This window comes from Streptomyces sparsogenes, assembly GCF_001704635.1.
GTDB lineage: Bacteria > Actinomycetota > Actinomycetes > Streptomycetales > Streptomycetaceae > Streptomyces > Streptomyces sparsogenes.
The window spans coordinates 57,672-115,342 of sequence record NZ_MAXF01000107.1; the positions used below are offsets into that span (position 1 = coordinate 57,672).

49 protein-coding genes and 1 pseudogene (2 of these 50 cut by a window edge) are annotated in these 57,671 nt (G+C 73.0%); 33 read left to right on the plus strand and 17 right to left on the minus strand.

Going from position 1 to position 57,671, the window contains the following annotated elements; genetic code table 11:
- A protein-coding gene (locus tag BBH68_RS42690) for a serine/threonine-protein kinase (RefSeq protein ID WP_065965317.1) crosses the window boundary here: on the minus strand, positions 1–269 show its beginning. It extends 661 nt beyond the left edge of the window; the window shows 269 of its 930 coding nt (coding positions 1–269); its start codon is at positions 267–269; its stop codon lies beyond the left edge, outside the window.
- A gap of 79 nt (positions 270–348) precedes the next feature.
- On the opposite strand from BBH68_RS42690, the gene BBH68_RS22730 reads away from it, so the two are divergent.
- From BBH68_RS22730 to BBH68_RS22750, 5 genes and pseudogenes are all read left to right on the plus strand, one after another.
- On the plus strand, positions 349–543 hold the full coding sequence (locus BBH68_RS22730; RefSeq protein ID WP_065965318.1) for a DUF3046 domain-containing protein: 195 nt from the start codon (positions 349–351) through the stop codon (positions 541–543).
- 219 nt (positions 544–762) lie between these two features.
- A complete protein-coding gene (locus tag BBH68_RS22735; RefSeq protein WP_065965319.1) occupies positions 763–1,974 on the plus strand; it encodes an AI-2E family transporter in 1,212 nt (403 codons plus the stop codon).
- A gap of 139 nt (positions 1,975–2,113) precedes the next feature.
- Positions 2,114–3,247: a recombinase RecA gene (gene recA / locus BBH68_RS22740; protein ID WP_065965320.1), complete on the plus strand. Its 1,134-nt coding sequence runs from the start codon at positions 2,114–2,116 to the stop codon at positions 3,245–3,247.
- Positions 3,160–3,852, plus strand: a pseudogene (gene recX, locus BBH68_RS22745) (recombination regulator RecX); the annotation flags it as partial. The gene recA and the pseudogene recX, both read left to right, overlap by 88 nt.
- Positions 3,853–3,989: 137 nt before the next feature.
- Positions 3,990–6,545, plus strand: coding sequence for an ABC transporter permease (locus BBH68_RS22750; protein ID WP_065965322.1), 2,556 nt, complete (start codon positions 3,990–3,992; stop codon positions 6,543–6,545).
- An 85-nt stretch (positions 6,546–6,630) separates the two neighbouring features.
- Here BBH68_RS22750 and BBH68_RS22755 read toward each other — a convergent pair whose 3' ends face one another.
- The 8 genes from BBH68_RS22755 to BBH68_RS22785 form a co-directional block, all read right to left on the minus strand.
- Entirely contained in the window at positions 6,631–7,023 is a 393-nt protein-coding gene (locus BBH68_RS22755) for a rhodanese-like domain-containing protein (protein WP_065965323.1), read from the minus strand.
- Between the two features lie 4 nt (positions 7,024–7,027).
- Positions 7,028–7,585: a cupin domain-containing protein gene (locus BBH68_RS22760; RefSeq protein ID WP_076970701.1), complete on the minus strand. Its 558-nt coding sequence runs from the start codon at positions 7,583–7,585 to the stop codon at positions 7,028–7,030.
- A 60-nt stretch (positions 7,586–7,645) separates the two neighbouring features.
- Positions 7,646–7,735 carry a putative leader peptide gene (locus tag BBH68_RS44545; RefSeq protein ID WP_352140523.1) on the minus strand — a complete coding sequence of 30 codons (90 nt, stop codon included), beginning with the start codon at positions 7,733–7,735 and terminating at the stop codon, positions 7,646–7,648.
- Between the two features lie 147 nt (positions 7,736–7,882).
- Positions 7,883–9,586 (minus strand): FAD-dependent monooxygenase, encoded by a 1,704-nt coding sequence (locus tag BBH68_RS22765; RefSeq protein ID WP_065965324.1) that lies wholly within the window; start codon positions 9,584–9,586, stop codon positions 7,883–7,885.
- Between the two features lie 177 nt (positions 9,587–9,763).
- On the minus strand, positions 9,764–10,705 hold the full coding sequence (locus tag BBH68_RS22770) for an amino acid ABC transporter permease (protein ID WP_065965325.1): 942 nt from the start codon (positions 10,703–10,705) through the stop codon (positions 9,764–9,766).
- On the minus strand, positions 10,702–11,349 hold the full coding sequence (locus BBH68_RS22775; RefSeq protein WP_065965326.1) for an amino acid ABC transporter permease: 648 nt from the start codon (positions 11,347–11,349) through the stop codon (positions 10,702–10,704). The genes BBH68_RS22770 and BBH68_RS22775 overlap by 4 nt, the downstream gene beginning before the upstream one ends.
- A gap of 72 nt (positions 11,350–11,421) precedes the next feature.
- A complete protein-coding gene (locus tag BBH68_RS22780; RefSeq protein ID WP_065965327.1) occupies positions 11,422–12,327 on the minus strand; it encodes a glutamate ABC transporter substrate-binding protein in 906 nt (301 codons plus the stop codon).
- A 91-nt stretch (positions 12,328–12,418) separates the two neighbouring features.
- A complete protein-coding gene (locus tag BBH68_RS22785; protein ID WP_065965328.1) occupies positions 12,419–13,195 on the minus strand; it encodes an amino acid ABC transporter ATP-binding protein in 777 nt (258 codons plus the stop codon).
- Positions 13,196–13,467: 272 nt separating this feature from the next.
- Here BBH68_RS22785 and BBH68_RS22790 point away from each other — a divergent pair, with 272 nt between their 5' ends.
- Together BBH68_RS22790 and BBH68_RS22795 are read left to right on the plus strand one after the other, a co-directional pair.
- Complete coding sequence (locus BBH68_RS22790; protein ID WP_065965329.1) at positions 13,468–14,178, plus strand: response regulator transcription factor; 711 nt, start codon at positions 13,468–13,470, stop codon at positions 14,176–14,178.
- Positions 14,179–14,199: 21 nt separating this feature from the next.
- Positions 14,200–15,606 carry a sensor histidine kinase gene (locus tag BBH68_RS22795; RefSeq protein ID WP_065965330.1) on the plus strand — a complete coding sequence of 469 codons (1,407 nt, stop codon included), beginning with the start codon at positions 14,200–14,202 and terminating at the stop codon, positions 15,604–15,606.
- Positions 15,607–15,654: 48 nt separating this feature from the next.
- Here BBH68_RS22795 and BBH68_RS22800 read toward each other — a convergent pair whose 3' ends face one another.
- Positions 15,655–16,653: a TAXI family TRAP transporter solute-binding subunit gene (locus BBH68_RS22800; protein ID WP_065965331.1), complete on the minus strand. Its 999-nt coding sequence runs from the start codon at positions 16,651–16,653 to the stop codon at positions 15,655–15,657.
- 116 nt (positions 16,654–16,769) lie between these two features.
- Between BBH68_RS22800 and miaB the strand changes: the two genes are divergently transcribed.
- From miaB to BBH68_RS22815, 3 genes are read left to right on the plus strand one after another with little or no spacing between them, the layout of a single operon-like run.
- Complete coding sequence (gene miaB / locus BBH68_RS22805) at positions 16,770–18,305, plus strand: tRNA (N6-isopentenyl adenosine(37)-C2)-methylthiotransferase MiaB (RefSeq protein WP_065965332.1); 1,536 nt, start codon at positions 16,770–16,772, stop codon at positions 18,303–18,305.
- Positions 18,306–18,353: 48 nt separating this feature from the next.
- On the plus strand, positions 18,354–18,659 hold the full coding sequence (locus BBH68_RS22810) for a hypothetical protein (RefSeq protein WP_065965333.1): 306 nt from the start codon (positions 18,354–18,356) through the stop codon (positions 18,657–18,659).
- Between the two features lie 10 nt (positions 18,660–18,669).
- Positions 18,670–19,392, plus strand: coding sequence for a class III extradiol dioxygenase subunit B-like domain-containing protein (locus tag BBH68_RS22815; RefSeq protein WP_065965334.1), 723 nt, complete (start codon positions 18,670–18,672; stop codon positions 19,390–19,392).
- A 130-nt stretch (positions 19,393–19,522) separates the two neighbouring features.
- Here BBH68_RS22815 and BBH68_RS22820 read toward each other — a convergent pair whose 3' ends face one another.
- Together BBH68_RS22820 and BBH68_RS22825 are read right to left on the minus strand one after the other, a co-directional pair.
- The gene (locus BBH68_RS22820; RefSeq protein WP_065965335.1) at positions 19,523–19,786 is read right to left on the minus strand and encodes an antitoxin; all 264 of its coding nucleotides are present in this window, start codon (positions 19,784–19,786) and stop codon (positions 19,523–19,525) included.
- Between the two features lie 24 nt (positions 19,787–19,810).
- On the minus strand, positions 19,811–20,107 hold the full coding sequence (locus BBH68_RS22825; RefSeq protein WP_141713045.1) for a hypothetical protein: 297 nt from the start codon (positions 20,105–20,107) through the stop codon (positions 19,811–19,813).
- Between the two features lie 255 nt (positions 20,108–20,362).
- Here BBH68_RS22825 and miaA point away from each other — a divergent pair, with 255 nt between their 5' ends.
- The 7 genes from miaA to hflX all read left to right on the plus strand — a co-directional run bounded on the left by miaA (position 20,363) and on the right by hflX (position 29,507).
- Complete coding sequence (gene miaA, locus BBH68_RS22830; RefSeq protein WP_065965337.1) at positions 20,363–21,301, plus strand: tRNA (adenosine(37)-N6)-dimethylallyltransferase MiaA; 939 nt, start codon at positions 20,363–20,365, stop codon at positions 21,299–21,301.
- 107 nt (positions 21,302–21,408) lie between these two features.
- Entirely contained in the window at positions 21,409–21,915 is a 507-nt protein-coding gene (locus BBH68_RS22835; RefSeq protein ID WP_065965364.1) for a hypothetical protein, read from the plus strand.
- Positions 21,916–21,959: 44 nt separating this feature from the next.
- Positions 21,960–22,789 (plus strand): IS5 family transposase gene (locus tag BBH68_RS39705; RefSeq protein ID WP_425428835.1). Its coding sequence is split into 2 segments (ribosomal slippage): positions 21,960–22,299 and positions 22,299–22,789, totalling 831 coding nucleotides; the frame shifts between segments, so codons are not numbered across the junction.
- A gap of 148 nt (positions 22,790–22,937) precedes the next feature.
- Positions 22,938–23,852 (plus strand): diaminopimelate epimerase, encoded by a 915-nt coding sequence (gene dapF / locus BBH68_RS22850; RefSeq protein ID WP_065965340.1) that lies wholly within the window; start codon positions 22,938–22,940, stop codon positions 23,850–23,852.
- Positions 23,853–23,988: 136 nt separating this feature from the next.
- A complete protein-coding gene (locus BBH68_RS22855; protein ID WP_065965341.1) occupies positions 23,989–26,202 on the plus strand; it encodes a RelA/SpoT family protein in 2,214 nt (737 codons plus the stop codon).
- A 93-nt stretch (positions 26,203–26,295) separates the two neighbouring features.
- Complete coding sequence (locus BBH68_RS22860; protein WP_065965342.1) at positions 26,296–27,888, plus strand: M1 family metallopeptidase; 1,593 nt, start codon at positions 26,296–26,298, stop codon at positions 27,886–27,888.
- A 116-nt stretch (positions 27,889–28,004) separates the two neighbouring features.
- Positions 28,005–29,507 carry a GTPase HflX gene (gene hflX / locus BBH68_RS22865; protein ID WP_065965343.1) on the plus strand — a complete coding sequence of 501 codons (1,503 nt, stop codon included), beginning with the start codon at positions 28,005–28,007 and terminating at the stop codon, positions 29,505–29,507.
- 68 nt (positions 29,508–29,575) lie between these two features.
- Here the strand turns inward: hflX and BBH68_RS22870 are convergent, their stop codons facing one another.
- A complete protein-coding gene (locus BBH68_RS22870; protein WP_170066588.1) occupies positions 29,576–30,802 on the minus strand; it encodes a trypsin-like serine peptidase in 1,227 nt (408 codons plus the stop codon).
- Positions 30,803–31,038: 236 nt separating this feature from the next.
- Between BBH68_RS22870 and BBH68_RS22875 the strand changes: the two genes are divergently transcribed.
- The 3 genes from BBH68_RS22875 (at position 31,039) to BBH68_RS22885 (ending at position 36,132) form a co-directional block, all read left to right on the plus strand.
- Positions 31,039–33,270: an IucA/IucC family protein gene (locus BBH68_RS22875; protein ID WP_245738230.1), complete on the plus strand. Its 2,232-nt coding sequence runs from the start codon at positions 31,039–31,041 to the stop codon at positions 33,268–33,270.
- Positions 33,271–33,311: 41 nt separating this feature from the next.
- Positions 33,312–34,010, plus strand: coding sequence for a GNAT family N-acetyltransferase (locus tag BBH68_RS22880; protein WP_065965345.1), 699 nt, complete (start codon positions 33,312–33,314; stop codon positions 34,008–34,010).
- A 112-nt stretch (positions 34,011–34,122) separates the two neighbouring features.
- On the plus strand, positions 34,123–36,132 hold the full coding sequence (locus BBH68_RS22885; RefSeq protein ID WP_065965346.1) for an ATP-dependent DNA helicase: 2,010 nt from the start codon (positions 34,123–34,125) through the stop codon (positions 36,130–36,132).
- A gap of 95 nt (positions 36,133–36,227) precedes the next feature.
- Here the strand turns inward: BBH68_RS22885 and lexA are convergent, their stop codons facing one another.
- Entirely contained in the window at positions 36,228–37,031 is an 804-nt protein-coding gene (gene lexA, locus BBH68_RS22890) for a transcriptional repressor LexA (protein ID WP_065965347.1), read from the minus strand.
- 431 nt (positions 37,032–37,462) lie between these two features.
- Here lexA and nrdR point away from each other — a divergent pair, with 431 nt between their 5' ends.
- The 3 genes from nrdR to BBH68_RS22905 all read left to right on the plus strand — a co-directional run bounded on the left by nrdR (position 37,463) and on the right by BBH68_RS22905 (position 41,777).
- On the plus strand, positions 37,463–37,984 hold the full coding sequence (gene nrdR / locus BBH68_RS22895; protein ID WP_065965348.1) for a transcriptional regulator NrdR: 522 nt from the start codon (positions 37,463–37,465) through the stop codon (positions 37,982–37,984).
- A 110-nt stretch (positions 37,985–38,094) separates the two neighbouring features.
- Positions 38,095–40,962 carry a vitamin B12-dependent ribonucleotide reductase gene (locus BBH68_RS22900; protein ID WP_065965349.1) on the plus strand — a complete coding sequence of 956 codons (2,868 nt, stop codon included), beginning with the start codon at positions 38,095–38,097 and terminating at the stop codon, positions 40,960–40,962.
- 209 nt (positions 40,963–41,171) lie between these two features.
- Positions 41,172–41,777 (plus strand): YdbC family protein, encoded by a 606-nt coding sequence (locus BBH68_RS22905; protein ID WP_065965350.1) that lies wholly within the window; start codon positions 41,172–41,174, stop codon positions 41,775–41,777.
- Positions 41,778–41,823: 46 nt separating this feature from the next.
- Here BBH68_RS22905 and BBH68_RS22910 read toward each other — a convergent pair whose 3' ends face one another.
- A complete protein-coding gene (locus BBH68_RS22910; RefSeq protein ID WP_245738232.1) occupies positions 41,824–42,447 on the minus strand; it encodes a TetR/AcrR family transcriptional regulator in 624 nt (207 codons plus the stop codon).
- A gap of 101 nt (positions 42,448–42,548) precedes the next feature.
- Here BBH68_RS22910 and abc-f point away from each other — a divergent pair, with 101 nt between their 5' ends.
- The 5 genes from abc-f (at position 42,549) to BBH68_RS22935 (ending at position 47,328) form a co-directional block, all read left to right on the plus strand.
- Complete coding sequence (gene abc-f, locus BBH68_RS22915) at positions 42,549–44,159, plus strand: ribosomal protection-like ABC-F family protein (protein WP_065965352.1); 1,611 nt, start codon at positions 42,549–42,551, stop codon at positions 44,157–44,159.
- A 9-nt stretch (positions 44,160–44,168) separates the two neighbouring features.
- A complete protein-coding gene (locus tag BBH68_RS22920; RefSeq protein WP_065965353.1) occupies positions 44,169–44,843 on the plus strand; it encodes a histidine phosphatase family protein in 675 nt (224 codons plus the stop codon).
- Positions 44,840–45,730: an ADP-ribosylglycohydrolase family protein gene (locus BBH68_RS22925; protein WP_065965354.1), complete on the plus strand. Its 891-nt coding sequence runs from the start codon at positions 44,840–44,842 to the stop codon at positions 45,728–45,730. Before BBH68_RS22920 ends, BBH68_RS22925 begins: the two co-directional genes overlap by 4 nt.
- Before the next feature lie 182 nt (positions 45,731–45,912).
- Positions 45,913–46,614 carry a ribonuclease HII gene (locus BBH68_RS22930; RefSeq protein ID WP_065965366.1) on the plus strand — a complete coding sequence of 234 codons (702 nt, stop codon included), beginning with the start codon at positions 45,913–45,915 and terminating at the stop codon, positions 46,612–46,614.
- A 60-nt stretch (positions 46,615–46,674) separates the two neighbouring features.
- The gene (locus BBH68_RS22935; protein ID WP_076970699.1) at positions 46,675–47,328 is read left to right on the plus strand and encodes a hypothetical protein; all 654 of its coding nucleotides are present in this window, start codon (positions 46,675–46,677) and stop codon (positions 47,326–47,328) included.
- 12 nt (positions 47,329–47,340) lie between these two features.
- Here BBH68_RS22935 and BBH68_RS22940 read toward each other — a convergent pair whose 3' ends face one another.
- Together BBH68_RS22940 and BBH68_RS22945 are read right to left on the minus strand one after the other, a co-directional pair.
- A complete protein-coding gene (locus BBH68_RS22940; RefSeq protein WP_065965356.1) occupies positions 47,341–47,964 on the minus strand; it encodes a hypothetical protein in 624 nt (207 codons plus the stop codon).
- A 219-nt stretch (positions 47,965–48,183) separates the two neighbouring features.
- A complete protein-coding gene (locus tag BBH68_RS22945; protein WP_065965357.1) occupies positions 48,184–50,373 on the minus strand; it encodes a RecQ family ATP-dependent DNA helicase in 2,190 nt (729 codons plus the stop codon).
- A 109-nt stretch (positions 50,374–50,482) separates the two neighbouring features.
- On the opposite strand from BBH68_RS22945, the gene BBH68_RS22950 reads away from it, so the two are divergent.
- From BBH68_RS22950 to BBH68_RS22970, 5 genes are all read left to right on the plus strand, one after another.
- Positions 50,483–51,811, plus strand: coding sequence for a DUF4192 domain-containing protein (locus BBH68_RS22950; RefSeq protein ID WP_065965358.1), 1,329 nt, complete (start codon positions 50,483–50,485; stop codon positions 51,809–51,811).
- Between the two features lie 117 nt (positions 51,812–51,928).
- Positions 51,929–52,690, plus strand: a complete 762-nt coding sequence (locus tag BBH68_RS22955) for an NUDIX hydrolase (protein ID WP_065965359.1) — start codon at positions 51,929–51,931, stop codon at positions 52,688–52,690.
- A gap of 129 nt (positions 52,691–52,819) precedes the next feature.
- Positions 52,820–55,261 carry an ATP-binding cassette domain-containing protein gene (locus BBH68_RS22960; protein ID WP_065965360.1) on the plus strand — a complete coding sequence of 814 codons (2,442 nt, stop codon included), beginning with the start codon at positions 52,820–52,822 and terminating at the stop codon, positions 55,259–55,261.
- Positions 55,262–55,429: 168 nt separating this feature from the next.
- The gene (locus BBH68_RS22965) at positions 55,430–56,380 is read left to right on the plus strand and encodes a FadR/GntR family transcriptional regulator (RefSeq protein WP_076970697.1); all 951 of its coding nucleotides are present in this window, start codon (positions 55,430–55,432) and stop codon (positions 56,378–56,380) included.
- Positions 56,381–56,832: 452 nt separating this feature from the next.
- Positions 56,833–57,671: the 5' portion of an RNA polymerase sigma factor gene (locus BBH68_RS22970; RefSeq protein WP_281182490.1), read on the plus strand. Its footprint extends 727 nt past the window's final position; the window shows 839 of its 1,566 coding nt (coding positions 1–839); the start codon lies at positions 56,833–56,835; its stop codon lies beyond the right edge, outside the window.

A 57,671-nucleotide genomic window follows, 5' to 3' on the forward strand; every position in this document is an offset into this window, starting at 1 on the left:
CCCCCGCAGCGGCCGATCCCGTCCAGGACGCGCAGCGCGTGCGCGGCGTGCTGCGGCCGGCTGTGCGGGCCCCGCAGGTCCGGCTCCAGGGCGTGGCCGTAGCCCCCGTCGTCCCCCAGGTACGCGGTCAGCGCGGTCTCGACCGGGTCGGCGCCCCCGCCCAGGAAGTGGTACGCGAATCTGCGCTGCTCGAGCACCCGGGCGGTCAGCCATACGAACTGCTCGGCGCGGGCCAGCGGGGAGGAGGGGGCTGCTGCGGATCGGTCCATGGGCCGACCGTAGGCCGGAAAGCGCTGTCGCACGGCGGCTCGCGCCGGAGTGCACCCCCAGGAGCGCGATACTGGGCGCATGCGGTTGACGGACTTCTGGCGACGGATGGCGGACTACTTCGGAGAGGGGTACGCCGACTCCTTCGCGCGCGACCATGTGATGTCGGAGCTCGGCGGCCGCACCGTGCACCAGGCGCTGGACGCCGGCTGGGAGGCCAAGGACGTCTGGCGCGGGGTCTGCCGCGCGATGGAGATTCCGGCGGACCGGCGCTGACGAGCGCTGACGAGCGCTGACGAGCGCTGACGAGCGCTGACGAGCGCGGACAAGCGCGGACAAGCGCTGACAAGAACGGACAGGCGCTGACAGGCGCTGAGCCGAGCGGTGAGCAAGGGCTGAACAAGCGCCGAGCGGGCGCCGCGCGGCCGCCGTCCCGCGGGCCCCGACTCGCGGGGTGGCCGGATGTCCGCCCCGGATGTACGCCACACTTGCCCAGTGGCCCCCGCAGAAGAGACCCTCCCGCCCGACGCCGACGGCGTCCCCGCCGCCCCCGAGGCCGCCGCCGCCCGCGAGGCGCGGCCCGACGGGCGCATGCCGCGCTGGCTCCCGCGCGCCATGGTGCTCGCGCTGGCCCTGGTGGCCTGTTTCCGCCTCGCCACCTGGGCCTTCGACCAGCTGACCGGACTGCTCCTCAACATCCTCATAGCGTTCTTCCTCGCGCTCGCCGTCGAACCGGCCGTGGACCGGATGGCGGCGCGCGGCGTGCGCCGGGGGCTGGCCACCGGGCTGGTCTTCCTCGGCATCCTGATCGGCGTCGCCGGGTTCTTCACCCTGCTCGGCTCGATGCTCGCCGACCAGATCGTGACCATGGTCGAGGAGTTCCCGAAGTATCTGGACCAGGTGGTCAGCTGGATCAACGAGACCTTCCACACCGAGCTGTCGCGGGTCGAGATCCAGGACAGCCTGCTCCACTCCGAGTGGCTGCAGAGCTACGTCAAGAACAGCGCGAACAACGTGCTGGACGTCTCGGCGCAGGTGCTCGGGGGGCTCTTCAAGGTCCTCACGGTGACCCTCTTCGCCTTCTACTTCGCCGCCGACGGCCCCCGGCTGCGCCGCGCCCTGTGCTCGGTGCTGCCGCCGAGCCGGCAGACCGAGGTGCTGCGCGCCTGGGAGATCGCGGTCGCCAAGACCGGCGGCTACATCTACTCGCGTGGCCTGATGGCGCTGATCTCCGGCATAGCGCACTACGTGCTGCTGGAGTGGCTGGGCGTGCCGTACGCCCCGGCGCTGGCCGTCTGGGTGGGGGCGATCTCGCAGTTCATCCCGACCATCGGCACCTATCTGGCGGGCGCCCTGCCGATGCTCATCGCGTTCACCGTCAACCCCTGGTACGCGCTGTGGGTACTGGTCTTCGTGGTGGTCTACCAGCAGTTCGAGAACTACCTGCTGCAGCCGCGCATCACCGCCAGGACCGTGGACATCCACCCGGCCGTCTCCTTCGGCTCGGTCATCGCGGGCACCGCCCTGCTGGGCGCGGTGGGCGCGCTGATCGCGATCCCGGCGACCGCGACGCTGCAGGCGTTCCTCGGCGCGTACATCAAGCGGTACGACGTGACGGACGACCCGCGGGTCCAGGGCCGGACGCGGCGCCGGCGCGGCATGTCGGCGCTCGCGCGGGCCCGCGACGCGCTGAAGCGGCGCGGTTGACACGAAAATCGAACATCCATTCTCATGGTGGATCTCGGCTGAGTTATCCACAGGCGGAGGGCGTCCGGGCCGCTTGTCAGTGGCAGGCGTTAGCGTCGTGGACGTGAAGCGATCGACACAAGCAAACCGGGTGGAACCCATGGCAGGAACCGACCGCGAGAAGGCGCTCGACGCCGCGCTCGCACAGATTGAACGGCAATTCGGCAAGGGCGCAGTGATGCGCATGGGGGAGCGGCCGAACGAGCCGATCGAGATCATCCCCACCGGATCGACGGCGCTCGACGTGGCCCTCGGCGTCGGCGGCCTGCCGCGCGGCCGTGTGGTGGAGGTCTTCGGTCCCGAGTCCTCCGGTAAGACCACCCTGACCCTCCACGCGGTGGCCAACGCCCAGCGGGCCGGCGGCACGGTCGCCTTCGTGGACGCGGAGCACGCCCTCGACCCGGACTACGCGCAGAAGCTGGGCGTCGACACCGACTCCCTGATCCTCTCCCAGCCGGACAACGGCGAGCAGGCGCTCGAGATCACCGACATGCTGATCCGTTCCGGCGCGCTCGACCTCATCGTCATCGACTCCGTCGCCGCCCTGGTGCCGCGCGCGGAGATCGAGGGCGAGATGGGCGACTCCCACGTCGGCCTCCAGGCCCGGCTGATGAGCCAGGCGCTCCGCAAGATCACCGGCGCGCTCAACCAGTCCAAGACCACCGCGATCTTCATCAACCAGCTCCGCGAGAAGGTCGGCGTCATGTTCGGCTCCCCGGAGACGACGACCGGTGGCCGGGCGCTGAAGTTCTACGCCTCGGTGCGCCTGGACATCCGCCGCATCGAGACGCTCAAGGACGGCACCGAAGCGGTCGGCAACCGCACCCGCGTCAAGGTCGTGAAGAACAAGGTCGCGCCGCCCTTCAAGCAGGCCGAGTTCGACATCCTCTACGGCCAGGGCATCAGCCGCGAGGGCGGCCTGATCGACATGGGCGTCGAGCACGGCTTCATCCGCAAGTCCGGCGCCTGGTACACGTACGAGGGCGACCAGCTCGGCCAGGGCAAGGAGAACGCCCGGAACTTCCTGAAGGACAACCCCGACCTGGCCAACGAGATCGAAACGAAGATCAAGGAGAAGCTGGGCATCGGCGTCAAGCGGGAGGAGCCGGCCGTGGAGCCCGGCGCCGACGCGGGCGCCCCGGCCGCGGCCGCCGCCGCACCGGTGAAGGCGGCGCCCGCCACGGCGGCCAAGGCCGGGACGAAGGCGGCCAAGGCCGCCACGGCCAAGAGCTGACCGTGACGCGGCGGACCGACTGGCCGGACGGCCAAGGCCGTCCGGCCGGCCCGGACAGCGGCGTCCCCTCCTCGTCGAGGGCCGAGCAGGGGCCGCCGCGCGACCCGGAGGAGCAGGCGCGGGCGATCTGCCTGCGCCTGCTCACCGGGACCCCGCGCACCCGCCGACAGCTCGCGGACGCGCTGCGCACCCGCGGCATCCCCGACGAGGTGGCGCAGGAGGTGCTGTCCCGCTTCGAGGACGCGGGGCTGATCGACGACGCGGCGTTCGCCGACGCCTGGGTGGAGTCCCGCCACCACAGCCGGGGCCTCGCCCGCCGTGCGCTCGCGCGGGAGCTGCGCACGAAGGGGGTGGACCCGGCGCTGATCGACGAGGCCGTCGGGCAGCTCGACGCCGAGCAGGAGGAGCACACCGCCCGCGAGCTGGTGGAGCGCAAGCTGAGGGCCACCCGCGGCCTCGACCGGGAGAAGAGGCTGCGCCGGCTGGCCGGGATGCTCGCGCGCAAGGGCTATGCGGAGGGGCTGGCGCTGCGGGTGGTGCGGCGCGCGCTGGAGGAGGAGGGGGAGGACCCGGAGCTGCTGGAGCGGCATCTGCCCGAGGGGTGAGTCCGGTGCGGTCGGCGGCCCCGACCTGCTGGAGAGGGGGGTTAACCCGACCCTGAAGAGGCCGGTCGGCCGGAGCGCCCCCGCCCCCGGCCCCGTGGAATGGTGCGCTCATGACAGAGCACACCGCACGGCGAGCCATGATGTTGCGCTATGCGATACGGACCCTGCGCGCCCGCAAGGGCGGATTCATCGGCGCGCTGCTCGCCCTCTTCTGCGCCTCGGCGCTGATCACCGCCTGCGGCGTGCTGCTGGAGACCGGCCTGCGCGGCTCCATCGCCACCGAGCGCTATGCCGCGACCCCCGTCGTCGTCTCGGCCGACCAGTACGTGCACCAGGTCACGGTCAAGCACAAGAAGGGCAAGACGAAGGTCAAGCACAAGGCCAAGCCCCTCGCCGAGCACGCCTGGCTGCCGTACGGGACGGTGCGCACCCTCCAGCGGGTCCCCGGAGTGCGCCGGGCGGTCCCCGAAGTCACCTTCCCCGCCCACGCGGTGACGCCCGACGGCCGCGTCCTGTCCGGCCCCGACGGCACCCCCTCCTATGGCCACGCCTGGAGCTCCGCGCCGCTGACCCCCTTCGCCCTCACCCGCGGCAGCGCCCCGCGCCTCGCCGGAGACGTCGTCGTCGACCGCGCACTCGCGGCCCGCGCCGGCCTCGAGCCCGGTGACCGGCTCACCGTCCAGTCCACCGCCGCCCCCCGCACCTACCGCGTCACCGGCATCGCCGCCCCGGCCGGCGGCGAGCTGCGCCGGCAGACCAGCCTGTTCTTCACCGACTCCGAGGCCACCCGGCTCGCCGCCCACCCCGGCCGGGTCGCCGCCATCGGCGTACTGCCCGAGCCGGGCACCGACCCCGCCCGGTTGAAGCACGACCTCGCCACGGCCCTGACCGGCACCAAGGCCCGGATCCACACCGGCGGCGACCGCGGGCCCACCGAATTCCCCGACGCGGCGGCCGCCCGCACCCGCCTGGTCAGCATGGGCGGGGCCATGGGCGGCACCTCGCTCCTGGTCGCGGTCCTCGTCGTGGTCGGCACCTTCGCGCTCTCCATCCAGCAGCGACACCGCGAGATCGCGCTGCTCCGCGCCATCGCCGCCACCCCGCGCCAGATCCGCCGCCTGCTCGGCCGGGAGGCCCTGCTCGTCGGCCTGGTGGCGGGCGCCCTGGGCGCGCTCGCCGGACTGCCCCTCGCCCACTGGCTGTACGGCCGGTTCGTGGAGGTGGGAGCCGTCCCCGCCACCTTGCACCTGGCCGTCGGCTTCTTCCCGATGGGCGCGGCCGTGGCCACCACGCTGCTCGGCGCCTGGGCCGCGGCCCGGATCTCCGCCCGCCGGATCGTCCGCATCCGGCCCGCCGAGGCCCTGTCCGAGGCCGCGGCCCCGCGGCCCCGCCCGGCCCTGGGGCGGACGCTGGCCGGACTGGCGCTGCTGGCCGGCGGAGTGGTCCTGGTCGTGCTCCTCGGCCATCTGCACACCGAGCCCGCCTCGACCCCCGTCACCTACCTCGCCGTCGTCGTCCTCGCCGGAGCCGTCGCGCTGCTCGGCCCGCTGATCGTCCGTACGGCGGTGGCGGTCCTCGCGCTTCCGCTGCGCGTCGTACGGCCCTGGGGCCGGCTGGCCACCGCCAACCTCCGGGGGAACGCCACCCGGATGGCCACCGCCGTCACCCCGCTCGTGCTGCTCATCGGCATGGCCGCGACGGTCCTCTTCCTCCATCCCACGCTCGACGACGCCGCCCGGCGCCAGGCCAGGGACGGCAACCGCGCCGACTGGACGCTCGCGTCCCAGGGCCCCGGCGTGCCCGGGGCGGCGGCCGCCGCGGTCCGCGGGACGCCGGGGGTCACGGCGGCCACCGAGGTGGTGCGGACCACCGTGCGCGTCGGCCTCGACAAGTACCAGGCGCAGGGCGTGACCCCCCAGGGCCTGACCCGGACCTGGGACCCGGACGTCACCCGGGGCTCCCTGGCCCGCTTCGGTGCCGGCACCGCGGCCCTCAGCGAGGTCGCGGCCGACGACCTGGGACTGGCCCCCGGCGGCAGGCTGCGGCTCACCCTCGGGGACGGCACCCCCGCCACGCTCACGGTCGTCGCCGTCTACGCCCGCGGGCTGGGCTTCGGGGATCTGACCCTGCCCCACGACCTGGTGGCCCGGCACGTCGACAATCCGCTGGCCTCGTCGGTGCTCGTGGCCGCGGACCACGCCGCGCGGGCCCGGGTGGCGAAGGCCGTGCGGGGCTTCCCGGGGGTCCGGGTCCTCGACCCGGACCGGGTGGAGGAACTGCGCGCCGCGACCGCCCGGTCGAACGCGGAGGTCGACTACATCGCGATGGGCCTCATCGTGGCCTTCACCGCCATCGCCGTCGTCAACACCCTGGCCATGTCCACGGCCGAGCGCGGCCGGGAGTTCGCGAAGCTCAGGCTGGCCGGGGCCACGCGGCGCCAGGTGCTGCGGATGCTGCGACTCGAGACGGCGGGCCTGCTGCTGATCGCGGTCGTCCTGGGCACCGGGACGGCGCTCGCCGTCCTGACCGCGTTCAGCGTCGGCATGACCGGCGGCGCGGCGCCCACCGTCGTCCCGCTCACCTACGCCCTCGTGCTGGGGCTCGCGGCGCTGCTGGCCTTCGCGGCGACCGTGCTGCCCGGGCGGCTGGCCCTGTCGGCCCGGCCGGTGGACCTGGCCTCGGCCAAGGACTGAACCCAGGACTGAACCGCGCACCGGCCCCCGGGAACGGCAAAGGCTCAAGTCCGGGGGCCGGCCGGTCGGTTGCGGGCGGGGGCGCTCAGGGGTGGGGGCGCACCGGAAGGCCCGCCGCGCGCCACGCCTGGAAGCCGCCCACCAGGTCCGTGGCGCGGGACAGCCCGAGCTGTCGCAGCGAGACCGCCGCGAGGCTGGAGGCGTACCCCTCGTTGCACACCACCACGACCCGCAGGCCGTGGTCGGTGGCCTCCGGCAGCCGGTGGTCGCACAGCGGGTCGAGCCGCCACTCCAGTTCGTTGCGCTCGACGATCAGCGCCCCCGGTATCGTCCCGTCCCGCTCCCGCAGCGCCGCGTACCGTATGTCCACCAGCAGCCCGCCCTCGGCGTGCGCCGCGGCGGCTTCCTCGGGCCCGAGGCGGTCGAGTCCGGCACGGGCCTCGGCCAGCAGGTCGTCGATGCTCCGCTTCCGGCTCACCGGATCACTCCCATTCGGCCGGCCGCTCGACCTGCTCCAGCCGCAGCACCGCTCCGGTGCGGCTGTACCGGCGGATCAGCGGCAGCGGCGGGTAGTAGGCGTGGACCGACACGGCGTGCCGGTCCGTGGAGGTGTTGAGCACCTCGTGCACGTGGTGCGGCCCGAAGGCGCGGCCCTGTCCGGCGGCGACCCGCCGCTCGCGGTCGACGTCGTCGGCCAGTTCCAGGGTCTTCCAGCCCTCGGTGGGCAGGCGCGCCGCGAGTGACTGTTCCCAGAGCTCTCCGGCCGCCGTCACGAACGCGCCGTGCGAGCCGCCGTGGTCGTGCCAGCCGGTGCCGGTGCCGGGCGGCCAGCCGATCAGCCATGCCTCGCTGCCGCCCGGCCCCTCGAGCCGCAGCCAGGTGCGGCCCTCCGGGTCGAGGGGGAGCGAGTCGACGAGGGCGGTGTCGGCCGCCGTCCGGCGGACGAATTCCAGGAGTTCCGCCGGGGTGGGCGCGGCGTCGGCGGAGGGCCGGGCGGAACCCGCGGGCAGGGTGGGCGAGGAAGTGCTTGTGTCGGGCACGGAGACCGTCCTGAGTGATCGCAAAGGGGCGCGGTCCGAGCCGCGCGGGAAAGAAGTCGATCAACAGGAGGGGCAACAGACGCAGCCCGCGTAGCGGACGAGGTCCACATGGACCCTCCGCCAGAAGCGCGGCAACCGGGCGTCAGTCACGCGGCGTACTCAACCACGCCCCGGAACCCAAGGTCAACTACTCCCGTCCACCCCTCGGACGCGTCCCGTACGCCTCCTGGTGGCACGCCGGAGGCACCACCTGACGCCCACTCCGGTGCGCGCGGCGTGCGCGCCGCGCGCACCGCCCTATCGGCGCGCCGTCGCCTCCGCCTCCACCGCGGGCCCCTCGGCCGCGCCCCGTCCGGCCCGCCCGCCCAGCGCCGCGTCCACGCACGCGTACAGCTCCGCCGGGCGCACCCCGGCCAGCGCCGCGACCAGATGCCCGTCGGGCCGCACCAGGAGCACGGTGTGGGCCGGGGCTCCCGGGTACTCCTCGGCCACCAGCAGCTCGGCCCCCACCGGGAGCGCCGCGATCGCCGCCGCGAGCCGTGGCATCAGCCCGGCGCGCAGCCAGTGGCGGCGGTCCCACACGCCCGTCCCGGGGGCGACGAGGACGACCAGCGGCTCCCGCCCGAGCCGCGCCCACAGCCGGGTGAGCGACCCGTCCGGGGCGGTCACCGGCACATCGGCCGCGAGGGCGCCGATCTCGGTGTCGACGGCGACCGAGCCCTCGGGGGCCGCCGCGGGCGTCAGGGGCGAGCGGTCGTGGACCGGCGGCTCGCCCAGCGGGCCGCGCCCCAGGTGACCGTCGGTGAGCAGCGCGTCGTGGGCGCGCACCGCGCCGGGCAGTACGGAGCGCCGTACCGCGTGCCAGCCGCCGGCCGCCCGCGCCAGCGGCAGCGCCTGGTCCGCGGCGCGCAGCCGGGCTCCCACCGCGCCGCGCCGCTCGGCCTGGTAGCTGTCGAGCAGCGCCTCCGTCGCCCCGTGGTGCCAGGCGAGGGACAGCTTCCAGGAGAGGTTGCCGACGTCGCGCAGCCCCTCGTCGAGCCCTTGGGTGCCGAGCGCGCCGACCAGGTGGGCGGCGTCCCCGGCGAGGAAGACACGGCCGACGCGCCAGCGGCGCGCGAGCCGGTGGTGCACGGTGTGCACGCCGGTGTCCAGAAGCTCATGGGGGAGCGCGGGATCGCCGCACCACCCCGCGAGGGTGTCGCGCACCCGCGCGAGGAGCGCCTCCGGCGTGACCAGGTCCCGGCCCGGCGGCAGCAGCCAGTCCAGCCGCCAGACGCCGCGCGGCAGCGGCCGGGCCAGCACCTCCGCGTCGGCCGCGCGCCACGGTGGAGAGCGGTGCAGGACCGCCTCGCCGGGCCAGGGGAGTTCGGCGCGCAGCGCGGCGACCGCGTGCCGTTCCACCGCGGTGCGACCGGGGAAGCGCACGCCCAGGAGCTTGCGGACGGTGGACCGCGGCCCGTCGCAGCCGATCAGATAACCGCCCCGCCACCAGGTGCTCTGGGCGCCCCGGGTGTGGACGGTGACGCCCCGGGCGTCCTGCTCCAGGGTGTCGACGCGGGTGCCCCGGACGATCCGCACCAGGTCCTCGCCGGGGACCGCGGCCAGCGCGGCGCGCAGGGCGCGGGTGAGCTCGTGCTGGGGCAGATGCAGCGGCGACGGCGGCGCCGCCTCCGTCTCCTCGTCCGCGGGCCGGCCGCCGCGGCCGTCCGGGTGGCCACTGCCCGGGTGGACCCCGTCGGGGGCCAGGGCCAGCTGCCGGACCACCTGCCGACGCCGCAGGGTGCGCCAGCCGGTCCACGGCTCGGCCGCGTCGGCGGCCCGGCAGCCAAGCCGCTCCAGCAGGGCTGCGGTGTCGGGGCGCAGCACGACCGTACGGGCGGGGCGGGGCTCGTCGCCGCCCTGGCTCTCATCCAGCAGGATGACGGGCACTTCGGAGCGCGCGAGCGCGAGGGCCAGGGCGAGGCCGACCGGGCCCGCCCCGGCGACGATCACCGGGTCCACGGCGCGGTTCCCGTGTCCCTGCGCGGCGTACGTGACAGACGAAAACTGGCAGCTGAAACCCGGTGCGCGATCACACAAAGTATGCAACCCACTGCGGGTCCCCGCGTCAAGCGACGGGGGCGGTGGCGCGTGCGCGCCACCGCCCCCGTCGGACCGGATGTCGGACCGCGTCAGCGGTCAGTTCTTCGTCGCGGTGCCGGCCGGACCGGCGACCTCGGAGTGATCGATGACGTCCAGAGCGTCTCCCGCGGCGATCGGCTGCTCGGCCGGGGCGACCGCGATGCCGCTCTTGGCGCGCCGGCCGCGCCGCTCGATCCAGGTGGCCAGGGCCGACAGTGCCATGCACAGAGCCACGTAGATGGCACCGCCGACGATGATCAGCGGGACGTACGGGTAGTCGTCGTTGACGACGGTGTTGCCGGCGATCTGCTGGACCTGGTACAGCAGCTCCTGGTACGTGATGACGTAGCCGAGCGAGGTGTCCTTCAGGGTGACCACCAGCTGGCTGATGATGGTCGGCAGCATCGCGCGGACACCCTGCGGGATCAGGATGGTCATCATGACCTGGGTCTTGCGCATGCCCAGGGCGTAGGCGGCCTCGCGCTGCCCCTTGGGCACCGAGTTGATGCCCGCCCGCAACACCTCCGCCTGCACCGAGCCGTTGTAGACGGCCAGGCCGACGACCAGGGCCCAGAACTCCGTCCCGTCGCCGGCGAACCCCAGGTCGTTCTTGTAGGTGAGGAAGATCTGCCACAGGGCGTAGATCGTGATCAGCAGCGGGATGGACCGGAACAGCTCGATGAAGCCGGTCGCGAACCAGCGGACCGCCTTGTGGTCCGAGAGCCGGCCGACCGCCAGCACCACGCCGAGCGCCAGCGACAGCACCGCGGCCACCGCGAACACCTGGAGGGTGGTCAGCAGGCCGTCGACGATGTCGTTGCGGACACCCGCGTAGTTGAAGATGTCCCACATCTCCGGCGCGAACTGGCCCTTGTCGTTCAGCCGCACGACGATGAAGGCGATCAGGCCGAGCACGGCGAGAGTGCCGATGACCGAGTACACGCGGTTGCGAATACGGGCCTTGGGGCCGGGTGCGTCGTACAGGACGCTTGCGCTCATCGGGCCACCTCCATGCGGCGCTCAAGCAGTCGGAAGAGTCCGCTGATGGCGAGGGTGATGACCAGGTAGGCGAGGGCGATCCACAGGAAGATCCAGCCGGTCGGGTATCCCTTGTCGTTCAGCAGCTTCGAGACGTTGAACAACTCGGTGTTGCTGAAGGCGCCCGCGATCGCGGAGTTCTTGGTGAGCGCGATGAATATGCTGCTCAGTGGGGGGATCACGGTCCGGGTGGCCTGCGGCAGGACGATCATCCGCAGGGTCTGGAAGAAGGTCATCCCCAGCGACCGGGCCGCCTCGGCCTGCCCGATCGGCACCGTGCTGATGCCGGATCGGACAGCCTCGCAGATGAACGTCGAGGTGTAGCAGCCCAGGGCCCCCACGGCGAGCTTGTAGGGGCTCGTCCCGGGGAAGAGGATCTGCGGGATCACGAAGAACGCTATCAGGAACAGCAGGGTCAGCGGGGTGTTCCGCAGCAGGGTGACCCAGGCGGTGCCGAAGGCACGCAGCGGCGGGATGGGGGACACCCTGAAGCCGGCCATGACGATGCCGAGGATGAGGGCGAGCGCCGCGCTGGCCGCGGTCAGCGACAGGGTTCCGAGGAAACCTTCGCGGAACTCAGGGAAGTAATCGAAGAGTAGATTCATCTGTTCTCCGCGCTAGCGGTCAGGGCAGCGCGACGGATCGCACCGGCTTCAGGGCGTACGGGGAGAACCGGCTCAGTAGCGCGGCAGGGGCGTCTCGGGGGCGACGTAGGCGGAGCCGGACTTGCCGAGCGTGCCCTCGTACGCCTTCTTGTAGTCGCCGTTCTTGATGTGCTTCTCGAGCGCGTCGGTGATCGCGTCGCGCAGCGCCTTGTCGCCCTTGTTCATGCCGATGCCGTAGGGCTCCTTGGTGAACGGCTTGCCGACGACCTTGAGCTTGCTCGGGCGCTGGGCGGCGTAGCCCTTGAGGATCGCGTCATCCGTGGTGACCGCGTCCACCTGGCCGTCCAGCAGCTGCTTGACGCACAGCGAGTACTTGCCGAGCTCGGTGGTCTTGGCGCCGTACTTCGACTTCTTGATCTCCTGCAGCGGGGTGGAGCCGACGATGGAACAGACCTTCTTGCCCTTGACCGACTCCGGGCCGGTGATGTCCTTCTCGTCCTTGCGCACCAGGAGGTCCGCGCCGGCCACGTAGTACGGCCCCGCGAAGCCGACCTGCTTCTTGCGCTCGTCGTTGATCGTGTAGGTGCCGACGTAGTAGTCGACCTGGCCCTTGGAGATGGAGGTCTCGCGGACGTTGGAGTCGACCGTCTTGAACTCGATCTGGTCCTCGGAGAAGCCCAGGTCGGCGGCGACCATCTTGGCGATCTCGATGTCGAAGCCGGAGCGCTTGCCGGTGGTGTCCTCGAAGCCGAGGTAGGGCTGGTCGGCCTTGGCGCCGATGATCAGCTTGCCGCGCTTCTGCGCCGCCTTGAGGGTCGGCGAGTCCAGCTTCACGTCCTTGGCGACGGTGTACTTGCCGCTGATGACCTCGCCGCCCTTGGGCTTGTCACCGGCGTTCCCCTCCTTGCCACCGCAGGCAGCGGTCGCAGCCAGAGCCAGAACCACCGAAGCCGCAGCGGCCGTCTTACGAATACTCATCGTGCATCCCTCAGGTTGTTGTGCGTGCAGACGTGGGTGAGCCGTGCGGGGCTCAGTGGTGACGTGGGGGGGATCGGTGCTGAGGTGGGGCTCAGTGGTGAAGGATCTTGGACAGGAAGTCCTTGGCCCGCTCGCTGCGGGGGTTGTTGAAGAACTCCTCGGGCTTGGCCTCTTCGACGATCCGGCCGTCGGCCATGAAGACCACCCGGTTCGCCGCGGAGCGGGCGAAGCCCATCTCGTGGGTGACGACGACCATCGTCATGCCGTCCCGGGCGAGCTGCTGCATGACGTCCAGCACCTCGTTGATCATCTCCGGGTCGAGCGCGGAGGTCGGCTCGTCGAACAGGATCGCCTTCGGGTCCATGGCGAGCGCCCGGGCGATGGCCACGCGCTGCTGCTGACCGCCGGACATCTGCGCGGGGTACTTGTCCGCCTGCTTGCCCACGCCCACCCGGTCGAGCAGGGTGCGGGCCTTCTCCTCGGCGGCCTTCTTGTCGACCTTGCGCACCTTCAGCTGGCCCAGCATCACGTTCTCGAGCACGGTCTTGTGCGCGAAGAGGTTGAACGACTGGAAGACCATGCCGACGTCGGCACGCAGCCGGGCCAGCTCCCTGCCCTCTTGAGGCAGTGGCTTGCCGTCGATCGTGATGGTGCCGGAGTCGATCGTCTCCAGGCGGTTGATGGTGCGGCAGAGGGTCGACTTGCCGGACCCGGAAGGGCCGATCACGACGACCACTTCGCCCCGTGCGATGTTCAGGTTGATGTCCTGGAGCACATGCAGCGCGCCGAAGTGCTTGTTGACTCCTGACAGCGCAACCAACGCGTCCGCAACAGGCGTTGCGTCCTTGGTCACCGGTACTTCGCTCATTCGGCGTTTCGCTCCGTCCTCCTCGGTTGGGAGGACCTTAGGGGGCCGCCGAGACCAGCGTCATCACATCTGAGCGGAAATTGAGGATAACGATATGACAGTGGTCCGACACTCTGTGTATCTGTGATCCGCTGCTGTCGTACCGGCTACATAACGGAAACCCAAGTGTGACTGAATGCGTCTTGACGAGCACGCGTCCACTGGGCGTGGATGCCCTGTGGCCATGTTGCCGAAACACATGCGCCACTTTCCGAAAGGTGGTGGAGAGGTCGGTGCGACTGCTGCTCGTCGAGGACGACAACCATGTCGCCGCGGCGTTGTCCGCGGTGCTCGCGAGGCACGGTTTCGATGTCACGCACGCTCGCAGCGGCGAGGAGGCGCTCAGAGCGCTGCTGCCCGACTCGGGGCCGCCGTTCGGCGTGGTGCTGCTCGACCTCGGTCTGCCGGATCAGGACGGCTTCCAGGTGTGCGGCCGCATCCGCAAGCGGACCACCACTCCCGTGATCATGGTGACCGCGCGGGCGGACGTACGATCCCGCATCCATGGCCTCAACCTCGGTGCCGACGACTACGTGGTCAAACCCTACGACACCATGGAGTTGCTCGCCCGGATCCACGCTGTGAGTCGGCGCACGCTTCCGGCCGAGCCCGCGGCGAGCCCCGAGGAGACCACCGACGGCCGCCAGCCGCCGCTGCGGATCGGCCCCGTCACCCTCGATCTGCCCACCCGGCAGGTCGCGGTGGACGGCACCACCATCTCCCTCACCCGCAAGGAATTCGACCTGCTTGCGCTGCTCGCCCAGCGCCCCGGCGTCGTCTTCCGCCGCGAACAGATCATCAGCGAGGTCTGGCGCACCAGTTGGGAGGGGACCGGGCGCACCCTCGAGGTGCACATCGCCTCGCTCCGCTCCAAACTCCGCATGCCCGCCCTGATCGAGACGGTCCGCGGCGTCGGGTACCGCCTGGTGTCACCGGCCGTCTGAGGACCCGCGAGACTTCTCCCCGTGCGCACCCGACTTCTCCCGCTCCTCATCGTCCTCATGGCCGGCGTGCTGCTGGCGCTCGGCTTCCCGCTCGCCGGCAGCGTGGCCGCCCGCGAGCAGCAGCGCGTGGTCGTCGACCGGATCGACGACACCGCGCGGTTCGCCGCGCTCGCCCAGTTCGTCACGGCCGGGCCGGCGGCCGCCGCCACCGCCGAGGACGACGAACGGCTGAGCACCCTGAGGGCCGAGCTCCGGCGCTACCACGAGCTGTACGGCATCCGGGGCGGCGTCTTCTACCGGAACGGCCGTCCCATGGCCCAGGCGCCCGGCGACTGGCGGCTGCCCGAAGACGGGGACGGCGCCGAGGCCTTCGACGAGGCCCTCCAGGGCCGTCGCAGCCACGACCCGGACCAGGTCTGGCCCTGGCAGGAGGGCCGGCTCACCGTCGCCTCCCCGGTGGTGCGCGACGGCGACGTGGTGGCCGTCGTCGTCACCGACTCGCCCACCGGGCAGATGCGCTCGCGCATCATCCACGGCTGGCTGCTGATCGGCGCGGGGGAGGCGGCCGCGATGCTCCTGGCGGTCGGCGCGGCCTTCCGGCTCACCGGCTGGGTGCTGCGCCCCGTACGGATCCTCGACACCGCCACCCACGACATCGCCACCGGGCGGCTGCAGTCGCGCGTCGCGGCCGCCTCCGGGCCTCCCGAGCTGCGCCGGCTCGCCCGCTCCTTCAACGAGATGGCCGACAACGTCGAAGAGGTCCTGGAACAACAGCGGGCGTTCGTCGCCGACGCCTCCCACCAGCTGCGCAACCCGCTGTCCGCGCTGCTGCTGCGCATCGAGCTGCTGGCCCTCGAACTGCCCGACGGCCATGAGGAGATCGCCTCGGTGCGCACCGAGGGCAAGCGCCTCGCCCAGGTCCTGGACGACCTCCTCGACCTCGCCCTGGCCGAGCACTCCACCACCGACCTGGGGCTCGCCGACATCGCCGAACTCGCCACCGACCGCGTGGACGCCTGGCTCCCGGTCGCCGAGCGCAAAGGCGTCCGCCTGTCCTACCAGGGCCCGACGGCCGTCACCGGCTGGGCCGACCCGGTGGCGCTGTCCAGCGCCCTGGACGCGGTCGTGGACAACGCCGTGAAGTTCACTCCCACCGGGGCTGACGTGGTGGTCTCCGCCCAGCCGGACGGGGACACGGTCGCGATCGTCGTCGCCGACGGGGGCCCCGGCCTCACCGAGGACGAACTCGCCCGCGTCGGCGACCGCTTCTGGCGCAGCAGCCGCCACCAGAACATCTCCGGCTCGGGCCTGGGGCTGTCGATCTCCCGGGCGCTGCTCGCCGCGGGCGGCGCCACCATCGCGTACGCCCCCAACGAGCCGTGCGGGCTGCGGGTGACCATCACCCTGCCGCGCACGGCGCCGCAGTGATCAGCGCTACGGCTTGGCCGAGCGGCGCTACGGCCTCGCCGAACGGCTTTACGGCTTGACCGAGCGGTAGTAGCGGGCCGCGCCCGCGTGCAGGTCCAGCGGGTCGGTGAAGATCGCGGTGCGCAGGTCCACCTTCTGCGCCGCGTGCACCTTGACCCCGATGCGGTCCCGGTTCTCTATCACGGTCCGGGTGACGGCCTCCGCGAGCGCGGGGTCCACCCGGTCCGTGGTGACCAGCAGGTTCGGCACGGCGATCGTCTTGATGGCGTCCTGCTGACCCATGTCCTCGTACGCGTCGGCGGGCACCGAGGCCGCCCGGTAGTAGCGGGTCACGCCGCCCTGGCGGTGCAGCGGGCCGATGAGGTCGCCGAGTTGGACCAGCCGGATCGGGAAGTCGTGGGCGAGGGTGCGCACCGCGGTCGTCGGAAGCCCACCGGACCAGAAGAACGCGTCCAGCTTCCCGGCCTTCAGCAGAGCCGGCATCTGGTCGATGCCCTTCCGTACGGCGTGGACGTCCCGGTCCATGTCGAGCCCGGCGGCCTTGAGCAGGGACTTGGCGATCAGCTGCACACCCGAGTCGTCCTCGCCGACCCCGACCCGCAGCCCCTTGAGGTCCCGGGCGGACCGCACCTTGGAGCCCTTGGCCACCACGAGCTGCATGTAGTCGTCGTACAGCCGCGCGCAGGCGCGCAGCCGGTCGGCGTGGACCCCGCCCTGCTCCTGGTAGGCGGCGACCGCGTCACTGGCGGCGATGGCGAACGTGGCCCGGCCCTCCGCGAGCCGCCGGACGTTGTCCGGAGAGCCCTTGGAGTGCTGAAGCGTCACATGCAGGCCGGGGAGGTCCCGCGCGAGATCGCGCCGCAGCATCTTGCCGTACGTCTCGTAGACCCCGGTGGGCACGCCCGTCGCGAAGGTCACCCGGCCTCGCGGGGACTCGTCGCCCCCCATCGGCAGCAGCCACCACAGCAGAAGTGCGAGCGCGAGGGCACCGGCGCCGGCGGACAGCAGCGCGCGGCGCCGGCCAAGGCGCGGAAGACGGACGGCCATGGCCGAGATCCTGCCAGCCCCCGGGGGCGAAGGGGGAGGCGGGGGACGCCCCGCGACGACCGGAGGCGCGGGAGCGCGGGGACGAGGCCCTCCGCGGACCGCCTACCCTTGGACGCATGACCAGCAGCGACCGGAGCACGGCGGTGGATGTCCGCTCATCTAAGACATATGAGATCCGCACCTACGGGTGTCAGATGAACGTCCACGACTCCGAGCGGCTCTCCGGCCTCTTGGAGGAGGCCGGCTACGTCCGCGCGCCCGAGGGGGCGGGCGAGGGCGACGATGCCTTCGCGGACATCGTCGTGTTCAACACCTGCGCGGTGCGGGAGAACGCCGACAACAGGCTGTACGGCAACCTCGGCAGGCTGGCGCCGGTCAAGGCCAGGCGCCCCGGCATGCAGATCGCCGTCGGCGGGTGCCTGGCCCAGAAGGACCGCGACACCATCGTCAAGAAGGCCCCCTGGGTCGACGTGGTCTTCGGCACCCACAACATCGGCAGCCTGCCGGTGCTGCTGGAGCGCGCCCGGATCCAGGAAGAGGCCCAGGTCGAGATCGCCGAATCCCTGGAGGCCTTCCCCTCCACCCTCCCGACGCGGCGGGAGTCGGCCTACGCCGCCTGGGTCTCCATCTCCGTCGGCTGCAACAACACCTGCACCTTCTGCATCGTCCCGGCGCTGCGGGGCAAGGAGAAGGACCGCCGCCCGGGCGACATCCTCGCCGAGGTGGAGGCCCTCGTCGCCGAGGGCGTCAGCGAGATCACCCTGCTCGGCCAGAACGTCAACGCGTACGGGTCGGACATCGGCGACCGCGAGGCGTTCAGCAAGCTGCTGCGCGCCTGCGGGAAGGTGGCGGGCCTGGAGCGGGTCCGCTTCACCTCGCCCCACCCCCGCGACTTCACGGACGACGTGATCGCCGCCATGGCCGAGACCGACAACGTGATGCCCCAGCTCCACATGCCGCTCCAGTCCGGCTCCGACGCCGTACTGAAGGCGATGCGCCGCTCCTACCGGCAGGAGCGCTACCTAGGGATCATCGAGAAGGTGCGCGCCGCCATGCCGGACGCCGCCATCTCGACCGACATCATCGTCGGCTTCCCCGGCGAGACCGACGCCGACTTCGAGCAGACCCTGCACGTGGTGCGCGAGGCGCGCTTCGCCCAGGCCTTCACCTTCCAGTACTCCAAGCGGCCCGGCACCCCGGCCGCCGAGATGGACGGCCAGGTGCCGAAGGCCGTCGTGCAGGAGCGGTACGAGCGGCTGGTCGCCCTCCAGGAGGAGATCTCCTGGGAGGAGAACAAGAAGCAGGTCGGCCGGACCGTGGAGGTGCTGGTCGCCGAGGGCGAGGGCCGCAAGGACGGCGCGACGCGGCGGCTGTCCGGCCGCGCCCCCGACAACCGGCTGGTCCACTTCACGCGGCCCGAGGAGAGCGTCCGCCCGGGCGATGTCGTCACCGTGGACATCACCTACGCCGCTCCGCACCACCTGCTCGCCGAGGGCCCGGCCCGGGGCGTGCGGCGCACCCGCGCGGGCGACGCCTGGGAGCGGCGCAACGCGGCCGAGGCGAAGAAGACCGCGGGCGTGATGCTGGGCCTGCCGACCGTCGGCGCTCCGCCGCCGGTCGCCGTGCCCGCCGCGGGCTGCGGCTGCGACTGACACGACCGGCCGATCTCCACGGGGGGACGGCGTGACGGGGGGAACGGCATGACGGGGGAGGACGCGCCGGGAGCCGGCCCGGCGACGTGGTGGGGCCTGATCGTCGAGTGGCACTTCTCGGCGATCGCCCTGGACCACATCAGAGGCACCCGGGAGGAGGCGCTGGAGGCGCTGCGCGAGCGCGCCCTGCGCTACCAGCCGAAGCACCCGGCCAATCCGACCCGCCGGCTGGTGTACCGGGACGGAGACACCTTTCTGCTGATCCTGGAGACCTTCGGCGACAACTACCGCTTCCGGTTCCGGGTGGCCGAACTGCTGTGGGACTCCGCGCCCCGGCCCGGGTCCCCCGGATAGGCTGGCGATCATGCTGATCGCCGCCGCCGTGTGTCCCTGTCCGCCGCTGCTGGTGCCCGAGGTCGCCGCCGGGGCGGCCGGTGAGCTGGACACGCTGCGCGCGGCGTGCCTGGACGCGGTCGGCGTGCTGGCCGCGGCGCGGCCCGATCGGCTGATCGTCGTCGGGCCCGCTGAGTGCGACGGGCGCGGACCGCACCCGCAGGGCACGCCCGGCTCCTTCGGCGGCTTCGGGGTGGACCTGGCCGTACGGCTCGGCGGCTGGGACGAGCCCGCGGGCGAGGCGTCCGAGCGGGCGCTGCCGCCCTCGCTGGCCGTGGCCGCGTGGCTGCTGGAGCGCGCACGGTGGCAGGCGGCGCCGGTCGAGGGGCTGGGGGTGGGGGAACCTCTGGCCGCCGAGCGGTGTAGAGAAGTCGGGAGGGAGCTTGCGGCGCAGGCCGAGCGGGTCGCGCTGCTGGTGATGGGCGACGGCAGCGCGTGCCGGACGGTGAAGGCCCCGGGCTATCTCGACGAGCGGGCGGCCGCCTTCGACGAGGCGGTGGCGCGGGCGCTGGGCGCGGCGGACATCGGCACGCTCGCCGAGCTGGACGAGCAGCTGGCGGCCGAGCTGAAGGCGGCGGGCCGGGCGCCGTTGCAGGTGCTCGCGGGCGCGGGCGAAGGGGCCGCGCTGAAGGGGGAGTTGCGGTATGAGGGGGCGCCGTACGGCGTGGGGTATTTCGTCGCGATGTGGTCGTAGCGGGCGCGGGCCGCGGGGTGCCGGGTGGCCGTCCGGGAGCGGGTACGGGCGGGGTGCCGGGTGGCGGTCCGGGAGCGGGTACGGGCGCGGCCGCGGAGCGGGTGCTCCGCGGCCGTTCACCGATCGGGGTTCAGGCGTCGTGCCGGCGCTGGCCCGGCCGGCCCTTGGCCCTGCCTTTGCCCTCGGGCGTCTGGGAGAGGCGGTTGAGGGCGTCCTTGGCCTTGTCCGCACCGGTCTCGAGTTTGTCGCGGTACTTGCCCTTGGTCTTGGCGTCGACCGTCCTGACGGCCTTGTCCAGGCCCCGCTCGATCCGGGACTCATGCTGCCGCGTGAAGCCGACGGCCTTGTCCTTCATGGCTCCGGCCTTGGCCTTGAGGTTGTCCAGCGTGCTCATGGGCCACCTTCCCTCGGTCAATGACTATCTCCGGGCGCTCTCACCGGTTTCGCTGGCCGCGGCGCCGTCCAAGGAGTCCTGCGAAGCCTCCGGAGCCGGCTCCGGCTCGGGCTTCGGCTCGGCCTCCCGCGCGGCCTCGACCTCCTGCTTGGACTGCTGCTTCGGGATGCCGACGCCGTCACCCGCCAGGGCCGCGGCCCCGGCGGGCGGTCCCGGCTCCGTGACGTCCGCCGCGCCGACCGTCGCTCCGGCCGTGTCCCCGGACGCTCCGGCCCTGTCCCCGGACGCGCCGGATGTCGCTCCGGTCGTTTCGGCCGTCACTCCGGCCGCTTCCCCGGCCGTCTCCCCGGCCGCCTCCTCAGGCGCCGACGTGTCCTCGGGAGCGTGCTCGGTTGACGCCTCGGGCGGTCGACTCGCCTCCCTTGAGGCTCGACGAAACCAGTCAAAAACACCCATTTGTATCTCCATACCCTACTCGTGTGGGCGATATCGCGTGCCGCTCAGGCAACGACCCCTGAGGGTTTCCGTCACGTCGCTCATTCGAGTAGGCCGTCCGGCGTTTGCGAGACTGGTCCGGTGAATACAGCAGGCCCCCCACCCCGCGTCATCGCCGTCGTCGGCCCCACCGCGGCCGGAAAGTCGGACTTGGGCGTCGCGCTCGCCCACCACCTCGGCGGCGAGGTGGTCAACGCCGACTCCATGCAGCTCTACCGGGGCATGGACATCGGCACCGCCAAGCTGACCGAGGAGGAGCGCCAAGGCGTGCCCCACCGGCTGCTGGACATCTGGGACGTCACCGAGACGGCCAGCGTCGCCGAGTACCAGAGGCTGGCCCGCGCCGAGATCGACCGGCTGCTGGCGGAAGGCCGCATCCCCGTCCTGGTCGGCGGCTCGGGGCTGTACATCCGCGGCGCGATCGACGCCCTGGAGTTCCCCGGCACGGACCCGGCCGTCCGAGCCCGCCTGGAGGCCGAGCTGGCGGAGCTGGGCCCGGGGGCCCTGCACACCCGGCTCGCCGCAGCCGACCCGGAGGCGGCCCGCGCGATCCTGCCCAGCAACGGCCGGCGGGTGGTGCGGGCGCTGGAGGTCATCGAGATCACCGGCCGCCCCTTCACCGCCAACCTGCCGGGCCACGAGGCCGTCTACGACACCCTGCAGATCGGCGTGGACGTCGAGCGCCCCGAGCTCGACGAGCGCATCGCCCGGCGCGTGGACCGCATGTGGGAGGCCGGCCTCGTGGACGAGGTGCGGCGGCTGGAGGGCGCCGGGCTGCGCGCCGGCCGCACCGCCTCCCGCGCGCTGGGCTATCAGCAGGTGCTCGCCGCGCTCGCCGGGGAGTACGGCGAGGACCAGGCGCGCGCCGAGACCGTGCGGGCCACCAAACGGTTCGCGCGCCGCCAGGACTCCTGGTTCCGGCGCGACCCGCGCGTCCACTGGCTCAGCGGCGCGGCCGACCGCCGCGAGCGGCTTCTGCCGGACGCGCTGGCGTTGGTCGACCGGGCGGTCACAGCCTGATCACGTGATGGCATCGGGACGCTCCGTATGCCATAACGGCCCCTGCGGGCGTGCCATCATCGAGCTCCGATCGTGCTGTTGTTCAGGAGTTGGGAGGGCGGGTGGCGATGGAGGCCGGCCCTCGCGACGCATCGCAGCAGTCGCCCCACGGCGACCCCGGACCGCTCACCTCCGACAGCCCGGACCTCGCCTCCGACGGCCCCGACGACGACCCGGTCTCCGGCGAACCGGGCATCCCGGCGATCGACGACGGCACCGAGGGACTCCCCGCCTCCGGCGAGTCCTTCAGCGAACTGCGGCCGCCGCGCCGGCTGCGGATCTGGCAGCTCGCGCCGATCGTCGGCCTGGCCATCCTCGGCTCCCTGATGTTCGCCTTCCCGCTCGCCTTCGAATTCGGCGACGGCGGGGCGGTGGTCGCCATGCTCGGGCTGCTGCTCAGCTGCTGTGCCGCCGGGTGGGGCCTGACGGCCGCCCGCCGCGTCGGCTACACCTGGCCCGGGCTGCCGCCCCGGGGCTCCGGGCGCCGCCCCGACTGGCGCTTCGTCGTCCTGTACGTGGTGGTGGTGGCCCTGCTGGCCGCCCTCACCATCTGGCGCGTCGCCCGGCTCCGCTAGGGTCTGTCGTCAAATGATCTTCGGTCGAGGATCATGGTCGGGTGATACGTCGCCATGAACTGTCCGATGCCGAATGGGCCTTCGTGCAGCCGCTGCTGCCCCGGTCCGAGCGGGGCCGCAGGCGGCTGGACGACCGGACGGTCCTCAACGGGATCGTGTGGAAGTTCCGGACCGGTACGGCCTGGCGGGACGTGCCCGAGCGGTACGGTTCCTGGGCCACGCTGCACACCCGCTTCCGCCGGTGGGCCAAGGACGGCACCTTCGAGCGGATGCTCCGGGCCGCCCAGGCCAAGGCCGACGCGGCCGGGGACATCGAGTGGCTGGTGTCGGTCGACTCCACGATCGTCCGGGCCCACCAGCACGCGGCCGGAGCGCGAAAAGGGGGCTCCGCACCCCGGGACTCGGCCGGTCCCGAGGCGGCCTGACCAGCAAGATCCACCTGGCCTGCGACGCTGTGGGGCGACCACTCGCCTTCACCGTCACCGGCGGGAACGCCAACGACTGCACCCAGTTCACCGCCGTGATGAAGGCGATCTGTGTGCCCCGGCTGGGACCGGGGCGGCCCCGGGTCCGACCCGGCCACGTCATCGGCGACAAGGGCTACAGCTCCAAGGCCATACGCACCTGGCTGCGGCAGCGGAACATTCGGCACACCATCCCGGAACGGTCCGACCAGATCCGCAACCGGCTCCGACGCGGCAGCCGTGGTGGACGTCCGCCAGCCTTCGACAAGCAGGTCTACAAACGGCGCAACGTCGTCGAACGGTGTTTCAACCGACTCAAGCAGTGGCGCGGCATCGCCACCCGCTACGACAAGACCGCCGAGTCCTACCAAGCCGCCGTCACCCTCGCATCGCTGCTGATGTGGGCGTGACATTTGACGACAACTCCTAGCTCCTCCGCGGGCCCCTCCGTGAGCCCCGTCCGGCGGCTCCTGAGCGGGCCCCGCCGGCGCTCCCATGGTCCCCGCGGTGGGCGGCCCCGTCCCGGCGGTTGTCCCCGGCGCCCCGTAAGATCGAGGGATGAGCGACGCCCCCCGGCCGGCCTTCCTCAAGGGCCACGGCACCGAGAACGACTTCGTCATCGTCCCCGACCCGGACGGTCGGCTGGAGCTGTCCCCGGCCGCCGTCGCCCGCATCTGCGACCGGCGGGCCGGGGTCGGCGGTGACGGGCTGATCCGCGTCGTGCGGTCCTCGGCGCACCCGGAGGCGCGGGGCATGGCCGACGAGGCCGAGTGGTTCATGGACTACCGCAACAGCGACGGCAGCGTCGCCGAGATGTGCGGCAACGGCGTCCGCGTCTTCGCCCGCTACCTGCAGCGGGCCGGGCTCGTCGAGCCGGGCGATCTCGCGGTCGCCACCCGGGCCGGGGTGCGGCGCGTCCACATCGCCAAGGACGGGCCCGGCGGCGCGGACGGCCCCGGCGGGGCGATCACCGTCGGGATGGGCAAGGCCCTGCTGCCCGAGCCCGGCCCCGAGGGCCCGGTCACGGTCACGGTCGGCGAGCACAGCTGGCCCGCCCGCCACGTGGACATGGGCAACCCGCACGCGGTCGCGTTCGTGGACGACCTCGCCCAGGCCGGCCGTCTGCTCGACGCTCCCGCCGTGACCCCCGGCTCCGCGTACCCCCACGGCACCAACGTCGAGTTCGTGATCGACCGCGGCCCGCGTCACGTGGCGATGCGGGTGCACGAGCGCGGCTCCGGCGAGACCCGCTCCTGCGGCACCGGCGCCTGCGCCGTGATGGTCGCCGCCGCCCGCAGGGACGGGGCCGATCCGGCGGTCGACGGCCGGCCCGTCACCTACACCGTGGACGTCCCCGGCGGACGCCTGGTGATCAGCGAGCTTCCGGACGGGACGGTGGAGATGACCGGCCCGGCGGTGATCGTCGCGGAGGGCGAGCTCGACCCCGACTGGCTGGACACGGCCCTCGGCTGACAGTTCACCCCAATGGGTGATCCATTTCACTCTGGGCGAGAGCCGGTCGGCCGTGCGTGATGGGCTCGGTAGCATCAAGCACCGGCCCAGGGGGAGTGCCCATGCCGGTTGACGCTCGACGCCGCCGGAGGTGCCCATGAGCGCAGAGGCCACCGACCACGCCGCGCTTGGCCGCAGGCGCGGCCTCCCGCGCATCGACCTGCGCAATCTCCGCAGGTTCAGCAGGGCCGCCCTGTTGGGGCCGGCCTCCCGCGGCCGCCTGCCGGACGCGATCGAGCACGTGGCCAAGGTGCACCGGGCCCACCATCCCGGAGCCGATCTCGACGTGCTGCGCAAGGCGTATGTGCTCGCCGAGTCCTCCCACCGCGGCCAGATGCGCAAGAGCGGCGAGCCGTACATCACCCATCCGCTCGCCGTCACCCTCATTCTCGCGGAACTGGGCGCCGAGACCACGACATTGACCGCCTCGCTCCTCCACGACACGGTCGAGGACACCGAGGTGACCCTGGATCAGGTCGGCGAGCAGTTCGGCGAGGAGGTCCGCTATCTCGTCGACGGCGTCACCAAGTTGGAGAAGGTCGACTACGGCGCGGCGGCCGAGCCCGAGACCTTCCGCAAGATGCTGGTCGCGACGGGCAACGACGTCCGGGTGATGTCCATCAAGCTCGCCGACCGCCTGCACAACATGCGCACCCTGGGCGTGATGCGCCCCGAGAAACAGGCCCGCATCGCGAAGGTCACCCGCGATGTGCTGATCCCGCTCGCCGAGCGGCTGGGCGTGCAGGCCCTCAAGACCGAGCTCGAGGACCTGGTCTTCGCCATCCTCCACCCCGCGGAGTACGCCCGCACCCGCGAGCTCCTGCTGGACCACGCGCGCCGCCCGGACCCGCTCGCCCGCGCCGCCGAGGACGTACGCGCCGTGCTGCACGAGGCGGGCATCGCCGCCGAAGTCCTCGTCCGGCCCCGGCACTTCGTGTCCGTCTACCGGGTGGGCGTCAAGCGCGGCGAGCTGACCGGCTCCGACCTCGGCCGGCTGCTCGTCCTCGTCTCGGAGGACGCCGACTGCTACGCGGTCCTCGGCGAGCTGCACACCTGCTTCACCCCGGTCATCTCGGAGTTCAAGGACTTCATCGCGGTCCCCAAGTTCAACCTTTACCAGTCGCTGCACACGGCGGTGGCCGGGCGCGACGGCGAGGTCGCCGAGGTCCTCATCCGCACCCACCAGATGCACCGGGTGGCGGAGGCCGGAGTGATCGCCCTCGGCAATCCGTACGCGACCACCACCGCGCCGCACGCGCCGCTGGAGGCCGCCGCCGACGCCCCCGACGGCGAGCGCGCCGACCCCACCCGCCCCGGCTGGCTGTCGCGGCTGCTGGCCTGGCAGAGCGCGGCCCCCGACCCCGACACCTTCTGGTCCTCGCTGCGCGCCGAGCTCGCCCAGGACCGGGAGATCACCGTCTTCCGGGCCGACGGCGGCACACTGGGCCTGCCCGCGGGCGCGAGCTGTGTGGACGCCGCGTACGCCCAGTACGGGGAGGGGGCCCACGACTGCATCGGGGCCCGGGTCAACGGCCGCATCGCGACGCTGAGCACCGTGCTGCGCGACGGCGACATGCTCCAGCTGCTCATGGCCCGCGACAGCCGGGACGCCTCCTCCTCCGGCCCCTCGCCCGAGTGGCTCGACCATGCCCGCACCCCGGCCGCGCGCATCGCCATCAGCCGCTGGCTGGCGGCCCACCCGGAGCGGCAGCAGCCCCCGTCGGCCGCCACAGCCCCGGCCGCCGAACCGGATCCCGCCCAGGCCGGGGGCACCGGATCCGGTGCCCCCGGCCTGGGCGGCGCCACCGGCGCGGCCGCGGTCCGGCAGGCCGCGGCGCCCGCCATCGCCGCGGACCTGCCCGGCGCGGCCGTGCGGCTGGCCGGGTGTTGCACCCCCGTGCCCCCGGACGCGGTCATCGGCTTCGCGGTGCGCGGCGGGGCCGTCATCACGGTGCACCGCGAGCGGTGCCCCGCCGTGTCCCGGATGACGGCGGCCGGGCGCGCCACGGTCGGGGTGCGCTGGCTGGACGGGGAGGAGGGCGACGCGGGCGACTACCGCGTGACCCTGGTGGCCGAGGCCTTCAGCAGGCCGCATCTGCTGGCCGACCTCACCGAGGCCATCGCCGCCGAGGGCGTGGCCGTCGTCTCGGCCGCCGTCGAGCCGCCCCACGAGCAGCGCGTCCGCCACACCTACACGCTCCAACTGCCCGACCCGGGCCGGCTGCCGGCCCTGATGCGCGCCATGCGCGATGTGCCCGGCGTCTACGACGTGACGCGTGCGGGCCGTGAGATGGCGGCGGCGCGGTCCTGACCCCGGCCCGGCCCCGACGCGCGGTTGCCCCGTACGAGTGGACTTGGGCCGTGCCGCCGTCCGCTTGCGACCGGGCGTTGATAGCCGTAGGGCATGCTGCCTTCCCCGAGGGGCCGCCCCTCGTCAGCCCGGCGCGCCCGACGCCGCAGGACCGCCGCCGCGGCCGCCGCGATGACCGCCGCCCTCGTCGCGTTCTGTCCGTCCTCCGCCGCGGGGCCGGTGACCGCGGCCGACCCGCCGCCCCCGGTCCCCCGGGGCATCGGCGACCGGCTCTTCCCGTACCTCGGCAACCCGGGCTACGACGTCACGGCGTACGACATCGCCCTGCGCTACCACGGCAACGACCGGCCGCTGGACGCCGTCACCACCCTCAGGGCCCGGGCCACCGCCCCGCTGAGCACCTTCAACCTCGACTTCGCGCACGGCACCGTGCGCTCGCTGCGGGTCGACGGCAGGCCCGCCCGGTTCGCCCGCGCGGGGGAGGACCTCGTCGTCACCCCGGCCCGCCCCGTACGGGACGGCGCTCCCTTCGTCGTCACCGTCGCGCACACCAGTGACCCGAGCGGCAGCGGCGGCGGCTGGGTTCGCACCCGCGACGGGCTGGCGATGGCCAACCAGGCCGACGCCGCCCACCGCGTCTTCCCCTGCAACGACCACCCCTCCGACAAGGCGCGATTCACCTTCCGCGTCACCGCCCCCGCGAACCTCACCGTGGTCGCGGGCGGCACCCCCCTGGGGCGCACCCGCGAGGGCGGCGGCATCACCTGGCGATACCGGCTGGCCCACCCCATGGCCACCGAACTGGCGCAGATCTCCATCGGCCGTTCGGCCGTACTGCACCGCACCGGCCCCGGCGGGCTGCCGGTGCGCGACGTGGTGCCGGCGGCGGACCGTGAGCGCCTGGCCACGTGGCTCCGGCGCACACCGGGCCAGTTGGAGTGGATGGAGAAGAAGGTCGGCCCCTACCCCTTCGAGACGTACGGGGTGCTGATCGCCAGGGCCAGGACCGGCTTCGAGCTGGAGACCCAGACGCTCTCCCTCTTCGAGAGCGGCCTGTTCACCACCTCGGGGATGCCCTCGTGGTATATCGAGTCGATCATGGTGCACGAGCTGGCGCACCAGTGGTTCGGCGACAGCGTCAGCCCGCGCCGCTGGACCGACCTGTGGCTCAACGAGGGCCACGCCACCTGGTACGAGGCGCTGTACGGGGACGAGCGCGGGAAGATGCCGCTCGAGAGGCGGATGCGCCTCGCCTACCAGCAGTCCGACGCCTGGCGCGCCGCCGGCGGCCCGCCCGCCGCCCCCGCGCCCGCCGACCCGGACCAGCAGATCGGCATCTTCCGCCCGATCATGTACGACGGCAGCGCCCTGGTGCTGTACGCGCTGCGGCAGCGGATCGGGCCCGCCGCGTTCGAGCGGCTGGAGCGCCGATGGGTGCGGCGGTACCACGACGGCGTGGCCTCGACCGCCGACTTCGTCCGGCTGGCGTCCCAGGTGGCGGGCCGCGATCTGAACGGCTTCCTGCGGCCATGGCTGTACGGGAGGACGACGCCGAGGATGCCGGGGCACCCCGGCTGGAAGCCCGAGGCCGCCCCCTCCGGGCAGGGCGTGACGGAAGCCGGCGGAAAGGCCGGTGGAGGGGCCGACGGAAAAGCCGACGGAAAGGCGGACGGGAAACCCGGGTGACGGCCCGGCCGCCGCGTGCGACCATCGTCAGGTCGGCGCCGCGGCCGGTGGCCGGGAATGCTCCGGGCCCGCCGCGCGTTGTCGAAGTGACGGAACCCAACGACGTAAGGATCGATTTGACCCACTCCTCTTCCCTTCCGCAGGACCGGCAGCGCTTCGCCGAGAGCCTTCGGGCCGACGCCCTGATGGAAGAGGACGTCGCCTGGAGTCACGAGATCGACGGGGAGCGTGACGGCGACCAGTACGACCGCTCCGAGCGTGCCGCGCTGCGGCGCGTCGTGGGCCTGTCCACCGAGCTCGAGGACGTCACCGAGGTCGAGTACCGGCAGCTGCGCCTGGAGCGCGTGGTGCTGGTCGGCGTCTGGACGTCCGGCACGGTGCAGGACGCGGAGAACTCCCTGGCGGAGCTGGCCGCGCTCGCGGAGACCGCCGGCGCCCTCGTGCTCGACGGGGTCATCCAGCGGCGCGACAAGCCGGACCCGGCCACGTACATCGGCTCCGGCAAGGCCCAGGAGCTGCGCGACATCGTGATCGAGACCGGTGCGGACACCGTCGTGTGCGACGGTGAGCTGAGCCCCGGCCAGCTGATCCACCTGGAGGACGTCGTCAAGGTCAAGGTGGTGGACCGCACCGCCCTGATCCTCGACATCTTCGCCCAGCACGCCAAGTCCCGAGAGGGCAAGGCGCAGGTCTCCCTGGCCCAGATGCAGTACATGCTGCCGCGGCTGCGCGGCTGGGGTCAGTCGCTCTCCCGGCAGATGGGTGGCGGTGGCTCCGGCGCGGCGGGCGGCGGGATGGCCACCCGCGGACCCGGTGAGACCAAGATCGAGACCGACCGGCGCCGCATCCGCGAGAAGATGGCGAAGATGCGCCGGGAGATCGCGGAAATGAAGACCGGCCGCGACATCAAGCGGCAGGAGCGCAAGCGCCACAAGGTGCCCTCGGTCGCCATCGCCGGATACACCAACGCGGGCAAGTCCTCGCTGCTCAACCGACTGACCGGCGCGGGCGTGCTGGTGGAGAACGCGCTGTTCGCCACCCTTGACCCGACCGTGCGCCGGGCCGAGACGCCCAGCGGGCGGCTGTACACCCTCGCGGACACCGTCGGCTTTGTGCGGCATCTGCCGCACCACCTGGTCGAGGCGTTCCGCTCCACCATGGAGGAGGTCGGCGACGCCGATCTGATCCTCCACGTGGTGGACGGCTCCCACCCGAACCCGGAGGAGCAGCTGGCCGCCGTTCGTGAGGTGATCCGGGATGTCGGCGCGGTCGCCGTGCCGGAGATCGTCGTGATCAACAAGGCGGACATGGCGGACCCGCTGGTGCTGCAGCGGCTGCTGCGCGTCGAGCAGCGCGCCATCGCGGTGTCGGCCCGCACCGGGCAGGGCATCGATGAGCTGCTCGGGCTGATCGACGCCGAGCTGCCGCGGCCGCAGGTCGAGATCGAGGCGCTGCTCCCGTATACGCAGGGCAAGCTCGTCGCGCGCGCCCACGCCGACGGCGAGGTGATCTCCGAGGAGCACACCCCGGAGGGCACCCTGCTCAAGGCGCGGGTCCACGAGGAGCTGGCCGCCGAGCTGCGGCAGTTCGTACCGGCTGCCGCCCCGGCGCAGAGCTAGCGACCAATCCCTTCCACGACGAAGGCCCGCCCCCGGGAGACCGGGGGCGGGCCTTCGTCATCCGCGCCCTACTGGTTGGCGAACTTCTTGCTGACCGCGTTGTACACGGCCTTGGCCTCGGGGCCGAGGTGCGGACCCGCCAGCCAGGTGGCGTTGGACGGGCCGATCGAGGTGTTCGACACCAGCGCCGGCTTCCCGTCGGAGCCGGTCGCGACCCAGCCGCCGCCGGACGAGCCCGCGGTCATGGTGCAGCCGATGCGGTACATGGTCGGCTGCTTGGCGTCCAGCGAGAGCCTGCCCGGCTTGTCCGTGCACTGGTTCATCTTCTGGCCGTCGAACGGCGGGGCGGCCGGGTAGCCCGTGGCCGTGATCTCGCTGATGGACTTCATCGCCGGGGCGTTGAAGTTGACCGGCAGCGCGCCGCCGACCGTCTCCTCGAGCGACTTGCCGCCGGCGGTCTCCGGCTTCACGTGCAGCACCGCGAAGTCGTACGGGGCGCCCTTGCCGCCGATGGCCGCGCCGTTGTCTATCCACTGCGAGGAGGTCTGTGCCCAGTCGGCCCACCAGACACCCTTCGGCGCCAGCTGCTCCTTGGTGGCGTTCTCCAGCTCGGCGGCCGACTTGCCGGCGTCGTTGTACGACGGGACGAACATCAGGTTCTTGTACCAGCCGCCGCCCTTGCCCGCGTGGACGCAGTGGCCCGCGGTCCACACCAGGTTGGACTTGCCCGGGTGCGCAGGGTCCTGCACGACGGTGGCGGAACAGACCATCGAGCCCTCGGGGCCGTCGAAGAAGACCTTGCCCGCCTCCGGCACGCTGGTGCTGTAGGGGCTCGCGACCTCCTTGGCCTTGACCGGCTGGGGGTCGGGGTCGGTGACGCCCTGGTCGCCCGAGATGTCGTTGTCGTCGACCGGGGTGTCGGGCTCCTGAGCCTCCTTCATCCGGTCCGGCTTCCAGAGGTCCTTGATGATCGGGTTGATGAAGTCGCCGGCCTCACGCAGCCAGTCGTCCTTGTCCCACTTGTTCCAGGCGCCGTTCTTCCACTTGTCCAGGTCGATCCCGAGCTCCTTCAACTTGTCGTTGAGGTTGTCGGGAAGGGTGACGTCGGACGCGTTCTGCGACGAGGAGGCGCTCGGCTCGGACCCTGCGTTGTCGTCCGAGGGGCCGCACGCCGTGGCGGTCAGCGCCAGCACCGAGGCAATGGCCGCGGCGGCCAGCACGGGGGAGCCGCTGCGGGCACGCAGCGCCCTCCACCTGGAGCTTGGCCGGGAGGCAGGCTGGCGATTGGGTGACATGGGCGGAACTCCCCCTGACGTTCTGGGCTGCTCTGAGTACTGCTGTGAAATTGTCATGCACCGCCCCGCCGACGGGACGGCCCCCACTATGCCGGTGCCGGCTACGACGGCCGAAGCCGGGTCCATGGTTCCCGGCGGTGTGGATCTTCCGCTTGCCCGTGATCCCGCGCCCCGCCCGTCGTTGGTACGTGCGGGGGACAGGCGAAAGGCGTTCAGCAGCAGGAGGACCGACAGCCGTGCCCGCACCTGACATGCCGCACTCTCCCGGGGAACCCCACCCGCAACTCCCGTCGGCCCCGGGGCCCGCCGCCGTGCCGACCCGGACCGACGAGCCGGCGGCCGTCCCGCGGCAGGGCCGCCGCGTCGACGACACCCCCGGCGGCCGGACCCCGGCGGACCGCCCGGACCCGCTGGCCGACGCCCCCCGCGCCATGCCGCCCGACGGCCTCGACGCCCCCCTGCACCACCCCGGCCCGCTGGTTCGCCCCGCCCCCTTGCACCACCCCACCCCGCTGGCCCATCACGACCCCCTCCACCACCCCAAGCCGCTGGTGCACCCCGGCCCTCAGGCCCATGCCGCTCCCCTGGTCCACGCCGACCCTGTGGTCCGTGCCGATCCTGTGGTCCATGCCGCCCCTGTGGTCCGCGCCGACCCTGTGGTCCGGGCCGATCCGCTGGGCCACCTCGACCCGTGGGACCATCCGGACCCCTGGACCGCCGCGGACGCCTGCGCCACCGAGAACCTGCTGCGCTGCTGGGTGCGCGAGAGCGGCGCCGTGTCCCACGCCCCCGGCCACGGCACGCTGCGCATCCCGCTCCCGGCCGCCGGCACCGCCCTGTCCGTGCCCGTGCGTCACTGGTCCGCCACCGGATGGCACCGCTTCGGCCGACCCGTGCTCGACGGCGGTCCCCAGGACGCACCCGCCCTCGACGCGGTCACCCTCGCCGCCCTCCTCGGCCGGGAGGTGGCGCACGGCGCCGAGTGGCCCGGCGCCCCGGCGCGGATCACCGAACTCGTCGGCCGGGTCGCGGACTCCGTACGACGCACCGCCCAATTCCTGTCCCGTCGGCGAGCGGCACCGGCCGACCCCGTGACGGACACCCCCTTTCTGGTCGCCGAACAGTCCCTTCTCCTCGGACATCCCCTCCATCCCACGCCCAAGAGCCGCGAGGGGCTCTCCGACGCCGAATCGCCCGTCTTCTCACCGGAGTCGCGCGGCTCCTTCCCTCTCCACTGGATCGCCGTCGACACATCCGTCCTGGCCTGCGACTCGGCCTGGACCGAGCGCGGCCGGACCGTGCCCGCCGAGCGGCTGGCCCTCTCGATCGCGGGCCCGGGCCCCGAACGGCCGCCCGGTACCGTGCCCTTGCCGCTGCACCCCTGGCAGGCCCGGGAGATCCGGTACCGCCCGGACGTCGCCGCGCTCTTCGACGCCGGGCTGCTGCACGACCTGGGGCCGGCCGGCGAGCCCTGGCACCCCACCTCCTCTCTCCGCACCGTCTACCGGACCGGCGCCCCCGTGATGCTCAAGCTGTCGCTCGCCGTGCGGATCACCAACTCCCGCCGTGAGAACCTCCGCAAGGAGCTGCGGCGCGGCGTCGAGATGCACCGGCTGCTGCGCAGCGGCCTGTCCGGGCAGTGGCGCGCGGCCTGCCCGGGGCGCCCCGGCTTCGACGTCGTCCGCGACCCCGCCTGGCTCGCGGTCGACAAGCCCGACGGGACCCCGCTGAGCGGACTCGACGTCGTCATCCGGCACAACCCGTTCGGCCCGGGTGACGAGGCCGTGTGCCTGGCCGGCCTCACCTCCCCGCGCCCCTGGGCGGACCGGAGGACGATGTGCTCACGGCTCGCCCGGATCATCGCCCGGATCGCCGCCCGCACCGGCCGTCGCCCGGCAACCGTCGGCGTGGAGTGGTTCCTCCGCTATCTCCACACCGTCGTCCGGCCCGTGCTCTGGCTGGACGGCGAGGCCGGTATCGCCCTGGAGGCCCATCAGCAGAACACCCTGGTGCTGCTCGACCCCGACGGCTGGCCGGCCGGCGGCCGCTACCGTGACAACCAGGGCTACTACTTCCGCGAGTCCCGGCGGGCGGACCTCGAGCGGCGGCTGCCCGGTCTCGGCGCCCAGAGCGACACGTTCGTCCTCGACGAGGTGGCCGACGAACGCTTGGCCTACTACCTCGGGGTCAACAACATCCTCGGTCTGATCGGCGCGTTCGGCTCCGAGCGGCTCGCCGACGAGCGCCTTCTGCTGGCCGCGCTCCGCCGTTTCCTCGCCGAGGCCGCGTCCGGCCCCGCGAAGACGCGCTCCACACTGCCCTCCCGACTTCTTGAGACGCCCACCCTGCGCTGCAAGGCCAACTTGCTCACGCGGCTGCGCGGTCTGGACGAACTCGTGGGCCCGGTGGACACCCAGTCCGTCTACGTCACCATCGCCAACCCCCTTTCCCGGCCTGTGACGGCATGACATCCACGACGCACCGATAACGACGAGAGGAGAGCGTCGCCATGCCGCCCACCGACTCCGGCACCAGCTCCGGCGCCGAGGACGACACCCTGGACATGCGGCCCTCCGAGGAACCCCCCGCGCGCCTCGCCGAGGAGCACCTCGCCGGGCCCAAGGCGCCGGGTCGGCCGGACCTGCTCGACCAGGTCGCCCAGTGGGGGCCCGCCGGCACCGTGGTGGGCGCCTTCCAACTCGTGCCCGTCCACCTCGAGCGCGATGTCGAGCTCATCACCCGATGGATGAACGACCCGGCCGTGTCCGCCTTCTGGGAACTGTCCGGCCCGGACGAGACCACCGCCCGTCACCTGCGCGCCCAGCTCGACGGCGACGGCCGCAGCGTGCCCTGTCTGGGCGTTCTGGACGGGGTGCCGATGAGCTACTGGGAGGTCTACCGCGCCGACCTCGACCCCCTCGCCCGGTACTACCCGGCCCGCCCGCACGACACCGGTCTCCACCTGCTCATCGGCCGGGTGCGCGACCGGGGCCGCGGTATCGGCACGGCCCTGCTGCGCGCCGTCGCCGATCTGGTCCTCGACCGGCGCCCGTCCTGCGGTCGGGTGATCGCCGAGCCGGATCTGCGGAACACCCCCTGCGTGGCCGCCTTCCTCGGCGCCGGCTTCCGTCTCTCCGCCGAGGTGCGGCTGCCCGACAAACACGCGGCCCTCATGATCCGGGATCGCACCCTGCGCCACCTCCTGTGATCGGTCGGCGCCTGTTCGCGCCTCTCTCTTCCATACACCGCCCGCCCCGTTCAGGTTCCCGCGCCAGGAGTACGCCCGTGATGTCAGTGCCGCCGCGTAGGCTGACAGTCCTATGACTGCATCGTCCCCGCCTCCACTCGCCGACCTGCTGCACGCCGCCGTCACTGCCGTCGGCGGCACCGAGCGCCCCGGCCAGATCGCCATGGCCGAAGCCGTAGCCGAGGCGATCGACGACAATTCCCATCTGCTGGTCCAGGCCGGCACCGGCACCGGAAAGTCCCTCGGCTATCTGGTGCCCGCCCTCGCACACGGCGAGCGTGTCGTGGTCGCGACGGCCACCCTCGCCCTGCAGCGTCAGCTCGTCGAGCGGGACCTGCCGCGCACCGTCGACGCCCTGCACCCGCTGCTGCGCCGCCGACCCGAGTTCGCCATGCTCAAGGGCCGCTCCAACTACCTGTGCCTGCACCGGCTCCACGAGGGCGTGCCGCAGGAGGACGCGGACGGGGAAGCCGGGCTGTTCGACCCGTTCGAGGCCGCCGAGCCCACCAGCAAGCTGGGCAAGGACCTGCTGCGGATGCGCGACTGGGCCGACGAGACCGAGACGGGCGACCGCGACGATCTGACCCCCGGCGTCTCCGACCGGGCCTGGGCGCAGGTCTCCGTCTCCTCCCGGGAATGTCTCGGCGCGTCCAAGTGCGCGTACGGCGCCGAATGCTTCGCGGAGGCCGCCCGGGAGCGGGCCAAGCTGGCCGAGGTCGTCGTCACCAACCACGCCCTGCTGGCCATCGACGCCATCGAGGGCGCGCCCGTCCTGCCGAGCCATGAGGTGCTGATCGTCGACGAGGCCCATGAGCTCGTCTCCCGGGTCACCGGGGTCGCCAGCGGCGAGCTCACCCCGGGCCAGGTCAACCGCGCCGTGCGGCGCGCCGCCAAGCTGGTCAACGAGAAGGCGGCGGACGCCCTGCAGACCGCCGCCGAGACCTTCGAGCGGCTCATGGAGCTGGCGCTGCCCGGCCGCCTCGAGGAGATCCCGGAAGATCTCGGCTATGCCCTGATGGCGCTCCGCGACGCCGCTCGTACGGTCATCTCGGCGCTGGGCGCCACCCGTGACGCCTCGGTCCAGGACGAGGACGCGGTGCGCAGGCAGGCCCTGGCCTCCGTGGAGAACATCCACCAGGTGGCCGAGCGCATCGTCGACGGGTCCGAGTACGACGTCGTCTGGTACGAGCGACACGACCGTTTCGGCGCCTCGCTGCGTGTCGCGCCGCTGTCGGTGTCCGGGCTGCTGCGCGAGAAGCTCTTCGAGGACCGCTCCGTCGTTCTGACCTCCGCCACCCTCAAGCTCGGCGGCGATTTCAACGGGGTGGCGGCGTCGCTCGGGCTCTCGCCCGAGGGCGTCCGGGACTCCGAGGAGGAGGGCGCAGCGCCCCCCTGGAAGGGGCTCGACGTCGGCTCGCCCTTCGACTACTCCAAGCAGGGGATTCTCTACGTCGCCAAGCACCTCGCCCAGCCTGGCCGCGAGGGCAGCCGCTCGGACATGCTCGACGAGCTCGCCGAGCTGGTGGAGGCCGCGGGTGGCCGGACGCTCGGCCTCTTCTCCTCGATGCGGGCCGCCCAGGCGGCCGCGGAGGAGCTGCGCGGCCGCCTTGACATGCCCATCCTGCTTCAGGGTGAGGAGACCCTCGGGGAGCTGATCCGTACGTTCGCGGCCGACGCCCGCACGTGTCTGTTCGGCACGCTCTCGCTCTGGCAGGGCGTCGATGTGCCCGGTCCGAGCTGCCAGCTGGTGGTGATGGACCGGGTGCCGTTCCCGCGCCCCGACGACCCGCTGATGAGCGCCCGCCAGAAGGCCGTGGAGCAGGCCGGCGGCAATGGCTTCATGGCGGTCGCGGCGACGCATGCCGCCCTGCTGATGGCGCAGGGGGCGGGTCGGCTGGTGCGCGCCTCCGGGGACCGCGGCGTCGTCGCCGTGCTCGACCCGCGGGTCGAGCGGGCTCGCTACGGCTCCTTCCTGCGCAAGTCCATGCCGGACTTCTGGTACACGACCGACCGCAATCAGGTGCGGCGCTCGCTGGCCGCCATCGACGCCGCCGCCAAGGCGGCCGAGGCGGCCAAGGCCTAGCCGAGCGCGGACACAGCAGGGCCCCGGAACCGGCGCAGTGGTCCCGGGGCCCGGTCGGCTGGGCGCGGAGGTCGGCGCGCCTGGACCCGCCCTGCTCAGATCCGGCGCAGCACCGCGACCACCTTGCCCAGGATGGTCGCCTCGTCGCCGGGGATCGGCTGGTACGCGGCGTTGTGCGGGAGCAGCCATACGTGGCCGTCCTCGCGCTTGAAGCGCTTGACCGTCGCCTCTCCGTCGAGCATCGCCGCCACGATGTCACCGTTCTCCGCGACGGGCTGGCGGCGCACCGTCACCCAGTCGCCGTCGCAGATGGCAGCCTCGATCATGGAGTCGCCGACCACCTTGAGGACGAACAGCTCACCGTCGCCGACGAGCTGGCGCGGGAGCGGGAAGACGTCCTCGACCGACTCCTCGGCGAGGATGGGGCCACCGGCCGCGATCCGGCCGACGAGGGGAACGTACGAGGCGGCGGGCTTGCCGGTGGTGTCCGGCGGCTGGGTGCTGGGCTGGTCGGAGCCGCGCACCTCGTACGCCCGGGGCCGGTGCGGGTCGCGCCGCAGGAACCCCTTGCGCTCCAGCGCCATGAGCTGATGGGCGACGGAGGAGGTGCTGGAGAGGCCCACCGCCTGACCGATCTCACGCATGGACGGCGGGTAGCCGCGCCGCTGCACGGAGTCGCGGATGACCTCGATGACACGCCGCTGCCGATCGGTCAGCCCGGAGCTGTCCGCCCGGATCCCTGGAGGTCGGCCGGGTAGGGAGCGCGTGGGCTTCTGCCCCTCCGGGTTCGTGGCTGCGTCATTCATCGGGTGGCCCTGGTTCATCGCGTGCGTGTGTTCGAGTCGGCTCTGGGAGCGCTCCTGGGCGGTGATGGTGGCGCTCTCTGTGGTGGTTGTCACGACGGCCCCTCTCGAGATGTTCTCCCTAGTAGGGCAACGGTAGTTGCTTTCGAAAGGTTGCGCCAAACACACGTTCGAGTGAAATTTCGCAGATGAGCTGACGTGATCACAAGGTTCGGTGTATAGGGCGGTTGGTTCGGTGGCCTGTGGCGCGGGGCCCAGTGTGTCACCCTCACCCCCGTGGCACGGCGACCGGTCGGCTTCGCGTAGTCTCGTGCCTGCTCGCGGATCGGGACACGCCGTCACTGCGGTTGGATGCCAGACACCACATCTAGTGGTTTGATGGATCTCAGCCACCCACAGGTTGTGGTCCCCGGTTATTCAGAGCCGAGCGCTTCGCCTATGCTTGTGGCCGCTTCGAGAAGCCCGCGAGGGCCGGTCGAGGCATGTCAGCCATGCGCCGTTCTTGAGGGTGAGGAGGGTTCGGAGTCATGCACTGCCCCTTCTGCAGGCACCCCGACAGCCGAGTCGTCGACAGCCGGACCACCGACGACGGTTGTTCGATTCGAAGGCGCCGCCAGTGCCCCGACTGCTCGCGCCGCTTCACGACCGTGGAGACCGCGTCACTGATGGTGATCAAGCGGAGCGGGGTCACCGAGCCCTTCAGCCGCGACAAGGTCATCTCCGGGGTGCGCAAGGCGTGCCAGGGCCGCCCGGTCACCGAGGACGCCCTGGCCAAGCTCGGCCAGCAGGTGGAGGAGGCCGTACGGGCCACCGGCAGCGCGGAGCTGTCCACCCACGACGTGGGGCTGGCCATACTCGGCCCGCTCCAGGAGCTCGACCTCGTCGCGTACCTCCGCTTCGCCTCCGTCTACCGCGCCTTCGACTCCCTCGAGGACTTCGAGACCGCGGTCACGGAGCTGCGCAACCAGCAACGGCCTCCCGCGAACGACCGCGGGCCCGGCGCCGACGGGGACGCGGAGGTCCCCGCGCGCGCCACCGCCGCCGACTGACGCGGCGGCCAAGGCCTGCCGGGGCGCGATGCCCCGGATGAACGACACACCACCGTGCCACGGGAAGAAAAGGGCACATCAGGGCGTTTTCGCCCGTACAGGGAGGCGGAATGACAGAGACGACGAGCGGCCCCGCACGAGGCTCCCGCTCCAAGGGAAGCAAGGCGGCCAAGGGACTGCGTATCGAGCGCATCCACAGCACCCCCGGCGTGCACCCGTACGATGAGGTCGTCTGGGAGCGCCGTGACGTCGTCATGACCAACTGGCGCGACGGTTCGGTCAACTTCGAACAGCGTGGCGTCGAGTTCCCCGACTTCTGGTCGGTGAACGCGGTCAACATCGTCACCAGCAAGTACTTCCGTGGCGCGGTGGGCTCCCCGGACCGGGAGTCCAGCCTGAAGCAGCTCATCGACCGGGTGGTGCGCACCTACCGCCAGGCCGGCGAGGACAACGGCTACTTCGCCTCTCCGGCGGACGCCGAGATCTTCGACCACGAGCTCACCTACGCCCTGCTGCACCAGGTCTTCAGCTTCAACTCCCCGGTGTGGTTCAACGTCGGCACCAAGCAGCCGCAGCAGGTCAGCGCCTGCTTCATCCTCTCCGTCGACGACTCCATGGAGTCGATCCTCGACTGGTACAAGGAAGAGGGGATGATCTTCAAGGGCGGCTCCGGGGCCGGCCTGAACCTCTCCCGCATCCGCTCCTCCAAGGAGCTGCTCTCCTCGGGCGGCAACGCCTCCGGTCCGGTCTCCTTCATGCGTGGCGCCGACGCCTCCGCCGGAACGATCAAGTCGGGCGGCGCGACCCGCCGGGCCGCCAAGATGGTCGTCCTCGACGTCGACCACCCGGATGTCGAGGCCTTCATCGAGACCAAGGTGAAGGAGGAGGAGAAGATCCGCGCCCTGCGCGACGCGGGCTTCGACATGGACCTGGGCGGCGATGACATCACGTCCGTCCAGTACCAGAACGCCAACAACTCGGTCCGGGTGAACGACACGTTCATGAAGGCCGTGGAGTCCGGCTCGAAGTTCGGGCTGCGCGCCCGTATGAGCGGCGAGATCCTCGAAGAGGTCGACGCCAAGTCACTCTTCCGCAAGATGGCCGAGGCGGCCTGGGCCTGCGCCGACCCGGGCATCCAGTACGACGACACGATCAACCACTGGCACACCTCGCCGGAGACGGGCCGGATCACCGCCTCCAATCCCTGCAGCGAGTACATGCACCTGGACAACTCCTCGTGCAACCTGGCCTCGCTCAACCTGATGAAGTTCCTCGACGACGACGGCGCGGGCCACCAGCGCTTCGACGCCGAGCGCTTCGCCAAGGTCGTCGAGCTCGTCATCACCGCGATGGACATCTCCATCTGCTTCGCGGACTTCCCGACCGAGAAGATCGGCGAGACCACCCGCGCCTTCCGCCAGCTGGGCATCGGCTACGCCAACCTCGGCGCGCTCCTGATGGCCACCGGCCACGCCTACGACAGCGACGGCGGCCGGGCCCTGGCCGGGGCGATCACCTCGCTGATGACCGGCACCTCCTACAAGCGCTCCGCCGAGCTGGCGGCGGTCGTCGGCCCGTACGAGGGCTACGCCCGCAACGCCGACGCCCACAAGCGCGTCATGAGGCAACACTCGGACGCCAACGCCGTCGCCAAGCGCATGGACGACCTGGACACCCCGGTGTGGGCCGCGGCCACCGAGGCCTGGCAGGACGTGATCCGCCTCGGTGAGAAGAACGGCTTCCGCAACGCCCAGGCGTCGGTGCTCGCGCCGACCGGCACCATCGGCCTGATGATGGACTGCGACACCACCGGCATCGAGCCCGACCTCGCGCTGGTCAAGTTCAAGAAGCTCGTCGGCGGCGGCTCGATGCAGATCGTGAACAACACGGTCCCGAAGGCGCTGAAGCGGCTCGGCTACCAGCCGGAGCAGGTCGAGGCGATCGTCGCCCACATCGCCGAGCACGGCAACGTGATCGACGCGCCGGGCCTGAAGCCCGAGCACTACGAGGTGTTCGACTGCGCGATGGGCGAGCGCTCCATCTCGCCGATGGGCCATGTGCGGATGATGGCCGCGGCCCAGCCCTTCCTGTCGGGCGCGATCTCCAAGACGGTCAACATGCCGGAGTCGGCCACCGTCGAGGAGATCGAGGAGATCTACTTCGAGGGCTGGAAGCTGGGCCTGAAGGCACTGGCGATCTACCGGGACAACTGCAAGGTCGGGCAGCCGCTCTCCGCCAAGAAGAAGGAGGAGAAGCCCGTCGAGCAGGCCGGGCCCGAGGCCGAGAAGGTCGTCGAGTACCGCCCGGTCCGCAAGCGCCTCCCCAAGGGGCGCCCCGGCATCACGACCTCCTTCACGGTGGGCGGCGCCGAGGGCTACATGACGGCGAACTCCTACCCGGACGACGGTCTGGGCGAGGTCTTCCTGAAGATGTCCAAGCAGGGTTCGACCCTCGCGGGCATGATGGACGCCTTCTCGATCGCCGTCTCGGTCGGTCTGCAGTACGGCGTGCCGCTGGAGACCTACGTCTCGAAGTTCACCAACATGCGCTTCGAGCCGGCCGGTATGACGGACGACCCGGACGTGCGGATGGCGCAGTCGATCGTCGACTACATCTTCCGCCGGCTGGCGCTGGACTTCCTGCCCTTCGAGACCCGCTCGGCGCTCGGCATCCACTCCGCCGAGGAGCGCCAGCGCCACCTGGAGACCGGTTCGTACGAGCCGGCTGAGGACGAGGTGGACGTCGAGGGCCTGGCACAGTCGGCCCCGCGCCACGTGGAGGCCCCGCAGGCCGCCACGTCCAAGCCGCGCGCCGTCGCCCCGGCGCCGAAGCAGGCCCACAGCTCCACGGAGCTCGCCGAGATCCAGTTCGGGCTGAACGCCGACGCGCCGCTGTGCTTCTCCTGCGGGACGAAGATGCGCCGGGCGGGCAGCTGCTACCTGTGCGAGGGCTGCGGTTCGACCAGCGGTTGCAGCTGATCACCGCCCCTCGCGGGTGAGCCCCTGAGGCGGGGTCCGGGCTTCGGCCCGGGCCCCGCCTCCGCCGTTCCCCCTGCGCTGTACCCGAGCGGGTGCGCGGGGCGTACGGCCGCGCCGGGGCTCGAACGTGCTGCCGCGGGGCGACCCCTGCGCGGCCGGACTCCTTCGGCCCGTGATGCGGGCCACCTTCGGGGCCGTACGATAGCGCGGTGCTGGTCAAGTGGATTCGCTGCACCGTGGTGGACCGCCGCGGTTTCGAGCGGGGGCAGCGGAAGTGGGCGGGGTTGCCCGGCGAACCGGGATTCCGGGGGCAGGGCGGTGGCTGGAGCCGGGGGCGGCCGAATGTGGCGCACGTCTTCGCGTTCTGGGAGAGCAGGGCGTTCTACGACTCCTTCATGGCACGCTCGCACGACCGCCTGGCGGCCGCGCAGTCCGGCACGTACAGAGACATGCAGGTGCGGCTGTTCGAGCACCGCTTCGATGTGAAGGTGGGGTTCCAGCCGCGGTTCACCGACGCGGACGTGGTGCGGGTGGCTCACTGCCGGGTGCACGCGGAGCGGGTGGAGCACTTCACGCTCATGCAGGAGAAGGTGTGGAATCCGGCGATGGCCGGGTCGCCGGGGATGCTGCGCGGGGTGTTCGGGGAGGCGCCCGGCAATGAGTTCCTCGTGCTGTCGTTGTGGGATTCGGCCGCCGAGCACGGCAAGTACCGGGTGGAGCGGGTGGAACGGCTCGCGCTGCGTGCGCAAATTGAAGCGGACGTGGCGGCGATCGCGGGGGACGTGGTGGGGGTCGAGCCCTCCTGGACGGTGTGAGGCGCGACCGGCGCCTGTCGTCGGCGGCCGGGGCCGTGTGGCGCGCTCAGGGGGCGGGGGAGTAGGCGCCCGCCCGAACCGCGGCGGCGACCGCGGCGGCGCACTGGTCGGCCAGCGCCGTGTCGATGGGCTCTCGGGTGATGAAGACCCGGAAGAACAGCGGGGCCGAGACGGCGCGCACGACCGCCGCGGCGTCGGTGTCCGCCGGGGCCTCGCCGCGGTCGACGGCCCGCGCGACCACGGCCGCGCAGCGGGAGAACCGTTCGGCGTAGAAGTCGTGGAGGGCCGCCGCGGCGCGCTCGGACTGGAACGCGGCGGCGATGAAGGCGGAGGGCGCGGCGGCCGACGAGGCGTCGGCGAAGGTGTCGGTGACCTCGCGGGCGAGGGCCCGCAGGTCGCTGTCGAGGCCCCCGGTGTCCGGCGGCGTCCAGGTGTCCTCGCCGGCCAGGTCCAGCGCGTCGGCGAGCAGCTCCTCGACGCTGCCCCACCTGCGGTACAGGGTCGTCTTGTGGACTCCGGAGCGCTCGGCGACGTATTCGACGGTCAGCCCGGGATAGCCGTGCTCGGCGAGTCCGGTGAGCACGGCGTCGCGGACGGCGGCACGGGTGCGGGCGGTGCGCCCGCCGGGGCGGACGGTGCCGGGGGCGTGGGCGGCGGACTCCGAAGGCAATTGCAACTCCAGTTGTGTTAGTGGGTTTGCTGTGCCATGGTTAGGGTAATGCAACTGTAGTTGTGTTTGCGTAGGGTGTCCGCCTGTTCGGAGGTTCGCTTTTGCCCACTCAGATCTCGCTGCGCGGTGTGACCCTCTCCCGCGGGGAGCGCCTGCTGCTCGACGGGGCGTCGTTCTCCGTACGGCCCGGTGAGCGGGTCGGCATCGTGGGGGAGAACGGAGCGGGCAAGTCCACACTGTTGCGATTGCTCTCCGGGGCCGAACAACCCGATGACGGCACGGTCGTCACGGTGGCCGACGGCGGGATCGGCCACCTCGCCCAGACGCCGGAGCTGCCCCCGGACCGCACGGTCCGTGACGCGGTGGACGCGGCCCTGGCCGAGCTGCGCGCCATGGAGCGCGGGCTGCGCGAGCTGGAGGAGCGCCTCGACTCGGCCGGACCCGACACCCTCTCCGCCTACGGCGACCTGCTCACCGCCTTCGAGGCTCGTGGCGGCTACGAGGCGGACGCCAGGGTGGACAAGGCCCTGCACGCCCTGGGGCTGGCCCACATCGCCCGGGACCGGCGCCTGGGCAGCCTCTCGGGCGGCGAGCAGGCCCGGCTGGGGCTGGCCTGCCTGATCGCCGCCGCTCCAGAGGTGATGCTGCTCGACGAGCCGACCAACCACCTCGACGACGGGGCGCTCACCTGGCTCGAGGACGCCCTGCGGGCACACCCCGGCACGGTCGTCGCGGTCTCCCACGACCGTGTCTTCCTGGAGCGGGTGGCCACCACGATCGTCGAGGTGGACGCGGACCGGCGCGCCCTGGTGCGCTACGGAGGCGGGTACGCCGGGTTCCTGGCCGAGCAGGCCGCCGCCCGGCGCCGCTGGGAGCAGGCCTACGAGGAATGGCGGGCGCAGACGGCCGAGCTGGCCGAGGCGGCCACGACCGTCGCCCGGCGCGTGGCCCCCGGCCGGGCCATGAAGGACGGCAACAAGATGGCGTACGACCGGGACAAGGGGCGGGTGCAGTCCTCGGTCTCCAGCCGGGTGCGCAACGCGCAGGAGCGCCTGCGCAGGCTCCTGGCGGACCCGGTGCCGCGTCCCCCCGAGCCCCTGCGGTTCGCGGCCCGCCCGGAGACGGGCACGGCGGACGGGGTCCTCATCGGCCTCGACCGGGTGCGGGTGGGTGACCGGCTGGCGGTGGACGGGCTCACCGTCGCCGCGGGCGAGCGCCTGCTGGTCCACGGGGCCAACGGGGCGGGGAAGTCCACCCTGCTGAAGGTCATGGCCGGGGTCCTGGCGCCGGAGACGGGCACCGTGGTGCGCCGGGGCCGCATCGGCTACCTCGCTCAGGAGATACCCGTCACCCGCCCCGGGGAGCGGCTGACGGAGGCGTTCGGGCGCGGGATACCGGGCGGTCCCGAGGACCACGCGGCGCTGCTGTTGTCCTTCGGGCTCTTCCGCGAGCGCGACCTGGCGGTGCCGGTGGGGGCGCTCTCGGCCGGCCAGCAGCGACGCCTCGCGCTGGCCCGGCTGCTGGCCCGCCCGGCGGACCTGCTGCTGCTCGACGAGCCGACCAACCACCTCGCCCTCGGCCTCGTGGAGGAGTTGGAGCAGGCCCTGGCGGCGTGGACGGGGGCCCTGGTGGTGGTCTCGCACGACCGGCTGCTGCGCCGCCGGTTCACCGGCCGCCTGTGCGAGATACGCGCGGGCAGGCCCGTGGCCTAGGGTGGCCGCATGGCACGACCCCGGCGCATCGTTCTCGTACGGCATGGCGAATCGGAGGGGAACGTCGATGACTCGGTGTACGAGCGGGTGCCCGACCACGCTCTGGGACTGACGGAGGCAGGGCGGCGGCAGGCCGCGGAGGCGGGAAAGCGGCTGCGCGAGACCTTCGCCGACGAGCGGGTCTCGGTCTACGTGTCGCCGTACCGGCGCACCCACCAGACCTTGGAACTGCTCGGCCTCGACCCGGCGCGCACCCGCGTCAGGGAGGAGCCGAGGCTGCGCGAGCAGGACTGGGGAAACTGGCAGGACCGGGAGGACGTCCGCAAGCAGAAGGCCTACCGGGACGCCTACGGCCACTTCTTCTACCGCTTCGCCCAGGGCGAGTCGGGTGCCGACGTCTACGACCGGGTGGACGCCTTCCTGGAGAGCCTGTGGCGCAGCTTCGAGGACCCCGCCCACCCGCCGAACGTGCTGCTGGTGACCCACGGGCTGACCATGCGGCTGTTCTGCATGCGGTGGCTGCACTGGACCGTCGCGGAGTTCGAGTCGCTGTCCAACCCGGGCAACGGTGAGACGCGGGCCCTGCTGCTCGGCTCCGACGGGCGCTACCATCTCGACCGGCCCTTCGAGCGCTGGTGCGTCCCCGAGCCGTACGGCCTCACCAGTTGGAGTGTGAGGCGATGACCGGCGACCGATTCCAGCGGGCCCTGCGGAGCCTGCGCGGCCTGGCCGTGGGCGACGCCCTCGGCTCCCAGTTCTTCGTGCCCGCCAACTATCCGCTGCTGGGACGGCGCGAGCTGCCGCCGGGCGCCTGGCAGTGGACCGATGACACCGAGATGGCCGGCTCCGTGCTGGCCGTCCTGGTCGCCCACGGCCGCATCGACCAGGACGCGCTCGCCCGGTCCTTCGCCGAGCACCATGACTTCGACCGGGGCTACGGGCCCGCGGTGAACCGGATGCTGAGGCTGATCAGAGAGGGCGGCGACTGGCGGGAGCTGGCCGCGGGTCTCTTCCAGGGGCAGGGCTCATGGGGCAACGGCGCGGCCATGCGGATCGCGCCACTGGGCGCCTGGTACGCGGGCGACCCGGAGCAGGCCTCCCACCAGGCGGAAATCTCCGCGTACACCACCCACCAGCACCGGGAGGCCGTGGCGGGAGCGATGGCGGTGGCCGCGGTGGCGGCGCTGGCCGCCGACCCGGCGGGCGCCGGTGGGCCCGAGGCCCTGCTGGACCAGGTGATCTCGCTCGTCCCGCGCAGCGCCGTCCAGGCGGGGCTGCGCCGCGCCCGCGACATGCTCGACTACGCGGACGCGGGGACCGTCGCCGCGGTGCTCGGCTGCGGCCGCCGCACCAGCGCGCACGACACCGTGCCCTTCGCCCTGTGGGCGGCGGCCCGGCACCTCGGCGCCTTCGAGGAGGCGTTCTGGACGACCGCTCAGGTGGGCGGGGACGTGGACACCAACTGCGCCATCGTCGGGGGCGTGATCGCGGCCGGGGCGGGCGGCGCGCCGCCGGGCGAGTGGCAGGACCGCACCGAGCCGCTCCCCGGCTGGGTCCCGTCCTCGGGATGACCGGCCCCGACACCGGCTGACACCCCGTGCCACCTCGATCTTCGCCCCGGCGAGCGACCCGTCGGCCGAACCGCCCGACGGCGGTGTCGCGTTGAGCGGGCCGGCCCGCGAAGCCGGTCGCGGGCCGCCAGGCGGAACCCGGTGCACGAGTGGTGCCCGGGCGGCGTAATCTGGTCCTCGCCATGGCCTACGAACCGCCCACTCATCGCGTCGAGCGCTCGCTCCGCGCCACCACAGGAGCCAAGATCGTCGTCGGGATCGACGAGGTCGGGCGTGGGGCCTGGGCCGGCCCGGTGACGGTCTGCGCGGCGGTCACCGGACTGCGGCGGCCGCCGGCCGGGCTCACCGACTCCAAGCTGCTGAGCCCGAAGAAGCGCACGGCCCTCGCCGGTGAGTTGGAGACGTGGGTCACCTCGTACGCCCTGGGCCACGCCTCTTCGGAGGAGATCGACGCCCTGGGGATGACGGCAGCCCTCCGGCTCGCCGCCACTCGCGCGCTCGACGGGCTGCCTGTGCGCCCCGACGCGGTGATACTCGACGGGAAGCACGACTACCTGGGCGAGCCCTGGAAGGTACGCACCGTCATCAAGGGCGACCAGTCCTGCGTGGCCGTCGCCGCGGCCTCGGTGATCGCCAAGGTCCGGCGGGACGCGCTGATGGCCGAACTGGGAGCCGCCCACGCGGACTTCCGCTTCGGCGACAACGCCGGGTACCCGTCACCCGTGCACCGCGCCGCCCTGACGGAGCTCGGCCCCACCCCCTACCACCGGCTGTCCTGGTCCTATCTGGACGGTCTGCCCCGCTGGCGGCACCTCAAGCGGGTCCGCAGCGTCCCTGAACCAGCCGACGCGGAGGATTACGCCCAACTCGGCTTCGACTTCTGAACGGACTTTTCCACCCACCCGCCGATGCGACTCGCACCGACGTTTGATAGACATCACCCCATGCCTCTCATCCCCGAGGAGCCTCAGATTCACGAGAGTGTCCCGGGTCCTCGCGCGACACCGGCCGCAGGCCGCACCGCGCCGACCCCTCGTCCTGTCCCTGGTCCCGGCCCCCGGCCCGCCCCTCGGCGGCCCGGCAGCCCCGGGCCCAACCGCGGCTCCGCCGCGACCCCCTTGACCCCGGCGCAGCGCACCGCGGGTGACGCGGCGAAGCCCGGCCCGCCCGCCGCGCCCAAGCCCGCGCCGCCAGCCGCCTCCGCGCCGGCCGGTCCGCAGATCCAGCTGATCCCCGCCTCGCCGGAGGGGGCCCTGGACGCGGCGGACGAGGCCGTCGACCTGCTGCTGGACTCCGGCCGCGCGCCCGGCGAGATCCTGGTGCTGACCACCGGGGAGCAGCATCCGTGGGCGGCCCACGAGCTCTCCTTCGGCGCGGCGTCGTACTGGGAGCAGCAGGACGCCGGTGACGACGTCTTCTACGCCGCCGCCACGGCCCGCCGCGTCACGTCCCGCCCGGTCGTGGTGGTGGCGGTCAACGGGGGAGCCGACGACGCCGTCGCCCGCGCGCTGCCCGAGGCCACCCGCCGCGCCGGAACGCTGCTGATCGTCTGCGGGGACCCCCAGCGCGTCAACGCCCACATCACCGCGGGCGTCTGACCGCGGGGCCGCTCACACGGCCGCGGAGCGGCGCAGCGCCTCGCGCGCCTCGCCGCGGGGGTGCGGCACGGCCGCCGTGACGCCGTCACCGGTGGCGGTGCCGACGCCGAGGCGGCTGCGGAGGGAGGCGGAGTGCGGCCGGCGGCCGCCCCGCCCCTCGCCGAGCACCTGCCAGCCCGCGCGGGTCAGCGTGATGTAGGCACCACAGCGCAGGCCGTGCAGGGTGCAGGCGTCGCGCAGGCCCCACATCCAGGCGCCGTCCTCCTCCGTCCACTGGCTCTCGCCCTCTCGGCAGTAGAGCAGCACGGCGGTGCGGACGGGCGTGCGGCGCCGCAGGTCGTGCGGGATGACCCGGCGCAGCTGGGCCAACAGCGCGTTCCGGAATTCCCAGCCGTCGGCGGCCGAGGAGCCGCGCCGGGTGAAGGAGGCACTGGCCGCCAGCCGCTCCTCCGGGTCGAGGACCGCGACGACGGCCGTCGACGGTGTCGGCAGATGGCGGCTGTGCAGGCCGGTGACGACCTCACGCGGATTGCGCAGCAGCGGGATACCGGCGGCGGCCCACTCGGCCGGTTCGAGCAGCCTGCTCAGGCGGGAAACGGGGTCGGTGGCCGGCGGCGGAGCGAAGCCGAAGGTCATGGTCCTCCCTTCGTCTGCGCGCCCACGGTCCGTGCGAAGGGTCGGGCACGGGCGCACGCCACGACCTGGCTCCGGCGCACCACGGGCGGCCCGGGAGCGGCGAACTGCTTCAATTCTCGCGGTCGTACAGGCGCGCGGCAACGAGCAATTGGCGCGGCTGACCGGTTTGCGCCGGTGCGCGGTCAATATTCCGCGCACACCTCCCACCTGCGGCGGCGGTCATCCCTGCACGGCGAGAACCAGGGGGAAGACCGCCTCCGCACCGGCCCGGCGGAGCAGCCGGGCGGCCACCGCCAGCGTCCACCCGGTGTCCGCCACGTCGTCGACGAGGAGCACCGGCCCCGCGGCCCGCTCCAGCGCCGCGGCCAGCGCGGGCGGCACGGTCAGCGCCCCGTGCAGCGCCCGCAGCCGCTGCGCGCTGTTGGTACGCGGCACGCGCGTGTCGGCCCCGGCGTCGACATACGAGACGGTGCCGAGCACGGGCATCCGGCCGACCGAGGCGATCCGCTCGCCCAGTGTCTGGATCAGCCGCGGGCGGGTGTGCGAGGCCACCGTGACCACGCCGACCGGGCGCGCCGGGGCGTCCGGCGCCCCCGACGCCCAGCCGCCGGGCCCCTTGGCCCAGTCGGCGAGCACGGTCACCACCGCGGCGGCCACATCGTCCGGAATCGGCTCATCCGGATTCTGCGGGGCGAGCAGCGGCCGCAGCCGGTTTCCCCAGCCGATGTCGGAGAGACGGCCGAGCGCCCGCCCCGGAGCCGCCTGCTCGCCCACCGGGATCCGGCCCTTCAGCTCCACACCCACCGCGGGCAGCCCGGTCGGCCACATGCGGCGCGGCTCCACCTCGACGCCCGGGCGGCCCAACTCTCCGCGCGCCGCCTCCAGAGACGCGGCGGACACCTCGGCCGTGAACCGGGCCCCCGAGCAGTTGTCGCAGCGCCCGCACGGCGCCGCCGCCTCGTCGTCCAGCTGCCGCCGCAGGAACTCCATCCGGCAGCCGGTGGACGAGGCGTAATCCCGCATCGCCTGCTGCTCCGCCTCCCGCTGCCGCGCCACCCACGCGTATCGCTCCGCGTCGTACGTCCAGGGCTGCCCCGTCGCCGTCCAGCCGCCGCGCACCCGCCGGACCGCGCCGTCCACATCGAGGACCTTGAGCATGGTCTCCAGGCGCGAGCGGCGCAGATCGACCTGCGGCTCGAGCGCGGGCAGGGACACCGGACGGTCCGCCGCCGCCAGCACGTCGAGCGTGCGGCGCACCTGCTCCTCGGAGGGAAAGGCGAGCGAGGCGAAATACCGCCAGATGGCCTCGTCCTCACGGCCCGGCAACAGCAGCACCTCCGCGTGCGCCACGCCGCGCCCGGCCCGCCCGACCTGCTGGTAGTAGGCGATGGGGGAGGAGGGCGAGCCCAGGTGCACCACGAAGCCCAGATCCGGCTTGTCGAAGCCCATGCCCAGCGCGGAGGTGGCCACCAGGGCCTTGACCCGGTTGGCCAGCAGGTCCTCCTCCGCCTGCTGGCGGTCGGCGTTCTCCGTCTTGCCGGTGTACGAAGCGACGGTGTGGCCCCGCTGCCGCAGGAACGCCGCCACCTCCTCGGCGGCGGCGACCGTGAGGGTGTAGATGATCCCGGAGCCGGGGAGCTCGGGGAGGTGGTCGGCGAGCCAGGCCAGCCGGTGAGCCGCGTCCGGCAGCCGCAGCACGCCCAGGCTCAGGCTCTCCCGGTCCAGCGGCCCCCGCAGCACCAGCGCGGGCGAGCCGTCCGCCCCCGCGCCGTCCCTCCCGGGCCCGCCCGTGCCCAGCTGCTCGGCGACGTCCGCGGTCACCCGGGCATTGGCCGTCGCCGTCGTGGCCAGTACGGGCACGCCCGGCGGCAGGTCGGCGAGCATCGTGCGCAGCCTGCGGTAGTCGGGGCGGAAGTCATGGCCCCAGTCGGAGATGCAGTGGGCCTCGTCGACCACCAGCAGGCCGGTGGCCGCGGCGAGCTTGGGCAGCACCTGGTCCCGGAAGTCGGGGTTGTTCAGCCGCTCGGGGCTGACCAGCAGCACATCCACCTCACCGGCGGCCACCTCCGCCTGGATGGTGTCCCACTCCTCCGTGTTGGCGGAATTGATGGTGCGCGCGTGGATACCCGCCCGCGCGGCGGCCTCGACCTGGTTGCGCATCAGCGCGAGCAGCGGGGAGACGATCACCGTCGGGCCCCCGCCGCGCTCGCGCAGCAGGGCGGTGGCGACGAAGTACACCGCGGACTTGCCCCATCCCGTGCGCTGCACGACCAGCGCCCGGCGGCGGTCGGCGACCAACGCCTCGATCGCCCGCCACTGATCCTCCCGCAGCCGGGCGGATCCGGAGGGGTCCCCGACCAGGCGGGCCAGGACACGGTCGGCCGCGATGCGCAGATCTTCGTCGCTCATGCCCCCATGCAACCCGATCCCACCGACATCGCGCGAATGGGACCCGAGCCTGTGGATAAGGTTATCCACAGGCCTGGCGGGCCGGGCCGGACTGGGAGACCGTCGGGCCATGACCCGACACAACGAAGCGGCCGGCCTGTCCGGCGATGAGCAGATCACCCTCCGCAGCCCGGCCGAGCTCGCCGACGCCCTGCCCTATGTCCTGGGCTTCCATCCGGACGACAGCATCGTGATGATCGCGCTGCACGGCCCACGCGGCCGGTTCGGCGGGCGGCTCAGGCTCGGCATCCCCGAGGCGAGCGAGGAATGGCCGGAGGTCTGCGACCAGCTCGCCGAGTGCCTGGTGACGGGCAGCGAGCGGCGGGCGGGCCGGCCCGACGGGACGGTGCTGTTCCTGTGCCAGGAGCCGGGCGAGGGCGAATCGGGGCAGGACGTGATGGAGCGCCTGCGGCCGCTCGCGCAGCGGCTGCGCACCGCGTGCGGCGGGCTGGAGGTGCCGGTCTTCGAGGCGCTGTGCATCTCCGACGGCCGGTTCTGGTCGTATGTGTGCCCGGACCGGCGCTGCTGCCCGCCGGAGGGCGTCCCGCTCACCCTGCCCGGCACCTCCGTGATGGCGGCGGCCGCCACCTACGCGGGCGTCCATGTGCGCGGGTCGCTGCGCGAGATGGAGGCGAGGCTGGCGCCGCTCGCCCCGCCCAGGGCCGAGGAGCAGGAGCGGGCGCTGGACACGGCGGGCTGCGAGCTCGTGCCGAGGATCCTGGGCGGCACGGACTGCGCCGCGGTGCGCGAGGAGACCCTCGTCCTCCTCGGCGGCATGCTGGCCCGGTTCCGCGCCGCGCCGCCGATCGCCGACCAGGTCGCGGCCGACCTCCGCGACGACGGGCTGATCGGCGACCAGGAGGCGGCCGCGGTCATCGTCGGGCTGCAGGACCGGCTGGCGCGCGACCGGGCCGCGCAGTGGATGGAAGGACCCGACGCGGAGCCGGCCCTGCGGTTGTGGCGCGCCCTCTCCCGCCGCTGCGTCGGCTCGTACGCGGAGCACGCCGCGGCGCCGCTCACCCTCGCGGGCTGGGTCGCCTGGTCGATGGGGGACGAGCCCGCGGCGCGCGTCGCGCTCGGCCGAGCGCTGTCCGCCGATCCCCACTACCTGTTCGCCAGGCTGCTCCACCAGGCGTGCAACGAGGGGCTCGACCCGGAGCTGTTGCGCCGCTGTCTGCGCCAGGACCGTGCCGACCGGGCCCTGCAGACCGCGGTGCGCGGCGAGTTGGAGCGCCTCGGGGCCGCTGCCGCCGGAAGGCCCGGCGGACCCGGGACGCCGGGGCGAGGGTCCGGCGGGCGGGCCAAGAGCCCCAGCGCGCAGGCGGCCCGGCGGCGTCCGGTCGGCCGGACGCGGGCGCGGCGCAGGCCCGGCCGGCGAGGGGCCCGCAGCCGCCCCTGAGCCGCCATCGAGCCGCCGGGCGCCGGGCCGCCGGGGCGGTTCCGTCGCCCTCCCTCCACCATCGACGATCAACCGGAAGGGACTGATTATCGTCAGGCAGACGACTATGATCGCGGCATGCCCTACGATCCAGCGGCCTTCCCGCCTTTCGCCGTCACCGTGGATCTGGTCGTGCTGACCGTCCGGCGGCACGCGCTGTGCGCGCTGGCCGTCCGCCGCGGCGAGCCGCCCTTCCAGGGGCGCTGGGCTCTGCCGGGCGGCTTCGTGCGGGCCGATGAAGACCTCACGGCGGCGGCCGCCAGGGAGTTGGCCGAGGAGACCGGGCTGCTCGTCCACGACCCCGCGGCTCCGGCCTCTCCCAACGCCGCCCACCTCGAACAGCTCGCCACCTACGGCGACCCGAAGCGCGACCCCAGGATGCGGGTGGTGAGCGTCGCGCACCTGGCGCTCGCGCCGGACCTCCCGGCGCCCCGGCCCGGAGGCGACGCGCACAGCGCGCGCTGGGCCCCAGTCGAGTCCCTGCTCGACCAGGACGGGTCCTTCGGCCGCGACGCCGACCTGGCCGCCCCGCTCGCCTTCGACCACGCCCGCATCCTGGCGGACGGGGTGGAGCGTGCCCGCTCCAAGATCGAGTACTCCTCGCTGGCCACCGCCTTCTGCCCCCAGGAGTTCACGGTCGGTGAGTTGCGCCGGGTCTACGAGGCGGTGTGGGGGGTGGCCCTCGACCCCCGCAACTTCCACCGAAAGGTCACCGGAACGCCCGGATTCCTGGTGCCCACGGGCGGCACGACGACCCGTCAAGGCGGTCGCCCGGCCCAGCTGTTCCGGGCCGGGGGCGCGACGCTGCTCAATCCGCCCATGCTTCGTCCCGAGGTGTGACAGCCCATGACACGACGACTCGACAGGGGGTGTAGATGCCGACGAAATAGGACATAGCGGGTTACCGTGCTCCGGTACGTCACCAGTCCCCACGTGCCACGAGCGGTTCCATGCCCCGCGGGAGAAGCCATGATTCAGGCCACCGGACTGACCAGCACCCCCCGCCGCAACCGTCCGCCTGTCGTCGACGATCTCACCTTCGAGGCCCCACCGGGCCGTGTGACCGCCCTGTTCGGCGGTCCCGGCGCGGGCAAGACCAGCGCGCTGAGGCTTCTGCTGCAGCTCGACCGGGGCCACGGTGCCGTCTTCTTCCGGGGCCGCCCGCTCCACCGCATCCGGCGCCCGGCCCGGGAGATCGGGGTCCTTCTGGAGGACGTGCCGGGCCACCCCGGGCGCACCGCGCGCGGTCACCTCAGGATGCTCGGGGCTGCCGTCGGGGTACCCGCGGCGCGCGCGGACGCGGTGCTGGACGCGGTCGGCCTCACCGAGCTGGCCGACGAGCGTATCGGGGACCTGGCTGCCGGCATGGAGCGGCGCCTCGGGCTCGCCACGGCCCTCCTGGGAGACCCGCACACGCTCGTTCTCGACGCGCCCACGCGCGGTCTGTCCACCCGGGAGACCGTCTGGATGCACGGCCTGCTGCGGCAGTTCGCCGGGAAGGGCGGTGCCGTCCTCGTCACCGATCGGGACCCGGAGAACGTCACCCGCCTCGCCGACCAGGTCCTCACCCTGGAGGGCGGTCGGCTCATCGCCGACCAGCCGGTCGAGGAGTTCGCACGCACCCGGCTGCGCCCCCGCGTCGCCGTGCTCTCGCCGGTGGCCGGGCGGCTGGCCGCCGTGCTGGAGGAGGAAGCGGGCGCCGCCGAGCCGGCGGTCCAGTCGCCGTGCCCGCCCGGAGCGGCGGAGGCCGGCGAGGCCGACAAGGCGAAGGCCGCTGCGGTGAGCGGGGTGGAGCCGCTGAGCGGCACGGGGGCCGGGGAGGGGCCCGGTCCCCGCGCCCACCGCGCCAGTGAGGCGGGGGCGAGCGCGGAGGGGTCGGAGCCCGAGGCAGTGGCGGGGGGAGAGGCACAGGTCGGGGCGTCGGCCGCGGCGAGGGATGAGAGCGCCGCGGGGGAGGCAGGGGCCTGGGCCGCCCACGGGGCAGCGTCGCCCGCCGCGGCAGCCGCTGACGGAGCGGCGGGCGAGGGCGTGGCGGAAGGCGGATCCGGTGGCGACACCGGACCCGCCCCCCGCAGCGCGCAGTCGCCCGCAGCCGATGCCGTGCCCGTCGCCGGCCCAGGGTCTGCGGGTGGGCCCGCGCCCGCCGCCGCACCGGCGTCCGCCGTGGGCCCCGGCTCGGTAGCCGTGCCCGCGCCCGCTGCCGACGCGATGCCGGCTGCCGGGTCCGTGCCTGCTGCCACGCACGGCCCCGCCACCGGCCCCGCGCCCGTCGCTGTGCCTGCGCCTGCCGCCGATCCGGCGTCCGCCGACGGCCCGGCGCCCGCTGTCGTGTCCGCGTCCGCCCCCGGCTCGGCGTCGGCCGGCGGATCCGCCCCTGCCGCCGTGCCCGTGGCCGTGCCCGCGCCTGCCGCTGGGGCTGCGGGCGGTGGGCGGCTGTCGGTGGTGCGGGAGGACGAGACGCGCATCTCCGTCTACGGGCTGTCCTGCGCGGCCGTCGGCGAGACCGCGTACCGCCACGGCATCGTCGTGCACCGGCTGGTCGAGGAGACCGCCGACCTCGGTCCGCGGGCCGCGGGCGGGGACACCGCTGCCCGCGATCCCCGGGCCACCCCGCCCCGGGTGCTGCCGAGGCTGCCGCTGCCCGGCCCGGCCTGGCCGCTGCGCTATGAGCTGCGCCGCGCCACCGGCGTACGCACCGGCTGGCTGATCGCCGTCGCGGCCCTCGTGGCCTCGCTCGTGGGCTCCGTGCTGCTCGCCCGGGCGGGCGGGGCGGGGGAGCTGCACCGGATCACCGGCTGGCCCACCGACGTGCCCCTGCCACCGGTGGCGATCGCGGCCGGGCTGCTGGGCGCGCTGTCCTTCGGGGAGGAGTTCCGCTACCCGGCGCTGGCCCCGGCCCGGGACACGGTGCCGCGCCGGCTCGGCCTGCTGATGGCCAAGTTCCTGGTGTGCGCGGTCGGCGCCCTGCTGCTCTGCTTCGCCGTCCTCGCCCTCGACGGTGCGGCGCTCCTGCTGCTGGTCGGTGGGGACGCGGTGCCGCTCCCGGGCGACTGGCCGCTGCTGATGGCGAGCGTGTGCGCCCTGGCGGTCGGCTCGAGCTGGGCCGGGCTGATGGCGGCGGCGGTCTTCCGGTCCACCGCGCTCGGCCTGGCGACGCTGCTGGCGGTGCCCATCCTGGCGGTGCCGGTCGTGCAGCGCGCGCTGGCCGAGCCGTCGGTGCGCTCGCTCGTCGGGCTGCCGCACCGGCTGCGGGCGGAGGCGCTCGACCAACCGCACTCCATGGTCGACCGCCTCCTGGCGCTCGCCCTGCGGCTGGCGTCCCAGCCCGTGGGACAGGCGCTCGTGCTCTCGCTGGCCGTGCTGCTGTGCGCGTACGCCCTCACCGGGTTGCGCGGCCGGGCCCGGCAGTAGCGCGGGCCCCGCCCCCGACACCGTCCCGCCCGGCGCCGGCGGGGCGGTGGACCAAGCCGGGGGCGGTTCCGCGGGCTCATCGCGGGAAGTGGTCGCAAGTCCCCGAAGGCTGCCGGTTTCTGTCCGATTCAGCGTCAATTATGAGGTAATGGGCGATCACCCTTTCGTGTGCTTTTCACCAAAGACCTCAAGGGCTTCCGGAGCGTCGCCGACAAAGGATGCGTGAGTACCCTTGCGCACACCACGATGACCGCGGCTCGCCCCGCCGATTCCGGCCTCGCCGGCCCGGGCGAGCTTGACCGCTACCCCTACGCCGACACCCCCATGGGCGACCGCGGCAGCGCCCCCTCCTGGGACGGCGCCGACGCCGAGATCGGCCGAGTGGGCCGACGCGCGGCCGGCAACCGGGGCCGCGGGCTGCACGGCCAACTCGTCCAGCAGCTGGGCCAGATGATCGTCTCCGGCGATCTGGGGGCCGACCGCCCGCTCGTCCCCGAGGAGATCGGCCAGCGCTTCGAGGTCTCCCGCACCGTGGTGCGGGAGTCGCTGCGCGTCCTGGAGGCCAAGGGCCTGGTCAGCGCCCGCCCCAACGTGGGCACCCGGGTCCGCCCCGTCAGCGACTGGAACCTCCTGGATCCGGACATCATCGAGTGGCGGGCCTTCGGGCCGCAGCGCGACGACCAGCGCCGCGAGCTGTGCGAGCTGCGCTGGACCATCGAGCCGCTCGCCGCCCGTCTCGCCGCCGGCTCCGGCCGGGAGGACGTGCAGCAGCGGCTCGCCGACATGGCCGAGATCATGGGCCATGCGCTGGGTCAGGGCGACGCCCTGACCTTCTCGCGCGCCGACGCCGAGTTCCACGCCCTGCTGCTGCAGGTCGCGGGCAATCGGATGCTGGAGCACCTGGCGGGCATCGTCGCCGCCGCGCTGCACGTCTCCGGCGCCCCGGTGACCGGCTGCGACCGGCTGACCGAGGCGGGGGTGGGCCACCACCGCCGGATCGTCGAGGCCATCGGGGCCGGTGACGCCGCGGCGGCGGAGGCCGCGATGCGCCAGCTGCTGACCGTCCACGCCGATCTCGACCACGCCGAGGTGGGGGTTCCCGCGCCGCGCGAGCACTGACCCGCGGACCGCGGCGTACGGCGTACGGGCGCGGCGTCGCCGGAACCCGCCCCGCGGGTTCGGCGACGCGACGCCACGGACGACGCCATGGGTGACGCCGCAGAGGCGATCACGCCGTGACGCCATGGATGGAGCCACAGACGTGGGTGCGGCGGTGCGCGGCGTGGGGCGGTGTGGGGGCGGAGCATGATCAACTGACGCCGATCTGTCCGTTGGGTAGGCATTACGGCCGGTATGGGGTGTGACTCGGGACACGAGGAATGGGCGTAACGCTCTTTGGGGCAGCGCGATGATTAAAGAGGTGGCAGCCGCAGAGGGAATACCGGCGTCGCTCGCGACGCTGTAATCCACCCGCAGCACTCCGCCCCGCGCCGTCGGTTCATCCTGCCGGCGGTCGTCGGCTCCAGTCCCCAGCGGACCGGGCCGGAAGCCGTTTCCATCGTTCCGAGAGGTTGTTCGTGTCGGCCAGCACATCCCGTACGCTCCCGCCGGAGATCGCCGAGTCCGAGTCTGTCATGGCGCTCATCGAGCGGGGAAAGGCTGAGGGGCAGATCGCCGGCGATGACGTGCGTCGGGCCTTCGAGGCTGACCAGATTCCGCCAACCCAGTGGAAGAACGTTCTGCGCAGCCTCAACCAGATCCTCGACGAGGAGGGTGTGACGCTGATGGTCAGTGCCGCAGAGGCGCCCAAGCGCACCCGCAAGAGCGTCGCAGCGAAGAGTCCGGCAAAGCGCACCGCCACCAAGACCGTCACGGCCAAGACGGTCCCCGCGAAGAAGACCCCTGCCGCCGCTCCGGCCGTCCCGGCGGCCGACGCGGGAGACGGCGTGGCCGGCGAGGCCGCGGCGACCCCCGCGAAGAAGGCCGCGGCCAAGAAGGCCACGGCCAAGAAGACGGTGGCCAAGAAGACCGCCGCGAAGAAGACGGCGGTGAAGAAGACCACCGCCAAGAAGGACCCGGACGAGCTCCTCGAGGGAGAGGACGTCCTCGAGGACGCTCCCGGCAAGCCCGGAGTCGAGGGCGCGGAGGGCGAGCCCGAGAACCAGGGCTTCGTGCTCTCCGACGAGGACGAGGACGACGCCCCGGCGCAGCAGGTCGCCGCGGCCGGCGCGACCGCCGACCCGGTCAAGGACTACCTGAAGCAGATCGGCAAGGTCCCGCTGCTCAACGCCGAGCAGGAGGTCGAGCTCGCCAAGCGCATCGAGGCCGGCCTGTTCGCCGAGGACAAGCTCGCCAACTCCGACAAGCTCGCCCCCAAGCTCAAGCGCGAGCTGGAGATCATCGCCGAGGA

Bases quoted from the DNA above. Each gene is read 5' to 3' on its own strand.
- BBH68_RS22730 (WP_065965318.1), top strand. From the start codon at position 349: ATGCGGTTGACGGACTTCTGGCGACGGATGGCGGACTACTTCGGAGAG.
- recA (WP_065965320.1), top strand. From the start codon at position 2,114: ATGGCAGGAACCGACCGCGAGAAGGCGCTCGACGCCGCGCTCGCACAG.
- BBH68_RS22750 (WP_065965322.1), top strand. From the start codon at position 3,990: ATGATGTTGCGCTATGCGATACGGACCCTGCGCGCCCGCAAGGGCGGA.
- BBH68_RS22770 (WP_065965325.1), bottom strand. From the start codon at position 10,705: ATGAGCGCAAGCGTCCTGTACGACGCACCCGGCCCCAAGGCCCGTATT.
- BBH68_RS22775 (WP_065965326.1), bottom strand. From the start codon at position 11,349: ATGAATCTACTCTTCGATTACTTCCCTGAGTTCCGCGAAGGTTTCCTC.
- BBH68_RS22780 (WP_065965327.1), bottom strand. From the start codon at position 12,327: ATGAGTATTCGTAAGACGGCCGCTGCGGCTTCGGTGGTTCTGGCTCTG.
- BBH68_RS22785 (WP_065965328.1), bottom strand. From the start codon at position 13,195: ATGAGCGAAGTACCGGTGACCAAGGACGCAACGCCTGTTGCGGACGCG.
- BBH68_RS22800 (WP_065965331.1), bottom strand. From the start codon at position 16,653: ATGGCCGTCCGTCTTCCGCGCCTTGGCCGGCGCCGCGCGCTGCTGTCC.
- miaB (WP_065965332.1), top strand. From the start codon at position 16,770: ATGACCAGCAGCGACCGGAGCACGGCGGTGGATGTCCGCTCATCTAAG.
- BBH68_RS22810 (WP_065965333.1), top strand. From the start codon at position 18,354: ATGACGGGGGAGGACGCGCCGGGAGCCGGCCCGGCGACGTGGTGGGGC.
- BBH68_RS22815 (WP_065965334.1), top strand. From the start codon at position 18,670: ATGCTGATCGCCGCCGCCGTGTGTCCCTGTCCGCCGCTGCTGGTGCCC.
- BBH68_RS22820 (WP_065965335.1), bottom strand. From the start codon at position 19,786: ATGAGCACGCTGGACAACCTCAAGGCCAAGGCCGGAGCCATGAAGGAC.
- BBH68_RS22835 (WP_065965364.1), top strand. From the start codon at position 21,409: ATGGAGGCCGGCCCTCGCGACGCATCGCAGCAGTCGCCCCACGGCGAC.
- dapF (WP_065965340.1), top strand. From the start codon at position 22,938: ATGAGCGACGCCCCCCGGCCGGCCTTCCTCAAGGGCCACGGCACCGAG.
- BBH68_RS22855 (WP_065965341.1), top strand. From the start codon at position 23,989: ATGAGCGCAGAGGCCACCGACCACGCCGCGCTTGGCCGCAGGCGCGGC.
- BBH68_RS22860 (WP_065965342.1), top strand. From the start codon at position 26,296: ATGCTGCCTTCCCCGAGGGGCCGCCCCTCGTCAGCCCGGCGCGCCCGA.
- BBH68_RS22870 (WP_170066588.1), bottom strand. From the start codon at position 30,802: ATGTCACCCAATCGCCAGCCTGCCTCCCGGCCAAGCTCCAGGTGGAGG.
- BBH68_RS22880 (WP_065965345.1), top strand. From the start codon at position 33,312: ATGCCGCCCACCGACTCCGGCACCAGCTCCGGCGCCGAGGACGACACC.
- BBH68_RS22885 (WP_065965346.1), top strand. From the start codon at position 34,123: ATGACTGCATCGTCCCCGCCTCCACTCGCCGACCTGCTGCACGCCGCC.
- nrdR (WP_065965348.1), top strand. From the start codon at position 37,463: ATGCACTGCCCCTTCTGCAGGCACCCCGACAGCCGAGTCGTCGACAGC.
- BBH68_RS22900 (WP_065965349.1), top strand. From the start codon at position 38,095: ATGACAGAGACGACGAGCGGCCCCGCACGAGGCTCCCGCTCCAAGGGA.
- BBH68_RS22920 (WP_065965353.1), top strand. From the start codon at position 44,169: ATGGCACGACCCCGGCGCATCGTTCTCGTACGGCATGGCGAATCGGAG.
- BBH68_RS22925 (WP_065965354.1), top strand. From the start codon at position 44,840: ATGACCGGCGACCGATTCCAGCGGGCCCTGCGGAGCCTGCGCGGCCTG.
- BBH68_RS22930 (WP_065965366.1), top strand. From the start codon at position 45,913: ATGGCCTACGAACCGCCCACTCATCGCGTCGAGCGCTCGCTCCGCGCC.
- BBH68_RS22935 (WP_076970699.1), top strand. From the start codon at position 46,675: ATGCCTCTCATCCCCGAGGAGCCTCAGATTCACGAGAGTGTCCCGGGT.
- BBH68_RS22940 (WP_065965356.1), bottom strand. From the start codon at position 47,964: ATGACCTTCGGCTTCGCTCCGCCGCCGGCCACCGACCCCGTTTCCCGC.
- BBH68_RS22945 (WP_065965357.1), bottom strand. From the start codon at position 50,373: ATGAGCGACGAAGATCTGCGCATCGCGGCCGACCGTGTCCTGGCCCGC.
- BBH68_RS22950 (WP_065965358.1), top strand. From the start codon at position 50,483: ATGACCCGACACAACGAAGCGGCCGGCCTGTCCGGCGATGAGCAGATC.
- BBH68_RS22955 (WP_065965359.1), top strand. From the start codon at position 51,929: ATGCCCTACGATCCAGCGGCCTTCCCGCCTTTCGCCGTCACCGTGGAT.
- BBH68_RS22960 (WP_065965360.1), top strand. From the start codon at position 52,820: ATGATTCAGGCCACCGGACTGACCAGCACCCCCCGCCGCAACCGTCCG.